At 61.8% G+C, this 56,198-nt stretch carries 61 protein-coding genes, 1 tRNA gene and 1 riboswitch (1 of these 63 running past the window's edge); of the genes, 39 read left to right on the top strand and 23 right to left on the bottom strand.

What is annotated here, in order from left to right; genetic code table 11:
* From KJ624_00225 to KJ624_00285, 13 genes are all read right to left on the bottom strand, one after another.
* The coding region (locus KJ624_00225; GenBank protein MBU2008267.1) for a HAMP domain-containing histidine kinase at positions 1-1,241 on the bottom strand (1,241 nt) is incomplete at its 3' end.
* 88 nt (positions 1,242-1,329) lie between these two features.
* Positions 1,330-2,004: a response regulator transcription factor gene (locus KJ624_00230; GenBank protein ID MBU2008268.1), complete on the bottom strand. Its 675-nt coding sequence runs from the start codon at positions 2,002-2,004 to the stop codon at positions 1,330-1,332.
* A gap of 287 nt (positions 2,005-2,291) precedes the next feature.
* Complete coding sequence (locus KJ624_00235; protein MBU2008269.1) at positions 2,292-2,768, bottom strand: hypothetical protein; 477 nt, start codon at positions 2,766-2,768, stop codon at positions 2,292-2,294.
* A 284-nt stretch (positions 2,769-3,052) separates the two neighbouring features.
* Positions 3,053-3,670 carry a response regulator transcription factor gene (locus tag KJ624_00240; GenBank protein MBU2008270.1) on the bottom strand — a complete coding sequence of 206 codons (618 nt, stop codon included), beginning with the start codon at positions 3,668-3,670 and terminating at the stop codon, positions 3,053-3,055.
* 145 nt (positions 3,671-3,815) lie between these two features.
* Entirely contained in the window at positions 3,816-4,520 is a 705-nt protein-coding gene (locus KJ624_00245; protein MBU2008271.1) for a ubiquinone/menaquinone biosynthesis methyltransferase, read from the bottom strand.
* 4 nt (positions 4,521-4,524) lie between these two features.
* On the bottom strand, positions 4,525-5,358 hold the full coding sequence (locus tag KJ624_00250; protein MBU2008272.1) for an FAD/NAD(P)-binding protein: 834 nt from the start codon (positions 5,356-5,358) through the stop codon (positions 4,525-4,527).
* The gene (locus tag KJ624_00255; protein MBU2008273.1) at positions 5,348-6,355 is read right to left on the bottom strand and encodes a 4Fe-4S dicluster domain-containing protein; all 1,008 of its coding nucleotides are present in this window, start codon (positions 6,353-6,355) and stop codon (positions 5,348-5,350) included. The genes KJ624_00250 and KJ624_00255 overlap by 11 nt, the downstream gene beginning before the upstream one ends.
* Entirely contained in the window at positions 6,352-7,197 is an 846-nt protein-coding gene (locus tag KJ624_00260) for a 4Fe-4S dicluster domain-containing protein (protein ID MBU2008274.1), read from the bottom strand. Before KJ624_00260 ends, KJ624_00255 begins: the two co-directional genes overlap by 4 nt.
* Positions 7,198-7,917, bottom strand: coding sequence for a mechanosensitive ion channel family protein (locus KJ624_00265; protein MBU2008275.1), 720 nt, complete (start codon positions 7,915-7,917; stop codon positions 7,198-7,200).
* On the bottom strand, positions 7,914-8,330 hold the full coding sequence (locus KJ624_00270) for a hydrogenase iron-sulfur subunit (protein ID MBU2008276.1): 417 nt from the start codon (positions 8,328-8,330) through the stop codon (positions 7,914-7,916). The genes KJ624_00265 and KJ624_00270 overlap by 4 nt, the downstream gene beginning before the upstream one ends.
* On the bottom strand, positions 8,327-10,324 hold the full coding sequence (locus KJ624_00275) for a CoB--CoM heterodisulfide reductase iron-sulfur subunit A family protein (GenBank protein ID MBU2008277.1): 1,998 nt from the start codon (positions 10,322-10,324) through the stop codon (positions 8,327-8,329). The genes KJ624_00270 and KJ624_00275 overlap by 4 nt, the downstream gene beginning before the upstream one ends.
* Positions 10,312-11,154 (bottom strand): CoB--CoM heterodisulfide reductase iron-sulfur subunit B family protein, encoded by an 843-nt coding sequence (locus KJ624_00280; protein ID MBU2008278.1) that lies wholly within the window; start codon positions 11,152-11,154, stop codon positions 10,312-10,314. The genes KJ624_00275 and KJ624_00280 overlap by 13 nt, the downstream gene beginning before the upstream one ends.
* Entirely contained in the window at positions 11,147-11,692 is a 546-nt protein-coding gene (locus KJ624_00285; GenBank protein MBU2008279.1) for a 4Fe-4S dicluster domain-containing protein, read from the bottom strand. The genes KJ624_00280 and KJ624_00285 overlap by 8 nt, the downstream gene beginning before the upstream one ends.
* Positions 11,693-11,812: 120 nt before the next feature.
* Here KJ624_00285 and KJ624_00290 point away from each other — a divergent pair, with 120 nt between their 5' ends.
* The 10 genes from KJ624_00290 (at position 11,813) to KJ624_00335 (ending at position 21,997) form a co-directional block, all read left to right on the top strand.
* A complete protein-coding gene (locus tag KJ624_00290) occupies positions 11,813-12,415 on the top strand; it encodes a response regulator transcription factor (GenBank protein ID MBU2008280.1) in 603 nt (200 codons plus the stop codon).
* 90 nt (positions 12,416-12,505) lie between these two features.
* Positions 12,506-13,726: an ammonium transporter gene (locus tag KJ624_00295; GenBank protein MBU2008281.1), complete on the top strand. Its 1,221-nt coding sequence runs from the start codon at positions 12,506-12,508 to the stop codon at positions 13,724-13,726.
* 7 nt (positions 13,727-13,733) lie between these two features.
* Entirely contained in the window at positions 13,734-14,072 is a 339-nt protein-coding gene (locus KJ624_00300; GenBank protein MBU2008282.1) for a P-II family nitrogen regulator, read from the top strand.
* Positions 14,062-15,018 (top strand): hypothetical protein, encoded by a 957-nt coding sequence (locus KJ624_00305; GenBank protein ID MBU2008283.1) that lies wholly within the window; start codon positions 14,062-14,064, stop codon positions 15,016-15,018. The genes KJ624_00300 and KJ624_00305 overlap by 11 nt, the downstream gene beginning before the upstream one ends.
* Before the next feature lie 11 nt (positions 15,019-15,029).
* Positions 15,030-16,463, top strand: coding sequence for a type I glutamate--ammonia ligase (gene glnA, locus KJ624_00310; GenBank protein ID MBU2008284.1), 1,434 nt, complete (start codon positions 15,030-15,032; stop codon positions 16,461-16,463).
* Positions 16,464-16,553: 90 nt separating this feature from the next.
* Positions 16,554-19,265: a bifunctional GNAT family N-acetyltransferase/acetate--CoA ligase family protein gene (locus KJ624_00315; protein MBU2008285.1), complete on the top strand. Its 2,712-nt coding sequence runs from the start codon at positions 16,554-16,556 to the stop codon at positions 19,263-19,265.
* A gap of 138 nt (positions 19,266-19,403) precedes the next feature.
* On the top strand, positions 19,404-20,042 hold the full coding sequence (locus KJ624_00320; protein ID MBU2008286.1) for a hypothetical protein: 639 nt from the start codon (positions 19,404-19,406) through the stop codon (positions 20,040-20,042).
* An 18-nt stretch (positions 20,043-20,060) separates the two neighbouring features.
* On the top strand, positions 20,061-20,786 hold the full coding sequence (locus KJ624_00325) for a hypothetical protein (protein MBU2008287.1): 726 nt from the start codon (positions 20,061-20,063) through the stop codon (positions 20,784-20,786).
* A 241-nt stretch (positions 20,787-21,027) separates the two neighbouring features.
* Positions 21,028-21,186, top strand: coding sequence for a hypothetical protein (locus KJ624_00330; protein ID MBU2008288.1), 159 nt, complete (start codon positions 21,028-21,030; stop codon positions 21,184-21,186).
* Positions 21,137-21,997 carry a DPP IV N-terminal domain-containing protein gene (locus KJ624_00335; GenBank protein MBU2008289.1) on the top strand — a complete coding sequence of 287 codons (861 nt, stop codon included), beginning with the start codon at positions 21,137-21,139 and terminating at the stop codon, positions 21,995-21,997. Before KJ624_00330 ends, KJ624_00335 begins: the two co-directional genes overlap by 50 nt.
* Positions 21,998-22,156: 159 nt before the next feature.
* Here KJ624_00335 and KJ624_00340 read toward each other — a convergent pair whose 3' ends face one another.
* The 3 genes from KJ624_00340 to prfA form a co-directional block, all read right to left on the bottom strand.
* On the bottom strand, positions 22,157-22,504 hold the full coding sequence (locus KJ624_00340) for a cell wall-active antibiotics response protein (GenBank protein MBU2008290.1): 348 nt from the start codon (positions 22,502-22,504) through the stop codon (positions 22,157-22,159).
* 129 nt (positions 22,505-22,633) lie between these two features.
* Positions 22,634-23,482, bottom strand: a complete 849-nt coding sequence (prmC, locus tag KJ624_00345; GenBank protein ID MBU2008291.1) for a peptide chain release factor N(5)-glutamine methyltransferase — start codon at positions 23,480-23,482, stop codon at positions 22,634-22,636.
* Positions 23,479-24,531, bottom strand: coding sequence for a peptide chain release factor 1 (gene prfA, locus KJ624_00350; GenBank protein ID MBU2008292.1), 1,053 nt, complete (start codon positions 24,529-24,531; stop codon positions 23,479-23,481). The genes prmC and prfA overlap by 4 nt, the downstream gene beginning before the upstream one ends.
* A 109-nt stretch (positions 24,532-24,640) precedes the next feature.
* On the opposite strand from prfA, the gene KJ624_00355 reads away from it, so the two are divergent.
* Genes KJ624_00355 through KJ624_00380 form a run of 6 tightly spaced genes read left to right on the top strand, consistent with a single transcriptional unit; the run spans position 24,641 to position 31,713 of the window.
* The gene (locus KJ624_00355) at positions 24,641-25,045 is read left to right on the top strand and encodes a CoA-binding protein (GenBank protein ID MBU2008293.1); all 405 of its coding nucleotides are present in this window, start codon (positions 24,641-24,643) and stop codon (positions 25,043-25,045) included.
* Positions 25,006-25,956, top strand: coding sequence for a cation diffusion facilitator family transporter (locus tag KJ624_00360; protein ID MBU2008294.1), 951 nt, complete (start codon positions 25,006-25,008; stop codon positions 25,954-25,956). The genes KJ624_00355 and KJ624_00360 overlap by 40 nt, the downstream gene beginning before the upstream one ends.
* A complete protein-coding gene (locus KJ624_00365; protein MBU2008295.1) occupies positions 25,953-26,750 on the top strand; it encodes a tetratricopeptide repeat protein in 798 nt (265 codons plus the stop codon). The genes KJ624_00360 and KJ624_00365 overlap by 4 nt, the downstream gene beginning before the upstream one ends.
* Positions 26,751-29,186 (top strand): DNA gyrase subunit A, encoded by a 2,436-nt coding sequence (gyrA, locus tag KJ624_00370; GenBank protein MBU2008296.1) that lies wholly within the window; start codon positions 26,751-26,753, stop codon positions 29,184-29,186. It abuts the gene before it with no gap.
* 2 nt (positions 29,187-29,188) lie between these two features.
* Positions 29,189-30,388 carry an MFS transporter gene (locus KJ624_00375; GenBank protein MBU2008297.1) on the top strand — a complete coding sequence of 400 codons (1,200 nt, stop codon included), beginning with the start codon at positions 29,189-29,191 and terminating at the stop codon, positions 30,386-30,388.
* Positions 30,385-31,713 (top strand): hypothetical protein, encoded by a 1,329-nt coding sequence (locus KJ624_00380; GenBank protein MBU2008298.1) that lies wholly within the window; start codon positions 30,385-30,387, stop codon positions 31,711-31,713. Before KJ624_00375 ends, KJ624_00380 begins: the two co-directional genes overlap by 4 nt.
* Before the next feature lie 112 nt (positions 31,714-31,825).
* Here KJ624_00380 and KJ624_00385 read toward each other — a convergent pair.
* Positions 31,826-31,901: transfer RNA gene (locus tag KJ624_00385), tRNA-Ala, on the bottom strand.
* 96 nt (positions 31,902-31,997) lie between these two features.
* A riboswitch (molybdenum cofactor riboswitch) is annotated at positions 31,998-32,129 on the top strand.
* A 44-nt stretch (positions 32,130-32,173) separates the two neighbouring features.
* Here KJ624_00385 and KJ624_00390 point away from each other — a divergent pair.
* From KJ624_00390 to KJ624_00400, 3 genes are read left to right on the top strand one after another with little or no spacing between them, the layout of a single operon-like run.
* A complete protein-coding gene (locus KJ624_00390) occupies positions 32,174-32,950 on the top strand; it encodes a substrate-binding domain-containing protein (GenBank protein MBU2008299.1) in 777 nt (258 codons plus the stop codon).
* 14 nt (positions 32,951-32,964) lie between these two features.
* The gene (locus tag KJ624_00395; protein ID MBU2008300.1) at positions 32,965-33,657 is read left to right on the top strand and encodes an ABC transporter permease; all 693 of its coding nucleotides are present in this window, start codon (positions 32,965-32,967) and stop codon (positions 33,655-33,657) included.
* Positions 33,657-34,382: a phosphate ABC transporter ATP-binding protein gene (locus KJ624_00400; GenBank protein MBU2008301.1), complete on the top strand. Its 726-nt coding sequence runs from the start codon at positions 33,657-33,659 to the stop codon at positions 34,380-34,382. Before KJ624_00395 ends, KJ624_00400 begins: the two co-directional genes overlap by 1 nt.
* Before the next feature lie 3 nt (positions 34,383-34,385).
* Here KJ624_00400 and menA read toward each other — a convergent pair whose 3' ends face one another.
* The 4 genes from menA to KJ624_00420 form a co-directional block, all read right to left on the bottom strand.
* Positions 34,386-35,942: a 1,4-dihydroxy-2-naphthoate octaprenyltransferase gene (gene menA, locus KJ624_00405; GenBank protein MBU2008302.1), complete on the bottom strand. Its 1,557-nt coding sequence runs from the start codon at positions 35,940-35,942 to the stop codon at positions 34,386-34,388.
* On the bottom strand, positions 35,935-36,453 hold the full coding sequence (locus KJ624_00410) for an HIT domain-containing protein (GenBank protein ID MBU2008303.1): 519 nt from the start codon (positions 36,451-36,453) through the stop codon (positions 35,935-35,937). Before KJ624_00410 ends, menA begins: the two co-directional genes overlap by 8 nt.
* Before the next feature lie 118 nt (positions 36,454-36,571).
* Positions 36,572-36,721 carry a hypothetical protein gene (locus tag KJ624_00415; protein ID MBU2008304.1) on the bottom strand — a complete coding sequence of 50 codons (150 nt, stop codon included), beginning with the start codon at positions 36,719-36,721 and terminating at the stop codon, positions 36,572-36,574.
* 99 nt (positions 36,722-36,820) lie between these two features.
* Positions 36,821-37,855, bottom strand: a complete 1,035-nt coding sequence (locus tag KJ624_00420) for a hypothetical protein (protein MBU2008305.1) — start codon at positions 37,853-37,855, stop codon at positions 36,821-36,823.
* Between the two features lie 106 nt (positions 37,856-37,961).
* Between KJ624_00420 and KJ624_00425 the strand changes: the two genes are divergently transcribed.
* From KJ624_00425 to KJ624_00520, 20 genes are all read left to right on the top strand, one after another.
* On the top strand, positions 37,962-39,056 hold the full coding sequence (locus KJ624_00425; GenBank protein ID MBU2008306.1) for a hypothetical protein: 1,095 nt from the start codon (positions 37,962-37,964) through the stop codon (positions 39,054-39,056).
* 46 nt (positions 39,057-39,102) lie between these two features.
* Complete coding sequence (locus tag KJ624_00430; GenBank protein ID MBU2008307.1) at positions 39,103-41,136, top strand: elongation factor G; 2,034 nt, start codon at positions 39,103-39,105, stop codon at positions 41,134-41,136.
* 66 nt (positions 41,137-41,202) lie between these two features.
* Positions 41,203-42,546 (top strand): glutamine synthetase family protein, encoded by a 1,344-nt coding sequence (locus KJ624_00435; protein ID MBU2008308.1) that lies wholly within the window; start codon positions 41,203-41,205, stop codon positions 42,544-42,546.
* A gap of 4 nt (positions 42,547-42,550) precedes the next feature.
* A complete protein-coding gene (locus tag KJ624_00440) occupies positions 42,551-44,281 on the top strand; it encodes an NAD+ synthase (protein ID MBU2008309.1) in 1,731 nt (576 codons plus the stop codon).
* Positions 44,278-45,096 carry an amidohydrolase family protein gene (locus tag KJ624_00445; GenBank protein ID MBU2008310.1) on the top strand — a complete coding sequence of 273 codons (819 nt, stop codon included), beginning with the start codon at positions 44,278-44,280 and terminating at the stop codon, positions 45,094-45,096. The genes KJ624_00440 and KJ624_00445 overlap by 4 nt, the downstream gene beginning before the upstream one ends.
* The gene (gene thpR, locus KJ624_00450; protein MBU2008311.1) at positions 45,097-45,678 is read left to right on the top strand and encodes an RNA 2',3'-cyclic phosphodiesterase; all 582 of its coding nucleotides are present in this window, start codon (positions 45,097-45,099) and stop codon (positions 45,676-45,678) included.
* A gap of 53 nt (positions 45,679-45,731) precedes the next feature.
* The gene (locus tag KJ624_00455; GenBank protein ID MBU2008312.1) at positions 45,732-45,944 is read left to right on the top strand and encodes a hypothetical protein; all 213 of its coding nucleotides are present in this window, start codon (positions 45,732-45,734) and stop codon (positions 45,942-45,944) included.
* Between the two features lie 74 nt (positions 45,945-46,018).
* The gene (locus KJ624_00460) at positions 46,019-46,681 is read left to right on the top strand and encodes a ComF family protein (GenBank protein ID MBU2008313.1); all 663 of its coding nucleotides are present in this window, start codon (positions 46,019-46,021) and stop codon (positions 46,679-46,681) included.
* 3 nt (positions 46,682-46,684) lie between these two features.
* Positions 46,685-47,218, top strand: coding sequence for a ribosome-associated translation inhibitor RaiA (gene raiA, locus KJ624_00465; protein MBU2008314.1), 534 nt, complete (start codon positions 46,685-46,687; stop codon positions 47,216-47,218).
* Between the two features lie 34 nt (positions 47,219-47,252).
* Positions 47,253-48,515, top strand: coding sequence for a serine hydroxymethyltransferase (locus KJ624_00470; protein MBU2008315.1), 1,263 nt, complete (start codon positions 47,253-47,255; stop codon positions 48,513-48,515).
* Between the two features lie 49 nt (positions 48,516-48,564).
* Positions 48,565-48,849: a 30S ribosomal protein S6 gene (gene rpsF / locus KJ624_00475; protein MBU2008316.1), complete on the top strand. Its 285-nt coding sequence runs from the start codon at positions 48,565-48,567 to the stop codon at positions 48,847-48,849.
* A gap of 19 nt (positions 48,850-48,868) precedes the next feature.
* A complete protein-coding gene (gene ssb, locus KJ624_00480) occupies positions 48,869-49,264 on the top strand; it encodes a single-stranded DNA-binding protein (GenBank protein ID MBU2008317.1) in 396 nt (131 codons plus the stop codon).
* Between the two features lie 20 nt (positions 49,265-49,284).
* Positions 49,285-49,581 (top strand): 30S ribosomal protein S18, encoded by a 297-nt coding sequence (gene rpsR / locus KJ624_00485; GenBank protein ID MBU2008318.1) that lies wholly within the window; start codon positions 49,285-49,287, stop codon positions 49,579-49,581.
* A gap of 12 nt (positions 49,582-49,593) precedes the next feature.
* Entirely contained in the window at positions 49,594-50,553 is a 960-nt protein-coding gene (locus KJ624_00490; GenBank protein ID MBU2008319.1) for a peptidylprolyl isomerase, read from the top strand.
* Positions 50,553-51,839: a homoserine dehydrogenase gene (locus KJ624_00495; protein MBU2008320.1), complete on the top strand. Its 1,287-nt coding sequence runs from the start codon at positions 50,553-50,555 to the stop codon at positions 51,837-51,839. Before KJ624_00490 ends, KJ624_00495 begins: the two co-directional genes overlap by 1 nt.
* A complete protein-coding gene (locus KJ624_00500; GenBank protein ID MBU2008321.1) occupies positions 51,836-52,885 on the top strand; it encodes a threonine synthase in 1,050 nt (349 codons plus the stop codon). Before KJ624_00495 ends, KJ624_00500 begins: the two co-directional genes overlap by 4 nt.
* A 9-nt stretch (positions 52,886-52,894) precedes the next feature.
* Positions 52,895-53,509 (top strand): flavin reductase family protein, encoded by a 615-nt coding sequence (locus tag KJ624_00505; protein ID MBU2008322.1) that lies wholly within the window; start codon positions 52,895-52,897, stop codon positions 53,507-53,509.
* Positions 53,487-54,050: a GTP cyclohydrolase I FolE gene (folE, locus tag KJ624_00510; protein ID MBU2008323.1), complete on the top strand. Its 564-nt coding sequence runs from the start codon at positions 53,487-53,489 to the stop codon at positions 54,048-54,050. The genes KJ624_00505 and folE overlap by 23 nt, the downstream gene beginning before the upstream one ends.
* Positions 54,051-54,194: 144 nt before the next feature.
* On the top strand, positions 54,195-54,413 hold the full coding sequence (locus KJ624_00515) for a hypothetical protein (protein MBU2008324.1): 219 nt from the start codon (positions 54,195-54,197) through the stop codon (positions 54,411-54,413).
* Between the two features lie 209 nt (positions 54,414-54,622).
* The gene (locus KJ624_00520; protein MBU2008325.1) at positions 54,623-55,051 is read left to right on the top strand and encodes a hypothetical protein; all 429 of its coding nucleotides are present in this window, start codon (positions 54,623-54,625) and stop codon (positions 55,049-55,051) included.
* 130 nt (positions 55,052-55,181) lie between these two features.
* Here the strand turns inward: KJ624_00520 and KJ624_00525 are convergent, their stop codons facing one another.
* Together KJ624_00525 and KJ624_00530 are read right to left on the bottom strand one after the other, a co-directional pair.
* Positions 55,182-55,583: a DnaJ domain-containing protein gene (locus tag KJ624_00525; protein ID MBU2008326.1), complete on the bottom strand. Its 402-nt coding sequence runs from the start codon at positions 55,581-55,583 to the stop codon at positions 55,182-55,184.
* A protein-coding gene (locus tag KJ624_00530; GenBank protein ID MBU2008327.1) for a protease modulator HflC crosses the window boundary here: on the bottom strand, positions 55,580-56,198 show its 3' portion. Its footprint extends 260 nt past the window's final position; 619 of the gene's 879 nt are visible here — the last part of the coding sequence; the start codon falls outside the window, past its right edge; its stop codon occupies positions 55,580-55,582. Before KJ624_00530 ends, KJ624_00525 begins: the two co-directional genes overlap by 4 nt.

Raw genomic sequence — 56,198 nt, forward strand, 5'->3', positions numbered from 1 at the left:
AGTTCTCCCCCGTGGTCATCAGCTATCCATCGGGCAATGGCCAGGCCCAGGCCGGTGCCCCCCGGGTCCATCTCTCGGGCCCGCTCCGAGCGGTAAAAGCGCTCAAAGAGGCGAGGCCGGTCCGCTGGGTCAATCCCTATGCCGGTATCGGCCACAGCAAAAATAGCCCGGGTTCCTTTGGAGCGCAGGGAGAGGGTGACACTGCCGCCGGCCGGCGTGTAGCGGATGGCATTATCCACGAGGATTAGCACCAGCTGCTTCAACCGGTCGCGGTCCCCCAAGACCCGGAGGGGTCCCAGGCGGGACAGGCTGAGCCTGACATGAGGGGAGTTGGCCAGTAGATGCTGATAGACTTCCAGGATCACCGAGTCCAGCTCAACCTCAGCCGTTTGCAGGCGCGTCCCTGAATCAGCCCGGGCAAGGGAGAGGAGGTCTGCCACCAGACGGGACATCCTTTCCACCTCCGCCCGGGCAGCCCCGAGAATCTCTGCCTGCTCCAGGGGAGGCCTGTCCCTGGCCCGCTCCAGGAGGTCCAGATTGCCCCTGATGACCGTAAGGGGGGCCCTCAGCTCATGGGAGGCATCGGCAACGAACCGTTGCTGCGCCGCCTGGGCTTCCTCCAGGCTCTTCAACATCTCATTGAAGGCTGTGACCATCTGCCCCAGCTCATCAAGGGAGTGCCTGGGCGTCAGTTTCCGGCCAAAGCTTCCGGAAAGGGCGATGGCCCGCGCTGTCTCAATGGTCTCCCGGATAGGCTTCAAAGCCGTCCTGGCTGTGAGCCAGCTCATCAGCCAGGCCACGGCTATGCTGGCCGCTCCCCCAATGATGAGGGCGAGGAGCAGTTGGGAAAGGGTCTGGGCGCGTATCCTTTCACTCCTCGCCACCTGCACATAGCCCCTCGGCTCACCTGAAGCCCGGATCGCGAAGGGGAGGATGCCAACCTGGTAGCTTGTTCCCTCTATCGTGGTCCGGTAGAAGGTCAGGGTGCTCTGGGAGGCCGTTTCCAGGACACTGGGAGGCACAGGTATCTCGTTCAGGCCCAGGCGGGGGGACGGGGCCAGCACATGGCCGTATTCACCAAGGACCTGGACTATCGTCTCCTCGTCTTCAAGCGTCTCAAGAGGGGGCATCGGGAAGGGGAATTGCCTGTAGATGAGGTAGTCCTGGTTCAGCACGGCGACTAGAAGCTGTCCCCTTCCAGAGATGCGGGATTTTACGACGTTCTCAGTGTATCTGGCCATGGTCACGTAAACGTAAATCCCCAGGGCAATCACGACGACGCCGATGATTGCTGAGGATAGGAGGGCCAGGCGAGTCCTCAGGGGAGGACTACTCCTGCCGCAGGACGTAGCCGGAGCCGCGCATGGTGTGGATAAGCCGGCTCCCTCCTGCCGCCTCCAGTTTATTCCTGAGGTAGCGGATATATACCTCAAGCACGTTGGAATCGCCGCCGAAGTCGTAGCCCCAGACCCTTTCCAGGAGCATTTCCTTGGGGAGCACCTGGTGGGGGTGACGCAGAAACAGCTCCAGGAGCCTGTATTCGGTGGTGGTCAGCTTGACTTCCTGTCCCTGGCGAAGGGCCCTTCTGCTCCCGGTATCCAGGAGAAGGTCTCCATACTCCAGTTTCTCTGGCAAGGGGACTTGTCCGCGGCGCAGCAGTGCCCGGACCCGCGCCAGGAGTTCTTCAAAAGCAAAGGGCTTTACCAGGTAGTCGTCAGCCCCCGCGTTGAGACCGACGACCCTGTCAGCTACGCCATCTCTGGCTGTAAGCATCAGGACGGGCACATTCCCTTCTGCCCGAAACCTGCGGCAGACCTCCAGCCCGTCCATGCCCGGCATCATAATGTCCAGGACTACCAGGTCTGGGCTATGTTCACGGGCCAACTGCAGGCCCTCCTGTCCGCCGTGGGCTGTGTCCACAGTGTAACCCTCATACCCCAGCCCCCGCCGTAACATCACGGTTACCTTGGGGTCGTCATCAATAACCAGAATGCGTGCGGGCACCTTTAACCTCCGCCACTCTCCTCTTCTTCGCTGTTATTATAACACCTGAAGAGCGGATAGAGCATCTTCCCCGGCCCCCTCTTTAGTTGAAGGCTATGTCCCGCCCGAGATTACATCAGGTTGCTGTTTGCACCGCGCTGTTCAAGAATAGCGCTCGGAGGAAGGGGAGACAAAGGGCTGGAGGGTGGTGCAAGGGCAGGCAAGCTATCCCTATCTTGCCTGCCCTGCGAGAGAAAGAAGGACTGGCGCGCTAGTTCCGGGCTTTCCCGATATTCTATTTCCTGTCGCTAGCGGAAGATGTCGATCTTGACGGTGGCCGTGCCACCTGTCACCGCCACGTTGCGCTGCCAGACGTTGAGAGTGTAGTTCCCATCAAATTTGGCCAGGAACGAGAGTTTCCTTGTTTCACCATCATCAACGCCTGTGCCCATCATGGCCACTCTGTCCTCGGGGGCGGCATTCACGCCGAGGGGGGGGGCATCCACGTCTACACCGATGGCTGTTCCCCCTTCAAAGGCCACCGTCAAGACCACTAAATCTCCTGTCTTGAGGGCAAGAGTCTCACTGGTGCTTCGGAAGGTGATAGCGTAGGTCTTGGTAACAGAGGAGATAGGACTAGCACCAGGGCGAGGAGTAGGCATGGGAGGGGTGGGGGGAGGGACATAAGGGGCAATGGTAGGAGCAGGGGTAGCCGTAGTAGCAGGGGCAGCCACAGGAGCCAGACAGGCAAGAAGTCCCACCCCTAAGGTGGCAACCAGACACACCAGAACAGTTAGCCCAAGAATCGGCCGATTTCTCATATTTCCTCCCTTTCTACGGTTGTTGATGGGGTTTAGATACCCTAGCTACGCTGAAAGTCAACACCCTACAACGGACAGAGTATCAAAGATGGAAGGCAAGCACATCACCTGTTAGGATAGAGTTAATGCGACAAGTGGTGTAATCTTTCTCAGGATATTGTCAGGATGAGTTACCCAGGAGCGATGCTCCGATGTGGAACAAGAGGTATTTGGAAGTTATCCCTTTGGTTGAACTAAATGAGTATGGACTACGAGCTGTCTTCGGACTTGACGTCCTTCACCAAGCGTTGCTGCATGGCGTAGGCGGCAGCCTGCTGCCGGTTCCGCAGATTGAGTTTATTCAGGATATTGCGCACGTGGACCTTGGCTGTATGTTGCGAGACCGTGAGCCACTCAGCGATTTCGCGGTTCGTCGCACCTCTGCATATCAGTACCAGCACTTCTCGCTCCCGATTGCTCAACCTGTCTAGAGGCTTCGGCTCGGCCGTGGCTAGCCCTTGTTGCATACCGTCCATCATGTCTCTAGAGATAACAACATCTCCCTTGGTGAGCATACGCAGAGACTCCACAAACTCTCCGGTCGAAAGATTCACGGAGAGATAGCCTTTGACTCTTTCTCTGATGGCTAGCGTGAGAAGCTCGGACGGCTGTGGCCGGGTAAGGACTACCACAATAGCATTCGGAACATACTCAGTAAGTCCACGCACAGCGGCCACACGGTCTTCCGAAACCTCCCAGTCTAGCACTACGATGTGGGGTTTGTGCTGCTCAACCAACCGTCGAAGGGTGAGCTCATCCCCTGTCTGCCCCACGACAAGAAAGCCAGCTTGCTCCAAAGCCGAAGCAAGCAACTCCCGGATGAGCATATTGGGATGCGCCAAAACCACAGAGTTATCGTTATGCAAAGAATCAGAGTCTTTTTGCCCCATGGAAATAATCATACCACATATGCCGTGTGGGACGCATTGTTGGCCCGGAGTATAGATTATGTCAAGAGCGGCTAACCCGCTGTCACTTGATGGCGGTGTGGATGGCGATAGCGCCCCTGAGCAAGCGACGGAAGGTGACACTCTGGAAGCCTGTCTTCAGGAGCATCCGGGAGACTTCCTCCGCAGGGAAGAAGCCCAGGGCGGACCCGGCCAGGTAGCGGTAGGCCCCCCGGTTGCCTGAGATGAGGCCCCCCAGACTGGGCACCAGGTAGCGAAGGTAGCTGTGAAAGGCCCATCTGACCAGCGCCCCTGGAGGCTGGCTGGTCTCCACCATCACCCACCGCCCGCCGGGCCGGAGGGCTTTATGCGCCTGGGATAGATACTGGCCCGCCCCCGGGTTCCTGTAGGTGAGGTTGCGGAGGGTGAAAGAGGAGCCGATGGCATCCAGCCAGCCGGGGCAGAGGGGGAGGTGGGCGGCGTCTGCCCGGATAAAGGCGATTTCCACCTTTGCCCGGCGGGCCTTGGCCCGGGCGGCCTCCAGCATGGGGAGAGAGAAGTCCAGTGCCAGGACCCTGGTCCCCGGCCCCCCGAGGCGGGCGAGCTGAAGGGCCAGGTCCCCCGTCCCGCAGCCCAGGTCCAGGGCCCACCGGGGCCGGTCTTTCAGGCACTCTACCACGGCTTTCCTGCGCCAGCCCTGGTCCTGGCCCCAGGTAAGGAGGCGGTTCAGAAGGTCGTAGCGTCGGGGCAGGGAGGAGAACATTTTGTGGAGAAGGCCCGAAGGGGGCAACGAGCTAGCCCTGCTCCAGGAAACGAGATATCTCGCTGAAGGAGAAGACGGGGCCGTCCTGGCAGACGTACTTCTCACCGATGTTGCACCGGGCGCACTTGCCCATGCCGCACTTCATCTTGGACTCCAGGGTGGTAACTATCTGCATGGGGGCGAAGTTCAGGGCCTTGAGCTCCGCCAGGACAAAGCGGATCATGATGGGGGGTCCGCAGGTGATAGTTATAGTGTTCTCGGGAGAGGGCTTTAGCTCCTTTATCACGGTGGGGACGAGGGCTACCCTCCCCTGCCAGCCCCCGTTCCCCCGGTCAACGGTGAGCTCCACCCTGGTGCGGGGGGCCTCCGCCCAGGAGGGGAACTCGTGGGCAAAGACCAGGTCGGCGGGGGTGCGGGCGCCGTAGATGACCAGTAGCTCCCCATACTCCTCCCGGTGGTTCAGGACGGCCTGGATGACGGGGCGGAGCGGGGCCAGGCCAATGCCGCCGCCGATGATGATGATGTTCTTCCCCCGGTACTCATCCATGGGGAAGGCATTGCCGAAGGGCCCTCTTATACCCACCGCCTCCTCCGGCTCCAGCTCATGAAGGGCCGAGCTCACCGTCCCCACCCGGCGGATGGCAAACTCCAGCACCCCATCGGGGGAGGGGTAGCTGGCGAAGGTGAAGGGGGACTCCCCCATACCAAAAGCCGATACAAAGGCGAACTGCCCCGGCCTGTGGCGGAAGTTCTCTCTTGCCCGCGGGTCCTCTATCTCCACCCGGAAGAGCTTCACATCGGGGGTGAGGTCCTGGACCGCCAGGATGCGGGCAGGGAGGGGGAGGAAGGGACTATCAGGTAGCACGGGCAACCTTGGCTTCTATTTTCTGCATATCAGAGACTATCTCCCGGATGTCTATGTTCACGGGACAGGCTCGCACGCAGCGGCCGCAGCCAGTGCACTTCACCTGGCCCTTGAACTGGGTGGGATAGTAGAGGAACTTGTGGTAGAAGCGCTGGCGGAGCCTGGCCCCCGTGGAGGGGCGGGGGTCATAGCCGCCTGCCAGGCGGGCAAAGCCGGAGGCCTGACAGCTTTCCCAGCTCCTTACCCTCTCCACCATGCCCTTCAGCGGATAGTCCCGGATATCAAAACAGTAGCAGCAGGGGCAGACATAGGCACAGAGGTTGCAGTGGATGCACCTATCTGCCAGGCGCTCCCAGTAGCCATCGTTGAAGATTCTCTTGGCCACATCAGTGATGCCGGCAACGGGGACGGGGGTGGTGGCTGGGGGTGGGGGGTTGTCTATCTCCAGCTCCTCCATATTGAAGCCGGTGAAGAGGGCGGCCCCCCGGGCGGTCCGCACCTGGAGGATGTAGCCCTGAGGGGTGGGGATGAGCAGGACATCCAGGTGGGAGACATCCTGTGGTCCGGAGCCCGCGCTCTCGCAGAAGCACTCCGGCCGGGCCCGGGCGCAGGCCAGGCCCACCAGAATGGTCGCATCCCGCCGCCTCTGATAATGGGGGTCGCCGGGCTGGGAGAGGAAAGCGGCATCCATGAGGGATATGCCGTGGGCATCGCAGGGGTGCAGGCCAAAGAGGACCTGTTTTTTGACCTCAGGCAGGGGCCGGGCCTCCCAGCGCCCGTTCTTGCGCTCAAAGATGAAGAGGGTCTCCGAGGGCGGGAAAATGACATCCTTGGGGGAAAGGGTGGAGACATCATAGCTCAATACTATTTCCTCCACCCTCTTCACCGGCTGGAAGAGGACGGTGTCCCAGGCCTGGACGGGGGCGATAACGGTGTACTCCTGGATGAGCCTCTTCAGCCAGAGGAGGAGGTTGTCCCGGGAGAGGAAGGGCTTCATATCCCCAGGTCCTCATCGGGCTTGAAGGTGGCGAGGGGGGGAGGGGTCTCGGGGGAGAGGCCCGGCTGGAAGCTGAACTTGCTCTCCACCTCCCTCAGGAGGTGGCGGTTGAGGAGCATCATGGGTATTTTCACCGGGCATACCCGCTGGCACTCCCCGCACTCAATACACCGGCCCATGAGGTGGAAGGCGCGGACGGTGTTCCACTGGTGGTTCTCCTGGGGGGCTATCCTTATCCCCACCCATTGGGGGTCCAGCTGGTCAACAAAGCACTGCTGGCAGTAGCAACCGGGGCACGCCTGCCGGCAGGCGTAGCAGCGGATACAGCGGTTGAAGTGCTCCTGCCAGAAGGCCTCCCTCTCCTGGTGAGTCCTGGCATCTATCTCTGCCAGGTCCTCATAGCTTCGGACGGCCTCCTCAGCCACCGGTTCCCCCACAAGGAAGTCGTAGACGACGGGGTTGTGCTGGGGGCAGAGCAGGCACTTGGCCTGGAGCTTCTCCCCCATATAGCCAAAGGAGACCTCCCGCATCCCGGCGCAGGTCACCCCTATGATATAGACCCTCTCCCGCTTTATCTGCTTCTCCAGGAGGAGCAGGTTGATGGCCCTGGTATCACAGGGCTTGGCCACAATGGCCGTGTTCTTGTTCCTCTTGTCCACCAGGAACTTAGCCAGGCTGTTGACGCAGGTCTGGTCGTAAATTAACCTGTCGGCCTCCTCCGGGGTATAGGCGAAGAAGGGGCGGGAGGTGAGGCCATCACTGGCCCTCTCCCAGCCGATGACGCACTCCAGCTGCCGGGTGCTGAGGAGTTCTCGGGCCTTCTGCCGGACTAGCTCTTCCATCTACGCCAGCTGGATATCGGGGCTATTGCCCGCCTCTTTCAGGAAGTGGAGATATATCCTGGTCCTGAGCTCGTTTCTGGTCCTGACCGGGGTGACAAACTTCCCCTTTATCCAGATGCGCTGGGGCTCAATATGCACCAGCACCCTGGGGCCGTTCATCGCCTCCTTCATAAAGTCCGGATAGCCATTGCGGAAGGCCAGCCGGGCCTGGGCCAGGATTTCCCCGTCCTCGGCCTTCAAAATCTCCTCCAGGAGGGCGGAGGCCTTCTCCACATCGCTCTTGGTGGTGAGGGGGATGCGTATCTCGTCAAAGATATAGTCGGAGTGGATCTGGCCGTGGCGGGCGGAATAGTCCTTAGAGTAGTTAAGCACCGGCTGGTCCAGGACCAGGAGGTTGGGGATATGGAGGAGCCGGCCGGTGAGCTCCCCGCCCATCTTCTCATCCTCCCCCACCTCCTCCAGGGTGAAGTGGAAGAGGCCCGCATTCTTCACATCCCCCTTGATATTGCCCATCCGTATCCGGTCCCCGACCTCAAAGAGGCGGGAGACACGGATGAGGAAGAAGCCGAAGAAGCTGGCAATATACTTCTGGAGGGCCAGGGCCATGCTCACCGCCACCACCGTGACATAGATAGCGGTGTTGGGGGAGGAGAGGAGCCACGCCACTAGGACACCCCCCAGGACAAGGAGGAGGATGGCGATGATAGAGGTAGCTCTCATCCCGCCCCCCTCAGTTGGAGGAGCTGGTCCCGAAAATCGGCCACCACCTGGGCGAAGCGCTGGCCCTCGGTGGCGGAGACCCACTCCAGCCTGAGCCTTTCCTTCTCTATCCCCAGGAAGTCCAGCAGGGAGCGGAGGACGGCGAAGCGGCGCCGTGTGAAGTAGTTCCCCTGGACATAGTGGCAGTCCCCCGGGTGGCAGCCGGAGATGAGCACCCCGTCCGCCCCCATGGCAAAGGCCTTGGCCACCAGGATGGGGTCCACCCGGCCCGAGCAGGGGACCCGGATGATGCGGATGCTGGCGGGGTAGCATATCCGGCTGGTGCCCGCCATGTCCGCCCCGGCATAGCTACACCAGTTGCAAAGAAAGCCCACGATGCGGGGCTCCTGGCTAAGGGGAGATTTCTGGCTCATGAGAGTAGAGCGATGACCTCCGAGAGGAGCTGCTGATGGGTGGCCCCCCTGAGATTCACCGCCGTGGGGCGGCAGGCGGCCACGCAGAGGCCACACCCCTTGCACAGCCCCTCGTTTACCTGGGCGATAAGCTTCCCATCCCGGGTCTCCTGGGGCGTGATGGCGGAGAAGGGGCAGACCTGCTGGCAGAGCATACAGCCGATGCACCTGGCGGCGTCCACCACCGCTGTCGTGGGCTCGGTGACAAGGGTATCCCGGCTGAGGAGGCCGATGGCCTTGGCCGCCGCCGCGGAGCCCATGGCCACCGCATCGGGGATATCCACAGGGGCCACGCAGGCCCCGGCCAGGAAGACGCCATCGGTATGGGTCTCCACCGGGCGCAGCTTGGGGTGGGCCATGACATAGAAGCGGTCCCGGTCGTAGCTGATGCCCAGCATCTGGGCCGTCTCCATGGCGCCAGTGGCGGGCTCTACGGCGGTGGCCAGCACCACCAGGTCAGCCTCTATCTCCACCGGCCGGCCCATGAGGGAGTCCTCCCCCTGGACCACCAGCTTCTTCCCCCGGGGATAGACCTTGGCTATCCTCCCCCGGAGGTATGTGGCCCCCGCCTGCTCCTGGGCGCGGCGGGAGAACTCCTCGTAGCCCTTGCCCGTGGCCCGGATATCTATGTAGAAGATGTAGTTCTGGACATCGTGGTCATGCTCGTGGAGCATGATGGCGTGCTTGGCCATGTACATACAGCATATCTTGGAGCAGTAGGCCTTGCCCCTCAACTCGTCCCGGGAGCCCACACAGCTTATATGGACGACCGTCTTGGGGTGGGTGCCGTCGGAGGGGCGGAGGAGCTGGCCCCCGGTGGGACCGCTGGCGTTCATCATCCTCTCCAGCTGGAGCCCGGTGATAACATCGGGATAGACCCCCCAGCCATACTCCCCATAGACGGTGGCGTCAAAGGTCTTGTACCCCGTGGCGGCCACGATAGCGCCGAACTTCTCCGTGATGACCTGGTCCTCCTGGGCCCAGTCTATGGCCTGTGGCGGACAGAGCTTCTCACAGATGCGGCACTGGGGGGGCTTCTTGCCCTGGGGGTCCTTCTCCCACTCCAGGTACTTGATGTAGCGGCAGTTGACCTGGTCAATGACAGGCTTGCTGGGCACCGCCTGGGGGAAGGGGATATAGATGGCGGAACGCTTCCCCAGGCCCATATCAAACTCTGCGGTCACCTTCTCCGGGCACTTCTGCCAACAGATGGCGCAGCTTGTGCACTTGTTGAAGTCCACCTTGGCGGCCCTTCTCCTTATCTGGACCTCAAAGTTGCCCACAAACCCTTTCACCTTCTCCACCTGGGAGTAGGTCATGAGCCGGACCTTGGGGTTCTGGGACACCTCCACCATCTTGGGGGTGAGGATACAGGCGGAGCAGTCCAGGGTGGGGAAGGTCTTGTCCAGCTGGGCCATCCTGCCGCCGATGGTTGGCTCCCTCTCCACCAGCACCACCTCGTGGCCTGCGCCGGCGATATCCAGGGCCGCCTGGATGCCGGCTATCCCCCCGCCGATGACCAGAGCCCTCTTGGTCATGCCCACTGGCTTGGGGAAGAGGGCCTCGTTCCTTGCCGCCTTGGCAACAGCCATGGCCACCAGCTCAATGGCCTTCTCGGTGGATACCGGCCGGTCCCCACCATGGACCCAGGCGCAGTGCTCCCGGATGTTGGCTATCTCCAGGAGATAGGGGTTGAGGCCCGCCTCCACCATGGCCCGGCGGAAGGTGAGCTCATGCATCCGGGGGGAGCAGGCCCCGATGACCACCCGGTTGAGGCGGTGCTTCTTGATGGCCTCCCTTACCGAGGCCTGGCCTGGCTCGCTACAGGTATACTGGTTGTCGTCCACATGGACCACCCCCGGCATCACCCTGGCCGCCTCCATTACCCGGGGGATGTCCACCGGCTCAGCGATGTTCCGCCCGCAGTGGCAGATAAAGACTCCTATCCTGGCCATATTCCTTTCCCTTTCAGCACCGGCAGGGGGCTGATGAAGTGCCTTTTCAGCATGAGGTCGCTGGGGGGAAGGCCAAGGGCCAGGCCCACCGCCTGGGTGAGGTAGAGGACGGGGAGGGGATGTTCAGTCCCCCTCTGGGCCAGGTCCAGGTTGAAATGGCACATGGGACAGCCCACCACCAGGGCCTCGGCCCCTGCCTCCTGGGCCTGGAACACGATACGGCGGGAGAGCCGGAGGAGCAGGTCCTTCTTGGCCAGGAACATGGAGGCCCCACAGCATTCGTTCTTGAAGGGCCAGGGGACGGGCTGGGCCCCCAGCCGGGCCATAATGCGGTCCATCCCCTGGGGGTTCTCCAGGTCCTCCCCAGGGACCACCCCCTGGGGGCGGGCCAGGAGACAGCCATAGTAGCAGGCCACCTTCAACCCCCCCAGCGGCCTCTTCACCGGTATCTCCTCTTCCCTCAGCGCCTCCATGGGATGGAGGACGGCAGGCATCTTCCCCAGGGGCTTGCCCAGGGCTTTTCCCACCTCCTCCTTTTTGCCCGGCCTTTCCAGCTCAAGGAGAGTGAGCTTGAGGCGGGAGTAGCACATGGCGCAGGGGACCAGCACGGGCCTCTCCATCTCCGAGGCCGCCTGAAGCTCATGGGCGGGGAGGACGAGGGCCAGGAGGTGGTCGGTGGAGTGGGCGGAGGATGCCCCACAGCAGACCCAGCCCTCTATCTCCTTCACATCCATCCCCAGCGCGGAGAAGACCGCCCTGGTGGAGACATCGTATTCGCGGGCGGTGGCGTGGAGGGAGCAGCCGGGGTAATAGGCGAAGGCCTTAGCCACCGGCCTTCCTCGCCTTCTCAAAGAGGGGACCGCTCCCCGCCGCCCTCTCCGGGATGAAAGGCACCTTCCCCCGGCGGAGCATAGCGCCGAACTCCCTCAGGTTGGTCCAGGGCCTGAGGGTCAGGAGGCCGTAGGCCCCGCCCAGGCCCAGCTCATAGGCCCTGCCCAGGGCCTCTATCTCGGCCAGGAAAAGGCGGTGGAAGAGGGCAATCTCCCTGTCCGCCGGCCTTACCCCTTCTTTGATTGCCCGGTGTCTAAGGGTCTCAATAACCCGGGCCACGTCTATCTTCATCGGGCAGCGGGAGGAGCAGGTCATGCAGAAGAGGCAGAGCCAGAGGGTGTTGCTCCCCAGGGCCTCTTCCCTCAGGCCGAGCTGCACCGCCCTCATGAGGCGGCGGGGCCCCAGGTCCATAATAGCAAACACAGGGCAACTACCGCTGCACTTGCCACACTGGATACATGAAGAAACCCTCTCACCGCTTTCGGTCTCCAACTCCCGCCGGAAATCGGGAGAGGGGATAATGACCAGGCTCTTCATATTAACCTTTGATATTCTATCATGCCCTGCCCCGATTTTCAAACCTGATATAATGGCGGTGAATTGGAGGCCAGCTTGGCCCGGTTACTGGTCCTGGCGGAAGCCAAAGAGGCGGAGAGGATGGGGGCCCTCCTTACCCCCCAGGGGCACCTGTTGACCTTCGCCTCTTCTCCTGCTGAGGCGGCGGAGAAGGCAAAACAGCGGCCCCCCGACCTCCTTATTGTGGACCTGGGCCAGGTAGGGCCGGGGTGGCTGGAGAAGGTAAGGCAGGGGCGGAAATTCCCCGTTTTGGCCCTGGTGGCCCGGGAGAAGCTTGGGGCCTTCCCTCCAGGGGTGGACGAGTTCGTGCTATCACCCTGGGCCGAGGGGGAGCTGTTGCTCCGCCTGGAACGCCAGCTGGGCCCTGCCCCCAGCCCCGATGTCATCCGTTTCGGGGACCTGAGTATGGACCTGGCCCGCTATGAGGTAACCCTGGCGGGAAAGCGTGTGGAGCTTACCTTCAAGGAATACCAGCTTCTGAAGTTCCTGGCCAGCCACCCCGGGAGGGTCTTCACCCGGGAGGCTCTCCTCACCCAGCTCTGGGACTATGACTACTTCGGCGGGGAGAGGACGGTGGATGTCCACATCCGCCGCCTGAGGAGCAAGATAGAAGACCAGGCCCACACCTTTATCGAGACGGTAAGAGGGGTGGGCTACCGCTTCCAGCCGGGAAGACAACTGTAACTCAAGATTAACCCACCCTTAACACAACGGTAACATTCCCCCTGTATTCTGATTCTTAAAATCTTCCTCTTGGAGGCTTTGATGCCAGAGGTGAATTCGGGGGATACTGCCTGGGTCCTGGCCTCGGCGGCCCTGGTGCTCCTGATGACCCCGGGGCTGGCCCTCTTCTATGGGGGGATGGTGAGGAAGAAGAATGTGGTGGGCACCCTCATGCAGAGCTTCATCGTCATTGCCCTTATCAGCGTCCAGTGGGTGCTCTGGGGCTACAGCCTGGCCTTTGGCCCGGGGAGGGCTGGTCTTATCGGGGGGCTGTCGTGGGTGGGGCTCGGGGGGGTGGGGTTGGAGCCCAATCCCGCTTATGCCCCCACCATCCCTCACCAGGCCTTCATGGTCTTCCAGGCCATGTTCGCTGTCATCACCCCCGCCCTGATTACCGGGGCCTTTGCCGAGAGGATGAAGTTCAAGAGCTTCCTGGTCTTCATCCTCCTCTGGGCCACCCTGGTCTATGACCCCGTAGCCTTCTGGGTATGGAACCCGGAGGGCTGGCTGCGCAAGCTGGGGGCCCTGGACTTCGCCGGGGGGACGGTGGTCCATATCAGCTCCGGGGTCTCCGCCCTGGCAGCAGCGGTGGTGCTGGGGAGGAGGTTGGGCTATGGCCGGGAGCCTATGGAAGCACACAATATCAGCATGTCAGTGCTGGGGGCCGGCCGTCTCTGGCTTGGCTGGTTTGGCTTCAACGCCGGCAGCGCCCTGGGGGCAGGGGCACTGGCCACCAGCGCCTTTGTGGTCACCAATACCGCCGCCGCCGCCGCCACCCTGGCCTGGCTCTTCACCAGCTGGGCCATGACGGGCAAGGCCAGCCTCCTGGGGGCGGCATCGGGGGCGGTGGTGGGGCTGGTGGCTATCACCCCGGCCTCGGGCTATGTGGGCCCCCTGGCGGCCATCGCTATCGGCGCGGGGGCGGGGGTCCTGTGCTACCTGGCGGTCCGCTTGAGGAACCGGCGCAATGTGGATGATTCTCTGGATGTCTGGGCCTGCCACGGCATCGGCGGCACCTGGGGGGCCCTGGCCACCGGGCTCTTTGCCACCACCGCCATCAACTCAGCGGGGGCCAACGGCCTCTTCTATGGCAACCCCGGGCAGCTAGGTATCCAGGCCCTGGCGGTGGCCATCGTCTGGGCCTACGCCTTCGTCATGACCTGGGTCATCCTCAAGGTCCTGGACACCATCATGGGGGTGAGGGTGAGCCCGGTGGAGGAGCTGATAGGGCTGGACCTCTCACAGCACAGTGAGGCAGGCTACCGGCTGTAGGAGAGAGATGAAAAAGATAGAGGCCATCATCCGCAGCGAGAAGTTCGGCGAGGTGAAAAGCGCCCTGGAGAGGGCGGGGGTTATTGGCATGAACATGGTGGAGGTGCAGGGGCGGGGGAGGCAGAAGGGCCTCGTCCGCATGTGGCGGGGCGTCGCCCAGGGGGTGGACCTGCTCCCAAAGATGAAAGTGGAGTTGGTGGTGAATGATGAGGAGGTGGAGAAGGTGGTCCAGGCCATCCTCAAGGCCGCCTGGACAGGGAACATTGGCGACGGGAAAATCTTCGTCCTCCCGGTGGAAGAGGTTATCCGGGTGAGGACGGGTGAAAGGGGGAAAGATGCCATTTGAACTCAGGCTGAGGAGAAACCTGGACTATCACGAAGGTACCCCGGAACCCAAGTATTTCTTTGTCTTTGAGCTGGAACTGGGGGAGGTCATTGGCCGGCCCGTCTCCAGCCGCCTTCCGGTCTTCTGGCGGCCCAATGATACCCCCCATCCCCTTCTCAAGGAAATATACTGGGTGGATGTAGCCGGGGTGAGGGTGGAGAAAGGTAACCTGGCCGCCCTGGAAAAGGCTGTTCCCCAGGCGGTGCAGGGGCTTCTGGACTTCGGCACCATCCCCTACTATTATATCTCACTCCCCGGGGGGGAACGCCTGCCTGTTTTCCTCAAGGAGGGAAAGCTGCGCCTCCGCGAGCCCTCCCTTGAAGGGCAGGACATCGGCCAGCTCTGGCACCGCCTCGGAGACCGCCTCCTCCAGCAGAAAAAGGTCCGGGCCAAAGAGGAGGTGGAGGTGAGCCTCCTCCTGTGGAAGGAGCTGAAGGTCTTCACCACGGCCTTCGTCTTTGTTGATGGCGGGGCCTTTGTCCCCCTCTTCTGGCACGGCAAGGAGGAGCTGAACTATGACATCATCGGGCAGCCCCCACGCTTTCTCTCCCTGGAGAGGGCCTTTCAGCTACGCCGGGAGGTGGCGCAGGACCTGGTGGCAAAGCACCAGCTCTCTTCTATCTATGAGCTAAAGATGGAGCAGGTGCCGGACGAGGTGTGGGAGGTGCTCAGGAAGAAGGCCCGGCCCACCGACCGGGTCCTGAGCTACGAGGACGAGGGGGGCCGGAAGGAGATACCCATCTATGAGGTAGAAGGGGAGGTCTTTGCTGCCCGCAGGATGAGCCGCCTGGGCGTCCTCTTCGCTCCTAATATAGATGAGCTGGCCCAGCGGGTCAGCGCCGACCTGGCCCGCCGGGGCAACATCCCCAGCGCCTCCCTCCTTAGCGTGGACAGGTCTAAGAAGTAAAGGAGAAAGAGATGGTTCTGAAGACAATTAAGACGTCTGCTGAGGTCCTGGATCTCGTCCGGGAGAAGAAGCTGGAGATAGTGGACCTGAAGTTCACTGACCTCCCGGGTACCCTCCAGCACTTTTCCATCCCTGCGGGGGAGCTGGACGAGAGTATTTTCCGGGATGGTATCGGCTTTGACGGCTCCAGCATCCGGGGTTTCCAGGCAATCCACGAGAGCGATATGCTGCTGGTGCCGGACCCCACCACCGCCCATGTGGATGCCATCTGCCGGGTGCCCACCCTCTCCCTTGTCTGCGATGTCCGCGACCCCATTACGCGGGAGAAGTACTGGCGGGACCCCAGGTATATCGCCCAGAAGGCCGAGGCCCACCTCCTTTCCACCGGCCTGGCCGACACTGCCTATTTTGGCCCCGAGGCGGAGTTCTTCATCTTTGATAGTGTCCGCTTTGACCAGAACCAGCACTCGGGCTACTACTTCATCGACTCCGAGGAGGGCATCTGGAACTCGGGCAAAGAAGACCGGGCCAACCTGGGCTACCGCCCCCGCTATAAGGAGGGCTACTTCCCCACCGCCCCGACCGACAGCCTCCAGGACCTCCGCTCCGAAGCCGTGCTGAAGATGATTCAGGCGGGTATTGACATTGAGGTCCACCATCACGAGGTGGCTACGGCGGGGCAGGGGGAGATAGACATGCGCTTCCAGAGCCTCACCAGGATGGCGGACCAGGTCCTGCTCTACAAGTATATCCTGAAGAATGTGGCCCGGGCCCACAACAAGACAGTGACCTTCATGCCCAAGCCCCTTTTCGGGGACAATGGCTCGGGGATGCACGTCCATATAAGCCTGTGGAAGGGTGGGACCAACCTCTTCTTCGACCCCGAAGGCTATGCCCAGCTCAGCATTACCGGCATGCACTTCATCGGGGGGCTTCTGGCCCACTCCCCTGCCCTCCTGGCCTTCTGTGCCCCCACCACCAACTCCTACCGCCGGCTGGTGCCCGGCTATGAGGCCCCGGTGAACCTGGTCTACTCCCAGCGTAATCGCTCGGCGGCTGTGCGCATCCCGGTCTACTCCCTCAGCCCCCGGACCAAGAGGGTTGAATTCCGTCCCCCCGACCCCTCCTGCAACCCCTACCTGGCCTTCCCCGCCCTCCTCATGGCGGGGCTGGATGGCATAAAAAAGGAGATGGACCCGGGCTTCCCCATGGATGTGGATATCTACGAGCTGGAGCCGGAGAAGGCCAAGAAGATAAAGACCGTTCCCGGGAGCCTGGAGGAAACACTGGAGGCCCTCGAAAAGGACCACGAGTTTCTCCTCCAGGGCGGGGTCTTCACCACAGACCTGATAGAGACCTGGATAAAATACAAGAGAGAGAAGGAGCTGGACCCCGTCCGCCTCCGCCCCCATCCCTACGAGTTCTGCCTCTACTTTGACGTCTAGGCCCCGCTGAAGGACTTCCACCCCCGCCCCCTCAAAGGGGGGCGGGGGTCTTTCTGCTATAATCCCCCCCGGAGGTCAGAAAGAATAGCTATGGTCCGTGAGCTGGAAGTCGCATACCCGTCCCAGTATGAATCCGAAGCCCTTTTGAAGGACGGCTCAATAATCAGGCTCAGGCCCATCAGGAGGGATGACTGCGAGCGATGGCTGGCCCTTGTGTCCAGGCTCAGCCTCCGCGCCAGGTACTTGCGGTTCAGCCGCGGGCCCAAGGAGATGACCCCTGACGATGCCCTCCGCTTCTGCACCGTGGACTACAAGAGCACCTTTGCCATCGTGGCCGAGGTGCGCAGGGAGCAGGGCGAGGAGATAGTAGGGCTCGGTCGCTACTACCGCCTGCCCGACAAGCCCTCCGCCGAGGTGGCCTTTGCCGTCGAGGAGGACTACCAGGGAAGGGGCATTGGCACCCGCCTCATGGAGGCGCTGGTCAAGGCGGCCCTGGAAAACGGCATTACCACGTTTGAAGCCGAAGTGCTGGTGGAAAACCAGGAGATGATGACGATTTTCCAGAGCTACGGCTTCCATGTTACCAGCGAGCTTGAAGCCGGTGTCTATCACGTGGCTTTCCCCATAGCTCCGACCAGGAGGGCTATGAAGAAAGAGGAGGAAAGGGAGCGCATGGCAACACTGGCCTCCCTTCGCCCTATCCTTCTCCCCCGCTCAGTGGCGGTGATAGGGGCTTCCCGGCAGCCGGGCACCATCGGGTATCTGCTTCTGCAGTGCCTCATTGAGAATCGCTTTTCCGGGGTCGTTTACCCGGTGAACCCCAACGCCGAAGCCGTAATGTCCGTGAAGGCCTACCCCTCCGTCCTTGAAGTGCCCGGAGATGTGGACCTAGCGGTTATCGCTGTGCCCGCCCCCATCGTGGCCAGGGTGGCGGGCGAATGCGGGCGCAAGGGGGTGCGCGCCATGGTTGTTATCTCCGACGGGTTCAAGGAACGGGGGCCCGAAGGGGCGGCCCGGGAGGAGGAGCTGCGGGATATCGCCCTGGGCTACGGCATGCGGCTGGTTGGCCCCAACTGTATGGGGGTCTTGAACACCGACCCAGCAATAGGGCTAAACGCCACCTTTTCTCAGGTCTATCCGCCCCAGGGCAATGTGGCCTTTCTCACTCAGAGCGGCGCCCTGGGGCTGGCCATCCTGGAATATGCAAGGAACCTTAACATAGGCATCTCCAGCTTTATCAGTGTGGGTAACCGCGCCGATGTCTCCTCCAACGACCTCCTTCAATACTGGGAGCAGGACCCGGCCACAAGGGTTGTCCTGCTCTATCTGGAGTCCTTTGGAAACCCGCGCAAGTTTGGCCGTATTGCCAGGAGGGTGTCTGCCGCCAAGCCGATAGTGGCCGTGAAGGGGGGAAGCACCCCGGCAGGCTCTCGTGCGGCCATGTCCCATACGGGGGCCCTGGCTACCTCAGATGTAGCCTCAGATGCCCTCTTCCGCCAGAGCGGCCTCATCAGGGTGAACACATTGGAACAGCTCTTTGACGTGGCCACCCTCCTCTCAACACAGCCGGTACCCAGAGGCAGAAAGGTGGTCATAGTGACCAACGGAGGAGGCCCGGGCATACTGGCCGCTGACGCCTGCGACAACCGCGGCCTACTGCTGCCCGAGTTTTCCCCTGAAACCGTTGGGAGATTGAAATCGGTTATCAAGCGGGATATCACGGTTCACAACCCCCTGGACCTGACTGCGGGTGCCAGCGAAGAAGAGTTCGCGGAGACCTTGAAGGTCCTGGCCGCTGACCCGGGAAACGATGCTGTCATCCTGATATTTGTGCCGCCTGTAATCGTGTCTCTGGAAGCTATAGAGACGGCTGTAGGGCCGGTGGCCACCGTCTTCCAGCGGCACCAGAAGCCCCTCCTGGCCTGCTTCATGGGCCAGCGGGGCTTCAGCAGGAAGCTGGGGTATAAGGACAAATTCGTCCCCTGCTATCCATTCCCCGAGGATGCCGTCTCGGCCCTGGCTGAGACCGCGGAGTACGGCGAATGGCGTAGGAAGCCGAAGGGAAGCATCCCCAAAATCCGCGGCATCAAGCGGGAAAGGGCTCGCCGGATAATAGAAGGGGCGATGACCCGGACTGCGGAGAGGCCCTTATGGCTGGGACCGCAGGAAATGGCCGAGCTCCTCCATTGCTACGGCATCCACCTGGCTGAGACGCTTGTGGCCAGGATGGACGCTGAGGCCGCTGCCCTCGCCTCCCGTACAGGCTTCCCCGTCGCTGTCAAGCTGGTCTCATCCACCATTACGCACAAGACCGATGTGGGCGGTGTGGTCCTGGGGCTCAAATCAGAAAAAGAAGTGGAGAAAGCGTTTAACGATATCAGGGACAGTCTGGCCCGGCTGGGCCGTGAGCGTGAGATGGAAGGGGTCGCTGTCCAGCGTATGGTGGAAGGGGGAATAGAGACCATTGTCGGTGTAACGCAGGACCCCTCCTTCGGGCCTCTGGTGATGCTTGGCCTGGGGGGAGTGTATACAGAACTGTTCAAAGATGTGGTTTTCAGGCTCCACCCCCTCACTGACCTGGATGCCGGGGAGCTGGTGGGCTCCATCAGAATGGCGAAGCTGTTTGAAGGTTTCAGGGGTGCCCCGCCGGCTGATACCCCGGCGCTGGAGGACCTCTTGCTCCGGCTCTCGGCCCTCATTGAAGATGTGCCCCAGATTGCTGAGTTGGACTTCAATCCGGTGAAAGTGATGCCGAAAGGGGAAGGCTACTGGGTGATAGACGCCAGGGTCATGGTGAAGTAAAGAGCGGGCCACGGCGACCCCTTGGCCGAATTCGTTCACAAAACTGTGACGCTCCATTCGTTGACAGATTGGCCAATCTGGGTTATAATAGAGTATATTCGGGTATAAGAATTTTGTTTCATTGGAAGGTGGGCTGGAATGCTGAAGGGTAGGAAGAGCAAAATCGTGCCCGCCCGGGTTGTCTGGCTTCTTGTGAGCGGACTTATTCTACTTGTTTTGCTGACGGGCTGTCTCGTGCCTGTGACCAATACCCCGACGCCGCTTCCCCCGCCGGTTACTGTGGACCTCTCAAGCAAGACTGATAGCCAGGGAGTCCTACTGGAAACCGTCCGAATAACCTCCTCTGACGGCCGGTTGACGTCAACGCTGCCGAAAGGTTCGAGGCTCCTGGACGGCAAAGGCCGGCCCGTCAAATCTCTGACCCTTACCCCCTACCGGCCACCGGAGTCGAATTACGGTGTGGTGGCCGGCCTGGCCTACAAGTGGGATGACGTGGCCCTCTGGGGAAGCGTGTACCCCACCGGCAATGTTACCATTAGCTATGACCCGCCACCTGCTAACCCCAGAATCAACGCCAATAAGCCCGACATTGCAGTTTGGTGGGACGAGAAGAACCTGTGGGCCATGCGCACGCGCCCCTCCACTGCTGACCCCGCCACTCAGACCATTTCGGGGCCTCACGTGAGGTTCCATCCCTGGGTCGTCATCTACTGGTACGCGGACATTACCCCTCCCGTCATCGTGCCGCCTCCCGCCCCGACGCCGCAAGCCGGTTAGCCATTTGAAGGAGGGAAGATGAAAACTAGACATCCACAGCTCATCAAACTGATGGTGGCCGTGGCGCTGGTAGCGGCGCTGGCCCCTGTCATGGCCGCCCCAGTCCTGGCATGCAGCGAGCCGATCATCGAATTCTACCCGCAGTCAGGTCCGGTGGGCACTGAGGTCTCCGTCTACTACTGGAGTGGCCAGGGCCATGTCGCTGAATACGGCATTCCCGGCATATGGGAGAACAGCACCATTTTTGGGGGCATTCGTGTCTCCCACATTAGGGGGGAGATGCCAGACGGCGAGTTTAGTTTCACCGTCCCCGACGTGCCGCCTGGGGATTATGCGTTCCAAGTCCACGACCCTTATGGCCATATAGCCCTAGTCATTGAGGGCGACGGCGTTTCACGCTTCACCGTGACGGAGGGCCCGGTAATCCATAACCCTTCCACGATTGTCGGCCATACTCTGGAGAGGCTTAACGGCAAGTATTCTCGCGTATGGGGCTATGACACCGCCGACCAGACCTGGAAAGTCTATGACTCGTCAAAACCCGCCCAGCGCACCAACGATCTTCGGGTCCTGGAGAGATGGCAGACTATCTGGATTGAGACCACAGAGGATGATGTCGTCCTTAACTGGCGGGGTACCCTCTACTTCCTGGGAAAGGGGTGGAACCTCATCACCGCCCTGGGGGACACTTATGGCATCGGCGATGTCATGACGGTCTCACCGGGGAACGAAGACAACAGGTAGCGGTTACTAGGACCCGGACGGGTGGCGGCAATGGTATGAAAGGCACCACCCCAGGGCAAGCTATTTAAGTGATGAGGAATTCAAGACTAGGTGGACTATCTCATTGCCAACTTCACTCCCAACAGGCCCATTCCGCAAGTCCCAGCGGAGCTAATCCAATGATGAGACCGTTCAAGGAGGTGTCAATGCTACGGCGATGGCTTCGCACCCTAGTGCTCGCCAGCGTGCTTCTGCTAGCAGCTTGTACCTCTGGCCGAGAGGCCAAGACCACAACCCCCGCACCAACCCGGACTTCAACTCTCACCCTGGTGCCGACTGCCACTCCTACCAGGACACCAACACCTACTCCTATGCCCACACCAACATCCACACCTATGCCGACACCCACCCAGGCTGGTAAGGGGCACTTCGCCTTCGACTCTGACCGTGATGGGAACTTTGAAATCTACGTGATGAACGCCGATGGCACCGGGCAGACCCGCCTGACCAACAACCCCGCCAATGATGGGTCCCCGGCGTGGTCGCCTGATGGCACCAAGATAGCCTTCGCTTCCAACAGGGATGACAACTGGGACATCTATGTGATGAACGCTGATGGCTCCGGTGAGACGAGGCTGACCGATAATCCCGCCAATGATGGGTCCCCGGCGTGGTCGCCTGATGGCACGAAGATAGCCTTCGAGTCCAAACGGGACTCTAACTATGAAATCTATGTGATGAACGCTGATGGCTCCGGGGAGACGAGGCTGACCGATAATCCCGCTATTGAGGGATCCCCGGCGTGGTCACCAGATGGCACCAGAATAGCGTTTCAGTTCGACGAACGCTTCGGCGCCGCGTTCGTAGGTAACGTTGAAATCTATGTGATGAACGCTGATGGCTCCGGGGAGACGAGGCTGACCGGCAGTTTCGCCAATGAGGGCTCCCCGGCTTGGTCACCAGATGGCACCAGGATTGCCTTCGAGTCCGAGCGGGACGGGAACTTTGAAATCTATGTGATGAATGCAGATGGCACCGGGCAGACCCGCCTGACCAGCAATCCTGCTGGGGATTGGTCCCCGGCGTGGTCACCAGATGGCACCAGGATTGCCTTCACCTCCTACAGGGACGGGAACCTTGAAATCTATGTGATGAATGCCGATGGCACCGGGCAGACCCGTCTGACCAGCAACCCTGGCCGTGACGAATACCCGGCGTGGGCGCCGTCGTGAGCCAGCGGCCTAGCCGTTGAGACCCCGTACGAGGTAGTTCCCGCGGTGATAAGGCTTTCAGACCTCATGCTGGTGCAGGCCTGCAATAAATCCGTCTCCTTCGTGATGTCAGGCTCACTCTCAGCAACCTATGGCCTGTTTGCCCTGCCAGAACCCGGCTTATCCGGGAAGTTCAGTTATCTCGAACCAGCCAAGGAAGCTTGTGGCATTAATGGCGATTGACTTATTGGAGGTGGCGGTGGGTGCGTCCCATGCCCGGACACGCTTGACGTTTCTTGCTCCGAGTATGGAGATTCCGGACACGCTGATGGGGACGCCCTTGGGAGCAATAATCTTGTTGGTTCCGAATATTGAGACCGCTACAACTCGCGTGACGCCTTCCTCAAGCACGACCTGGGTGAAATCGATTTCACAACCGCCGAGAATGGCAATTGACCAGACCTTCTTACCGGGACGCCAGGGGCCCTGACCAAGCTTTGAGACGCCCAAGAACGCGAAGTTATTCATCGTTGCACCCTCCTCGCAGATTTCCCGGTTGAGCTACTCCCTTCCCCATGAGGAATCCTGCTCAGTATGTTAGACCCCGGCTCTCCGGCTGTCAATAACAGGCACCCAGCCGAAACCAGACCCCATCCTCTAGGTCCCTCCCATTGGGATGACCCCTACCACCCGGGGGATTCCCCCCAGGTCGGGGAAAAAGGAGACCCTGGCCCCCGGGAAGCGGGCTAAGACCAGTCTCCTCACCTCCCCTTCCTGGCCGGCCCCTATTTCCAGGAGAAAGGAGCCCCCATCCAGAAGCCTGGGGCCCACCTGGAGGAGGAAGGCCCGGGGGGCATCCAGGCCATCGGGTCCACCCCTGAGGGCCAGGGCGGGCTCATAGAGAAGTTCCGGGGGGAGCTGGGCCCTGTCCGGGACATAGGGTAAATTGGCCACAACTATATGGACAGGCCCGGGGAGGGGGGAAAGCATATCCCCCTGGATAAGCCTCACCTGTCCATCCACGCCATACTTCCGGCTGTTCATGCCGGCCACCTCCAGGGCTTCCGGGGAGATATCCAGGGCGAAGAGGCGGGCCCGGGGCAGTTCCAGGGCCAGGGAGATGGCCACCGCCCCGCTCCCCGTCCCCACTTCGGCTATCATCACTTCCCCCCCCAGGCCCCTGGCCACGTCCAGGGCTCTCTCCACCAGGAGCTCGGTTTCGGGGCGTGGGATGAGGACCCGGCGGTCCACATAGAAATCGCGGCCATAGAATTCCTTTCTATTCAGAATGTAGGCCGTGGGCTCCCGCTTGAGGCGGCGGTCCAGTATGCCCTTGACCCCTTCCAGTTCGGCGGGGGACAGGGACCTCTCTGGCCAGGCCAGAAGCTGGGCGCGGGAGAGGCCCAGGGCATGGGCCAGCAGAATCTGGGCTTCCAGGGAGGGGTCGGGAATACCCCCAGTCTTTAGGGCTTGGCAGGCCTCCCGGAGCTTTTCCCCAAGGGTCAACCCTTACCCTCCGGGGCGCTGGCCAGGGCATCAATAAGGCTGTCCAGGTCCCCTTCCAGAATGCGGGGAAGGTTATGGAGAGCGAGGTTTATCCTGTGGTCGGTGACCCGGCTCTGGGGGAAGTTGTAGGTGCGGACCTTCTCCGCCCTTTCCCCTGTCCCCACCTGGGAGCGGCGCTCCCGGGCGGTCTCCTCCTGCTGTTGACGGCGCTCCCGGTCCAACAGGCGGGCGCGGAGGACAGCCATAGCCCTTTGCCGGTTGCGTAGCTGAGAGCGCTCGTCCTGACAGATGGCGACAATGCCGGTGGGGAGGTGGGTGATACGGACGGCGGTAGCCACCTTGTTCACATTCTGGCCGCCAGCGCCCCCGGAGCAGTAGATGTCCACCTTGAGGTGCTCGGGGCGGATATTGACCTCCACCTCTTCCGCCTCAGGGAGGACGGCGACGGTAGCGGTGGAGGTGTGGATGCGCCCGGAGGCCTCGGTAGCCGGCACCCGCTGCACCCGGTGCACCCCGCTCTCATACTTCAGGCGGCTAAAGGCCCCCTTGCCCTTTACGCCAAAGACAATCTCCCTGAGCCCCCCCCTTTCGTTGGGGCTGGTATTAATAACCTCCGCCTGCCAGCCCTTTGCCTGGGCATAGCGGACATACATGCGGTAGAGGTCGGCGGCGAAGAGTGCAGCCTCCTCCCCCCCCGTCCCTGCCCGGACCTCCATGATGACATCCTTTTCATCCCTGGGGTCGGGGGGAAAGAGGGCCTTTTTCAGCACCTCAAGGAGCCTGTCCTGGCGCTCCTGGAGCTGGGCCAGCTCCTCCTTGACCAGAGCCGCCATCTCCGGCTCCAGGCCCTCCTTCTGAAGGGCCCAGGTCTTCTCCAGGGCGCTGAGGGTGGCCTTATACTCCCGGTAGCGCACCACGGGGGTCTCCAGAGAGGCCCGTTCCCTGGCCAGGGCCAGGAGGCGGCTGGAGTCCTGGACCGTCTCGGGCTGCGAGAGGAGCGCCTCAACCTCCTCATAGCGCCGCTCCAGGGTCTCCAGCTTCTCTTTCAGCAAAGAATCGGTGGCAATGACCATTTTCCCACTCCTAAGCCCTAATATTATAGCACAGGGGTCTTGACTTGCTTGCTCAATGAGATAACACTAGAATGTCAGGATTGGGATGGATATGGAAGAGATAGAGGGCATCCTGAAAGAGGGCCGGACAGTAGCGGTGGTGGGGCTCTCCCCCAAACCCGACCGTCCCAGCTACGTAGTGGCCCGGTACCTGCAGGCCCAGGGATATCGCATTATCCCGGTCAACCCCAACACCCAGGAGATACTGGGGGAAAAGGCCTATCCTACTCTCTTGTCAATCCCGGAAAGGGTGGATATAGTTGATATCTTCCGCCGCCCGGAAGAGGTGCCCCCCGTAGTGGAGGAGGCCATAAGTATAGGGGCTAGGGTGGTCTGGATGCAGGAGGGCATAGTCAATGAGGCGGCGGCCCAGAGGGCTAAGGAGGCAGGCCTGAAAGTGGTTATGGACCGATGTCTGAAGAAAGAACATCAGCGGCTTCATTCAGAGTAGATAGAAGGCTGGGCCAGGTAATCCTTCTCACCGGCCTTATCCTTATCGTTGAGGTGGTGGGGGGGTTCCTTTCCAACAGCCTGGCCCTCCTTTCCGATGCGGGCCATGTCTTCACGGATTTTCTGGCCCTGGGCCTGGCCTGGTGGGCCGCCCGGCAGGCCCTGAGGCCGGCTACCTCCCAGATGACCTACGGCTACCACCGCTGGGGGGTGCTGGCGGCTCTCATCAACAGCCTTTCCCTCTTAGGCATCTCCGGGGCCATCTTCTATGAGGCCTTTCAGCGCCTCGGCAGCCCGGAGCCGGTGGAGGGGCCTCTGATGCTGGCCGTAGCAGTGGTGGGTCTCCTGGTCAACCTCTATGTGGTCCTTCGCCTGCGGGGCCTGGGCACCGAGAGCATCAATCTCCGCGCAGCCCTCTGGCATGTCGGGGGGGATGCCCTCGCCTCGGTGGGGGTCATCGTCGGGGGTATCCTTATCCTGCTTACCGGGAAATACTGGATTGACCCGGCTATCAGCTTCGCAATCGGGGTCATCATCCTCCTGGGGGCCTGGCGGCTCCTGAGGGAGGGGCTAAATGTTATCCTGGAGGCCCCCCCCTCCCAGCTAGACTCGCGGGAGGTGATGCGGGCCATAGAGGGCATAACAGGGATAAAGGGCGTCCACGACCTGCATATCTGGAGCATCGCCCCGGGCTTCTCTGCCCTGAGCTGTCACCTCTGGGTGGATGATCTGCCCCTCTCCAGGGGAAGCCGCATAACGAGCCAGGTGAGGGAGATGCTGGAGAAGAAATTCCGTATCCGCCATGCCACATTGCAGTTGGAATGCCCCAGTTGCTCCCTGGGCGAGGGCAACTACTGTTTGGAATGTGGTGTCCCCGGAGAGGGAGGTCTGAAATTGCAGGGGGAGCCATGAACTATCTTCAGGAAGATGAGACCAGATTAAGGAGGCTCCGGGCCAGGGAGGCCATTGCCCTGGCTATGCAGAGCCGCTGGGAGGAAGCGGTGGAGGCCAATCGGGCTATCATAGAGGCCTTCCCCACCGATAAGGATGCCTATAACCGGCTGGGACGTGCTTGTATGGAGTTGGGCCGCTACCCGGAGGCCAGGGAAGCCTATGAGAAGGCCCTGGAGCTTGACTCCCATAACAAAATAGCCAGGAAGAACCTCGCCCGCCTGTCCCTCCTCAAAGAGGCGAAGGCCACTAATGAGCGCCACCGGGTGGCCCTCCATCTCTTCCTTCAAGATACCGGGAAGGCCGCAATAGTGAACCTGGTCCATCTGGCCCTCCCCAAGGTGTTGGCCCATATGGTCGCGGGGGACCAGGTCTTCTTACGGCCCGAGGGGCAGCGCCTGTGGGTGGCGGATAGGGGGGGGACCCCACTCGGAGAGGTGGAGCCCCGCTATGCTGTGCGTCTTCTGGAGCTCATCCGTGGTGGCAACCAGTATTCCGCCGGCATCGCTACCCTTGAGGAGGGAGGAGTCCAAATCATTATCAAGGAGACCTATCAACACCCGGATCTGGCGGGGAGACTTTCCTTCCCGGTGAAGGAGGCTGAGTCTTTCCGGCCCTATATGCGGGATACCTTCTCCAGACATGAGGCGGAGGAGGAAGAGCCCCTCAGCGCCGAGGCGGAGTACCAGGAAGAGGCTCTTCCCGAGGAACCAGCGGCTGAGCCCATCTTTGTGGAGAACATGGAGGAGGAGTAGATGGAAATAGGAACGGTTCGCCCCGTAGCCATAGAGGAGGAGATGAAAAGCTCCTACCTGGACTATGCCATGAGTGTCATCATCTCCCGGGCCATCCCCGATGTCCGGGATGGCCTCAAGCCCGTCCAGCGTCGCATCCTTTACGCCATGGACCAGCTGGGCCTGGGGGCCAACAGCCCCTATAAAAAGAGCGCCCGCCTTGTGGGGGAAGTGCTGGGCAAATACCACCCCCACGGCGATGTCCCGGTTTACGAGGCCATGGTCCGTTTGGCCCAGGACTTTTCCATGCGCTACCGCCTCGTGGACGGTCAGGGGAACTTTGGCAGCATTGACGACGACCCCCCTGCCGCCATGAGATACACCGAAGCCCGCCTGGCGACCATCGCCACAGAGATGCTGGCTGACCTGGACAAGGACACCGTTGATTTCGTCCCCAACTTTGATGGCTCCCTTAAGGAGCCCGTCGTCCTCCCCTCGGCCCTGCCCAATCTGGCGGTGAATGGGGCCTCGGGCATTGCCGTAGGCTATGCCACCAATATCCCCCCCCACAACCTGGGGGAGATCTGCGATGCCATCATCTTCCTTATTGACAGTCCCGAGGCCACCCCCGACGAGCTCCTCCGCATTGTCCCCGGCCCCGATTTCCCCACCGGGGGCATAATCCAGGGCCGCAAGGGCGTCCGGGATGCCCACATCACCGGGCAGGGCCACATTATCATCAGGGCGCGGGCCCAGGTGGAGGAGACGGCCCGCGGCCGACGCGCCATCGTGGTCACCGAGCTACCCTACCAGACCAACAAAGCTACTCTGGTGAAGAAAATTGCCGAGCTGGCCAGGGGGAAGAAGCTGGAGGGGATAGCCGAGGTCCGGGATGAATCGGGCCGGGAAGGCATCCGGGTGGTCATTGAGCTCAAAAGGGATGCCCAGCCCCAGCTCCTCTTGAACAACCTCTACAAGCACACGCCCCTCCAGTCCAGCTTTGCGGTCAACACCCTTGCCCTGGTGGAGGGCCAGCCCCGCCCCAATCTCACCCTTCAGGAGCTTCTCCAGTTCCATATTGATTTCCGCCGAGAGGTCATCGCCCGTCGCAGCCGCTTTGAGCTAAAGCAGGCCAAGGACAGGGCCCATATCCTGGAGGGCCTCCGCACGGCCCTGGACCACCTGGAGGAGATAATCCAGCTTATCCGCCGCGCCAAGGACACGGAGGCTGCCAGGAAGGCGCTGGAGGCCCGGTTCTCCCTCTCATCCATCCAAGCCCAGGCCATCCTGGATATGCCCCTCAAGAGGCTGGCTGCCCTGGAGAGGCAAAAGGTCCTGGATGAATACGCTGAAGTAGTGCAGAACATAGCCCGCCTGGAGGACCTGCTTGCAAATCCCAGGAAGATTGACTTCCTCATCCAGCAGGAGGTCCGGGAGCTCAAGGCCAAGGCCGGTGATAGCCGCCGCACCGAGATTGTGGAGGAGGAAGCGGAGGAGTTTGAGGTAGAGGACCTCATCCCCCATGAGCCCACCGTTATCTTCCTCAGCCAGCAGGGCTATATCAAGCGACTGGGCCTGGAAAGCTTCCGCAGCCAGCACCGCCCGGGGCACGGGATAAGCGGCGGCGACGGCGCCCGCTCCCTGCTCGTGGCCGATACCCATGACCGTATCCTCTTCTTTACCCAGGCCGGCAAGGTCTTCCGCCTCAAGGCCTATCAGATCCGCGCCGAGACCCGCACCTCACGGGGCACCCCCCTCATGGCCCTTCTTCCCCTGGAAGCCCAGGACCGGGTGACCGCTATACTGGCCGTGAGCGATTTCCGCCCCGGCAGTTACCTCGTCCTGGCCACCGCCCTGGGGGAGATCAAGCGGATGGGCCTGGAGGCCTTCAACAGCCGTGCCTCTTCCCTGCTGGCCATGGACCTGGCACAGGGGGACGAGGTCGTGGCGGCCCGCGTTGCCCCCGGAGAGGCGGAGGTCCTCATGGCGAGCCGGCAGGGAAGGGCCATCCGCTTTGGCGCCGATTGCCTCCGCCCCCGCTCCCGCACCGCCGGGGGATTCTGCGGCATGAAACTGGATGAAGGGGACCGGGTGGTGGGGATGGACATTGTTGTTCCGGACGGCTACCTCCTGCAGCTCACCGCCAAGGGCTTTGGCAAGCTCACCCCCCTGAGGAACTTCCCCGTAGAGAAGTATTTCCGCCCCCGGATAAAACACGGCTACAAAGGGATTATCTCCTTCAGGGCTGGGGATAAGACAGGGCCAGTGGTAGCGGCGGCCGCTGTCTCCCCTTCCCAGGACTTCCTCTTCCTCTCGGCCCAGGGGAATGTGGTACGCATCCCCGGAAAGGAGGTCTCGGCCCAGGGCAGGAGCACCCGGGGGGTCCAGATCATGGCCCTGGAGGCCGGGGACAGCGCCGCCACCTTCGCTGCCCTGCCACCAAAGGAAAAGTCCTGAGGGTGGCGGTAACCCGTTATGTAAAATACGGCCTATTCAGTTCAGCCCTGGCCCTTCTCTGGACCAGTGTCCACACGCTATATTTGCCCTTCCGCCTCCTCTCTCTGGCCCCTGAGGAGTTGAAGAACACCTACCTGGGGCTCCTCACTTTTGCTGGCCTCATCCTGGCCATGCTCGTCCAGCCCCTGGCGGGGGCCTGGTCCGACCGCACCCGCTCCGCCTGGGGGAGAAGGCACCCCTTTATTCTGGCGGGCACCTTCCTGGCCCTTCTCTTCCTCCCGGGCCTGGGCTTCTCCCCCACCTTCCTGCTCCTCGCTCTGTTCTATGGCCTCCTTCAGGTGGCCACGAACATTGCCCAGGGGCCATTCCAGGCCTTCATCCCCGACATGGTGGCTAATGGGGAGAGGGGCAGGGCCTCCGGGGTGAAGAGCCTGATGGAAGGGCTGGTTGCCCTGGCCTTCCTGCGCCTGGTGGCCTGGTTTATTGAGGCGAGGGGTGGGGGGCCTGTCCCGGCCTTTCTGGGGGCCATCCTCCTTCTGGCAACTCTGGTCACCTTCCGACTGATAAAGGAGCCCCGAAAGGAGCGGGGCACCACGCCTTTCCCTGGCCGGCCCTTTCACATTGACAGCAGGAAAAGCCCTTACTTTGCCTGGTTCATCCTTTCCCGCCTCCTCTTTGCCATGGCCTGGGCCAGTCTGCAGGCCTTTGCCTTCTATATCCTCAGGGACATGATGAGGGTCCCCGACCCCGTTTCTCAAGCAGGCAATTTTATGCTGGCGGTGGGTGGGGGGGTGCTCCTGGCGGTCTATCCCTCGGGGCTTATCTCGGATAAAGTGGGGAGGAAGCCCCTGCTTTTCCTCTCTGGTCTATTGGGGGCGGTGGGGGTGGCGGGCCTGGGCGTGGTGCGGGGGGAGGTGGGGCTTCTTGCCCTGGCCGGGCTCCTGGGGCTGGCAGTGGGGGCATTCCTCAGCACCAGCTGGGCCCTGGCCACCGACCTGGTGCCGCCGGGGGAGGAGGCCCGCTATCTGGGCCTGGCCAACCTGGCTACCGCCGGGGCCGCGGCTCTCTCCCGCCTGGCTGGCCCCCTAATTGACCTGCTGAACCGGTACGGTCCGGCCCTGGGCTACTTCGCCCTCCTCGCCCTCTGCGCCCTCTACTTCCTGGGGGGCTCGCTTCTTCTCCTCAAGGTCAAGGCGAGATGATAGACCTGGCCTGGCTTGAGGCAGAGACCAGCCGTGTCCTGGAAAGGAACCGCGTCCAGCAGACCAGGACCTGGAATGGCAGGCGCCAGGTGACTTACCATGCCCCCTCCCTCCGCCCCATCCCCCCATGGCCCTGGCGGCTGGTGTGGTATATCCTCCAGCCCTGGCAGGCAGGCTACCCCCACCAGTGGTTCTGGGACTCGGTGGCCCATGCCATAGCCCTCTCCCACCTGGACCCGTCCCTGGCCAGGGAGGAAATCCGGAGCCTTCTCTATGCCCAGACCGAGGAGGGGTTCATCCCCCACCTCATCTGGAACCCCTCCTGCTGCCACTGGGTTGACCGGCTCCTGCAGCGTTTCATCCTATTCCCCCACTACTCCCCCTACCTCCAGGCCCCCTGCCTGGCGGAAGGGGTGGAAGCCATCTACCAGAAGACGGGGGATACAGGGTTCCTGAAGGAGGTCCTGCCTTCCTTGAGGAAATACTACGACTACCTGGAAAGGGAACGCAGCCCTTTGGGAGATGGGCTGCTGGTCATCATCTCTTCCTATGAATCTGGGAAGGACCGGAGCCGGGAGTATGACCCGGTCTACGGCTTCCCCCGGGGAAACACGCCCTGGGGACCCCTTGCCCGGCTCACGTTTCACCACCGGCGGCTGAGCTGGGACCTCCCCCGTATCATCAGCAAGGGCCGTTTCCTGGTCCAGGACCTCCTGTTCAACTGCGTCTATGCCCGGAACCTGGATGTCATGGCCGGACTGTGCCATGCGGCAGGGGAAAAGGAAGAGGCCCATGCCTATGCCCTGAGGACCCAAAGCACAGAGAAGGCCATCCTGGGGAAGCTGAGAGACCCAATCACAGGGCTTTTCTTCAGCCGGGATGCCCGAAATAGCGCCCTGCTCCAGGTCCCCACCATCTCCTCCCTCTTCCCCCTCCTGCTGGAGACCATCCCCAGGGAGATGGTGGAGGGGCTGGTGGAGTATCTGCTCCAGGCCTTTTGGCCTGCCTTCCCCGTGCCTGCCGACCCCCTGGACGACCAGGGGGAAGACTTCTTGTGGCGTGGGCCACAGACCTGGGTTGTAGGCAACTGGTATATCGTCCAGGGCCTGCGCCTCCAGGCCCGCCGCTTTGGGGAAAAACGCTACCGGGAGATAGCCGACACCTTGGTCCACCGCACCTATGAACTGGTGAGAAGCGAGGGTTTCCGGGAGTTCTATCACTCCCGCACCGGCCGGGGGCTGAGGGCCCGCAACTTCGGCATGTCCGCCCTGGTGCTAGATATGGCCGCCACTTCGGGCGAAAGACCAGCCTCAGCACCAGGCTGACTAGACATAGACTTGTCTGTCTGTCTGGCAGCATTCATTAAGGCCGAGCGTCAGCAACGAGCCAGCAGGACCGCGGGAGTGTCTTCTCAGAAGTTCTGCCTTCTGAACGGAATGGTGGAGCTGATGGGATTCGAACCCACTACCTCCTCAATGCCATTGAGGCGCTCTCCCTACTGAGCTACAGCCCCACGCCAGGAAGTCTAGCAGAAAAGCGGCCGGGGGGGAAGGGCCCAAGAACAAGCCGAGGTTGACGAGGTTGACAGGGAGGCCATTACAGGCTAGCATAGGGACCAGCGCTCCGAGCTGGCTGGCCTAAAGGTCATCCAAGGCAGCCAGCCGAGGGACGGAGGTCCCGAGGGTGCCGGGGGAAACGCCGGCGCCTCCCGAATTTGGAAAGGAGAACCGCTAAGTGTCGTCGCTGTCTGAGAAGGTCCGTTTGCTGGCTTGCCTGCCTCTCCTTATGCTGCTGGTTTTCCCTTCCATCTACGCTTGCAGCAAGACCCCAGCCTCCATCACCCTGGCTACCACCACCAGCACCTACGATTCAGGCCTCCTGGGAGAGCTCATCCCCCCCTTTGAAAAGGAACAGGGAGTCACGGTAAAGGTCGTAGCCGTGGGCTCGGGGCAGGCTCTGGCCCTGGGGGAGAGGGGGGATGCCGATGTCCTCCTGGTCCACGACCCCCAGGCGGAGGAGGACTTTATGGCCAAAGGCCTGGGGGAAGTAAGGCGGCGGGTGATGTACAACGACTTCATCATCGTGGGGCCGCCCCAGGACCCCGCCGGCATCCGGGGCCTGAAGGACGCCGCCCAGGCCCTTTCCGGTATCGCCCGGGCAGGGGTGCCTTTCGTCTCCCGGGGTGATAATTCAGGGACCTACAGCAAGGAGAAGGCACTCTGGACGAAGGCAGGCATTACGCCAGAAGGGGCCTGGTACCTCTCGGCGGGGCAGGGGATGGGGGAGACCCTGAACCTGGCCCGGGAGAAGGCTGCCTATACCCTTTCCGACCGGGCTACCTTCCTGAGCCAGAATAAGCCCGAGCTGGAGGTCCTCGTGGAGGGGGATGCCGCCCTGCAGAACATCTACCACGTCATCATGGTGAAGGGGCTTTCTGGGAAGGAAGCCGAGCTTGCCCGGAAGCTTATGGACTACTTCACCTCTGCACAGACCCAGGAGAGAATAGCCTCCTTCGGTGTGGAAAAGTACGGCCAGCGCCTCTTTTTCCCCTACCCAGAATAGGCGTAATTGGAGAGATGGAAGCTATAGCCCGGGGCTTCGTGGAGGCCCTTGGCCTTCTTTTCCGTGGGGACCCAGGGGTGAGGGAGGTGTTGCTCCTTTCCCTGAAGGTATCGGGGACGGCCCTCCTTTTTGCCACCCTTATCGGCATCCCCCTGGGGGCCTGGCTGGGCTTCGCCCGTTTTCCAGGCCGGCGCCTGGTTATAGCTCTTATCTATACCGGGATGGGCTTTCCCCCCGTGGTCATCGGCCTCCTGGTCTACCTCTTCCTCTCCCGGAGTGGCCCTCTGGGTTTCCTGGGCTGGCTCTTCAACCCCCCGGCCATGGTGCTGGCCCAGACCATCATCGCCTTCCCCCTGGTGGCGGGCTTCACCATGGCGGCGGTGATAGGGGTGAACCCGGGACTGCGACAGCAGCTCCTGAGCCTGGGGGCCACCTCCTGGCAGGCCACCCTGGCCCTCCTGCGGGAGGCGCGGGTGGGGGTGGTGGTCTCCCTGGTGGCTGGCTTCGGGGCCATCATCTCCGAGGTGGGGGCAGTGATGATGGTGGGGGGGAACATTGAGGGCCATACCCGGGTCCTGACGACGGCCATTGTCCAGCTCACGCGCATGGGGGCCTTTGCTGCGGCTATTGCCCTGGGCCTCATACTTCTGGCCCTTTCCTTCCTTGTCAACCTGGGGATGCTGCGTCTCCAGGGGAGGATGGAGTAATGCCAGAGACCATCTACCGGCTGGAGAAGCTGACCAAGAGCTATGAGGGGAAGCTGGTCTGTCAGATTGACGGCCTGGAGGTCCGGCGGGGGGAGGTCTTCTGTATTATGGGCCCCAGCGGGGCAGGCAAGAGCACCCTTCTGCGCCTGCTCCATTTTCTTGAGCCCCCCACCTCGGGCCGCATCTATTTCCTGGGCCAGGCCATAGATTCCTACCCCCCGCCCCTGGAGATGAGGCGGCGCATCACCATGGTCTTCCAGGAGCCCCTGTTGCTTTCCACTACTGTGGAAGGGAATGTGGCCTATGGCCTCAGGGTGCGGCGCAACGGCCCTGTCCCCACCCGGGTCCGCCAGGCCCTGGAGCTGGTGGGGCTGGGACATCTCTCCCGGGCCAGGGCACCTACCCTCTCCGGCGGGGAAAGGCAGCGGGTGGCCCTGGCCCGGGCCCTGGTGGTGGGGCCGGATGTCCTCCTCCTGGATGAGCCCACCGCCAACCTGGACCCCTATAATGTGGCGGTGATAGAGCAGCTCATCGCCCGGGTGAACCGGGAGGGCGCCACCGTTGTCATGGTGACCCACAATGTCTTCCAGGCCCGCCGCCTCTGCCACCGCGCTGCCCTGATGCTGGAGGGGAAGCTGGTGGAAATAGGAGAAAAGGAGGAAATCTTCACCCGCCCCAGGGACCCCCGCACAGCCGCCTTTGTCCGGGGCGAGATGGTCTATTGAGGGCTATTTGCCACCGACGACACCCTTTACCCCCAGGAAGATGTGCGTCTGCCGTTCCACATTCAGGTACATGTAGAGGACGAAGCCAAGGAATGCCAGCCCAAGCGCCACCGGGCCTGGCCCCACCCCACCCATCCCCTGCCAAAGATAGCCCAGGGTGAGGCCCAGCCCCACAGTCAGGTGCCCTATGATGGTCAGAGCGTTGGCGGGGGCAAGGTCAAAGGAGCGGCCATAGTGGACAAAGGCGAGACGGACGGCCTTGTAGCTCAAGGGGGCCGCTAGAAGGGCGAGAAGGGCTGGCCAGGGCAACCACCCCAGAACGACCCAGGCAATCACCATCAGGTTGACCAGGGCCATGGTCAGGGCGTAGGGCAACACCGCCCGGCGCTGCCCCAAGCGCACCACCCAGGTCCTCTTGCCCACCATTTTATCGGCGGCGTAGTCGGGGAATTCATTGATAAACAGGACGGCGGCAATGAGCAGGCCAACGGGCAGGGCGGCCAGCACCGGCAGCCAGCTCAGGCTGTTGGTCTGGACGTAGTAGGCCCCTAGAGCCATCAAGGGGCCGAAGTTGAGCCCCACCAGTAACTCTCCCAGGCCCCGTTTGGCCCAGTAGAAGGGCCTGCCCGTGTAAAAGAAACCAGAGAGCACCCCAAAAGCCCCCAGCGCCAGCACCAGGGGCCTTCCAGAGAGGGCAAGGTACACCCCCAGGGCGGAGGAGGCCAGGAAGCAGAAGAGGGCCACCCCCAGCACCTCCGTCGGGCTCAGCAAGCCGAGCTGGATAAGCCGGCTGCCCCCGCTGAAGGGGCGGACAAACTCCCGGTTGGCGGCGTCGTTGCCGCTCTTGTGGTCAAAATAGTCGTTGATGGCATTGACCCCGCCCTGGAGAAGAAGGCCCGCCAGCAGGGTGACCAGGAAGTAGCCCCAGAGCATCCCGCCCGTCACTGAATAGGCAATGCTGCTACCCAGGATGACCGGCACCAGGGCGGCGGTGAGGAAGGGGGCCCGTAGCTCCCGCCACCAGTTCACCGACTTCTTCCAGAGCAAACTGAATTCGTTCACCACCTCCGCGCTTTGGGGGAACTCAACCACCGCAGGAGGTATCCCCTGAACGATTTCCTTGAAGACCCGCATCTTGACCACCCGGGGCTCCACCCGGATACAGTCCAGGACATCGGAGCTGCCCGCTTCCACCAGGTATTTCACCACCGGCGACTTCTTGGCCACCAGTTCCAGGGCCTTTTGGCGCTCAGCAGCGTCCCGGACAAAAACGGGGATGCCCGTGAGCTCCACCTCCCGGGAGTCGTTGAATTCAGGGGCGGGGAAATAGGCCAGAAGGGAAATGGAGGGGTGGTGGGCCATCTGGAGGGTCTTGGGGTCCCCCTTCATCGTGACCACATAGACCCGGAAGTCATCATCGCAGGCGAAGTGCATCATACGGGTGCGCATCTGGTCTCCGGCGGCCGTAGCTACGGCGGCTACCTCCGCCTGCTGAAGCAGCGAAAGGACCTCTTCTCGACTGTGGCCCACCTTTCCTCCTTGTTCCTGTTCTTCAGCCATCAATTATGAGCCCCTCTGTCTCAGGAGGCCAGTCCGAGGAGAGCTTCTCCTTCAGCCTCTCGTAGGTAGCGGCCACCCCTTCTGGAATGACCTTAGTCCCGGCGGTGACGGGCATGTAGTTGGTGTCCCCCAGCCAGCGGGGGACAATATGGGTGTGGAGGTGCTCGGCCACCCCTGCCCCCGCCACCTCCTCCAGGTTAAGCCCGATGTTGAACCCCTGGGGCCCCATGCTTTTCTTGAGCAGGGAGACCATGCGGCGGACCAGATCAAAGTGTTCCAGCAGCTCCTTCTGGGTCAGGTCCTCCAGCTCCGAGGTGTGGCGGTGAGGGGCCACCATCAGGTGGCCCGGGTTATAGGGGAAAAGGTTCATCATGACAAAGTTGGCCCTACCCCTGAAAAGGATGAAATTGGCTTCATCCTTGCCCTCCTCCAGCTTCTGGCAGAAAATACAGCCCTCGGGTTTCTCCATCAGGATATATTCCATCCGCCAGGGTGCCCAGAGATGTTCCATTTCCCCTCCCCACCTATTATGGCCTCCCCAGAGGGGGTGGGGCAAGGCCCCGGAGAAGCCCGCGGGGGTCGGTTGCCCTATCGCGGCCCTGAGCTAGCTGGTGGCAGGCGTGTCTCTTCTAAACGCCCTTTTCCTTGGCTATTGCCTTTGCCCGCTTGCTTGTTTCATCGGCTTTTGCCAGCAGCCAGATGAAGGTGCCCAGGCCGGCAAAGAAAACGCCAAGCCCAATAGGCCCAGACCAGAACAGGACCAGCCACAGGTTTTCCATTTCTTCCTCCTTCGGTCGGACCTTGCCACCTTCAAGCACATCATATCGTGTATTTCAGCGCAGTCAAGATGAATCCACTCTTGGCCCTGGCTTTCTCTGTCAATGGCCGGAGGAGATAAGGGCCTTCAGCTCCTCGTAGCTTTTGAGGGCGCTTACCCGGCGCAGGAATTCGCCTAGAGAAGAGGACCTCTGGCGCAGGAGGCGCAACTCGTCGCCGATAGGGCTGGTAGAGGCGGGGGCATCGGCATAGGTGCCGTGGAAGGCAAAATAGGCCTGGTTCAGCTTTCTGATGTCGTAGTCCTCTCCGGCCAGGGCCTGTCTCTCTTCCTCCATATAGGCCTCGGCCCGGTCCACCTCCCCCCGGGCCAGGAGTTCGTCAACCTTCAACCTTATCTCCCTCAGCCTCCGGTCCAGGGGGCTGGGCTCCCCCTTCTCCAGCTTCAGCTCCCGCCCGTAGAGGCGGAGGACGCGGGCGGCCAGCTCCTTTCCCCCTATATTTGCAGCTGTCTCGTTGAGGGTGGTCATCTCGTAGCTTTCGCTATAGGCCTGGCCCAGGGGGCGGAAGAAGAAATAGTGATGGAGCCACTCATGGGCCATGTTCTCCACGGTGTTCTCCAGCCCTGTCCCCCGCATGATGAAGCTGGGGTAGGTGGCCATCCCGCCTATCCCCTCCACCAGGCCGGAATAGCCCAGGCCCTTTATCCCGGCCTCCAGGGCCTCCATCTCCTGGGGCTCCATCCTCTGGCGCAGGGTGATGCTCTCTATCATCTCTATCCTTTCCCGGGGGGAGACGACTAGGATATAGGGGGGGCGGTCCATATCGGCCAGGGGAGGGGGGAAGGAGCTTATCCCTTCCTCCTGGAGGGCCCGGCGGAGCTGGGACTCCAGGATGGCCTCCACTTTTCTCTCTTCCCTTCTGTCACCGGCAAAATAGGCCTCCACCAGCTCTATGTCTTCGGGAGGCCGGCGGACCAGGAAAGCCGCCTTCCGCGCCAGGCTCCCCGCCTCCCAGCGGGCCAGGGAGAAAAGGTAGGGCTGGGCCAGGCCGTAGAAGCTGTCTGCCGGATAGGGGGCCGAGGAGGTAAGGAAAAGAAAGAGAATAGCCAGGAGAAAGACTGGCCTCTTCAGAGTCACATCCTCATTATACGGTTTTTTCTTCTCTGGCCTAAAAGTGCCCCAGAATTCTTGCAATTTGTTGAGAAAAGTCTAAAATAGGTGCCCAAAGGCAATGGTGAAATAGTTGCTGCTCAAGGAATATCCCGGCTGTTCCATCCCATTCCGCTGGAAGGGACAGGCGAAGGAAGTCCAGTTTGTCACCAGGGTGGACCCCCTTTCCGGCAATGTGAGCAAGATATCAGTAGAAAGGGCCAACAGAGGCATCGGCATTTCCACCAACCTGGATATCCTCCCCATGAAGAAATGCCAGTTCTGCCGCTATCAGGAGTTCACTCCTGAGGACCGCCTGGAGCACGAGTGCGGTGCGGTGTCCATCCCCAACCTCTACCCCTGGGAGAGATACGACTGGATTACCATCTATCCCCCCTTCGGCCAGCATAAGGTGCTCCTTTCTGAGCTGTGGTTTGATGACCTGGAGATGATGATAGAGTCATCCTATGAGCTAGCTTCCATCTGTGCCCGGGACCCTGGGGTGCTCGCCTTTATGGACTTCACCAACTGGGGGGCCTTTGCCGGGGCCTCCCAACAGCACCCCCACTCCCAGCGCCGCAGCATCACCGGGGTCATGGACCCCCAGCAGGAGCGGGAACTGCGGCGGTGTAAGCAAATAGCCGATTGGCTTGGGAAAAACCCCTTTGACCTCCTGGCCGAGGAGGAGAGGCAGGACGGGCGGCGGGTCATCTATGACGACCATCTTCTCATTTTGGCCGCCTTTGCCCCCCACTGCCCCAACGAGGTCCTGGTCTTCCCCAAAGAGCCCCTGGCCCATATCCTGGATACCGACCAGGGAGCCAGGAAGTGGCTGGTGAACCCCATCCTGGGCATCTTTCCCGCCCTCTTCTTCTATGCCGGGGTTACCGATTTGAACGTCGCCATCCACATGGCCCCCTTTGCCGAAAGGGAGGCAGCCAGGAAATACTACCGCTGGCACATGCATATCTATCCCCGCCGCCCCACCCTCCCCGTGGACCGGGCCGGGGCAGAAATAGGTTTTGACACTAATGTGATAGACGCCCTCCCGGAAAGGTGCGCCGAGGTCCTCCGCCTGTGGTATAAGGACGGCCCCAGGGAGGAGCACCTGGCGCGGACCCCTCAGGGGGAAACCAGTCCGCGCCTTGTGGAGCTCTTCCGCCGTATGACCGCTGCCCCCACGGGGTAGGGTGGTCTTGCGGGGCCGAACAGAGATGGGCTAAAATGGCCCTGTTATGGCCCTGACCACTGACAAGATACGCAATGTGGTCCTCCTCTCTCACTCGGGGGCGGGGAAGACCTCCCTCACCGAGGCCATTCTCTATTCCCTTGGTCTAGTCTCCCGTCTGGGCCGGGTGGAAGATGGGACCACCACCTCCGACTATGACCCCGATGAAGCAAGAAGGAAGATATCCCTCAATCTGTCCATCCTTCCCGTGCCCTGGAAAGAGCACAAGATAAACTTCCTGGATATCCCAGGCTACGCCGACTTCGTGGGGGAGGTGAAGGCTGCCCTCCTGGTAGCCGAGGGGTCGGTGATAGTGGTGGATGCCACCTCGGGGGTGCAGGTGGGCACAGAGCAGGCCTGGTCCTATGCGGAAGAGGCTGGACTGCCCCGCCTCATCTTCATAAACAAGATGGACCGGGAGAACGCCGACTTCCTCCGCACCCTGGAGGACATCAGGAGAAAGCTGGGGCCCCGGGCCTTTGCCCTGCAGCTCCCCATCGGGTCCCACACCGCGTTCAAGGGCATTCTTGACATACTCTCGGGGAAAGCCTATCTGGGGCCGAAAGGGGAAGCCGGCTCTGTTCCCCAGGAGCTTGAGGCGCAGCTAGCCACCCTCCGGGAGAAACTGGTGGAAGCGGTGGTGGAAACGGAGGAGGAGCTCCTGGCCAGATACCTGGAGGGGGAGGAGTTGGGGGAAGAGGCCCTGAGGGCGTCCCTCATCCGGGCGGTTAGGAAGGGGCAGATTGTCCCGGTGCTGGCTGGCTCCGCCTTTCAGCTTACGGGCACAGGCCCCCTGCTTGACAGTATAGTGGCCCTCCTCCCCTCGCCGCAGGAAGTCCCGGGGCCCGTTTCCCCCGACCCCGCCGGGCCGCTGGCCGCCCTGGTCTTCAAGACCAGTGCCGACCCCTATGTGGGCCGCCTCACCTACCTCCGGGTCTACTCCGGCACCCTCTTTTCAAACTCCCAGGCCTGGAATGCCAACAAGGGGCAGGTTGAGAGGATAGGCCAGCTCTTTTTCCTCCGCGGCAAGAACCAGGAGACCACCACACAGATAATCGCCGGGGATATAGGGGCCATAGCCAAGCTGTCTGTGACCGGCACAAACGATACCCTCACCACCAGGGAGCATCCCCAGGTGATGCCCCCCATCGCCTTTCCCTCCCCACTCCTCAGCCTGGCCGTCCACCCCAAGACCAAGGCTGACCTGGACAAGATGGGCACAGTCCTCCCGAAGCTCCTGGAAGAGGACCCCACCCTGAAGCTCCGCAAGGAACCGGGTACGGGGGAGACCCTTCTCATGGGCCTGGGGGAGACCCACCTCGGGGTAGCCGTGGAAAGGGCGCAGAGGAAGTTCGGCGTGGAGCTTGTACTTTCCCTTCCCATCGTACCCTACAAGGAGACCATCTCCACCCCGGTAAGGGCCGACTACCGCCACAAGAAGCAGACCGGGGGCCACGGGCAATTCGCCCACGTCTATCTGGAGCTGGAGCCCCTGCCTCGGGGCACCGGAGTCCAGTTTGAGGAAAGACTCGTTGGCCAGGCCATATCCCGTAACTACGTGCCGTCAGTAGAAAAGGGGGTCCATGAGGCTGCCCTGGAAGGCGTCCTGGCCCACTTTCCCGTCATCGATGTCAGGGCCATCTTCTACGACGGCAAGGAGCACCCGGTTGACTCCTCTGATATCTGCTTCAAGATAGCCGGGGCCGGCGCGTTCAAGAAGGGCCTCGAGGATGGCAAGCCTCTCATCGTGGAGCCGATCATGAAGATGGAGGTGACTGTCCCCGAGGCCTATACTGGTGACGTAATAGCGGACCTGAATGGCAAACGGGCCCGTGTGCTGGGAGTGAGCCGGGAGGCTGAGAAGGGCATCGTGGAGGTCCAGGTCCCCCTGGCCGAGGTTCAGCGCTATGCCATAGACCTGAGGAGCATAACCCAGGGACGGGGCCAGTTCAGTATGTCCTTCAGCCACTACGAAGAGCTCCCTCCCCATGTGGCCCAGAAGATCATCGCCCAGCGCCAGGCGGAAAAGGCCGGTGGCTGAGCCGTTTCCTTGCTTTCGTTACCAGCGTCATGGTTTGATGCCGCAGTTAGCAACTAAGGAGGTCTCTTGACTGAAGCAAAGGACCGGGAACAGGCAAAAGAGTACGTGCTGCGCACCGCCAAGGAGCAGGGGGTAAGATTCATCCGCCTGTGGTTCACCGATATCGTGGGTTCTCTCAAGAGCTTCTCCATCACTATTGAGGAGCTGGAAGGGGCCCTGGAGGAGGGGATGGGCTTTGACGGCTCCTCCATTGAAGGCTTCGCCCGGGTGGACGAGAGCGACATGATGGCCCTCCCTGACCCCGCCACCTTCCAGATTCTCCCCTGGCGGCCCCAGGAGAACGCAGTGGCCCGGATGTTCTGCGATGTACACTGGCCGGGGGGCCAGCCCTTTGAAGGTGACCCCCGCCATGTGCTGAAGCGAAACCTGAAGCGGGCCGCGGACCTGGGTTTCACGTACTATGTCGGTCCAGAGCTGGAATACTTCTACTTCAAGGACAGCGAGGCAACCGTCCCCCTGGACCACGGGGGCTACTTTGACGCCACCCCCCCCGATTTCGCCTCGGACCTGCGCCGGGACACGGTGCTCATGTTGGAAGGGATGGGCATCGGCGTGGAGTACAGCCACCACGAGGTGGCCTTCAGCCAGCACGAGATAGACCTGCGCTACACAGATGCCCTCACCATGGCCGATAATGTCATGACATACCGCTTGGCCGTGAAGCAGGTGGCACAGCAGCATGGGGTCTATGCCACGTTCATGCCCAAGCCGGTCTTCGGCATCAACGGCTCGGGGATGCACGTGCACATGTCCCTCTTCAAGGGCAACCGCAACGCGTTCTTTGCCGCCAAGGGCGGCTACTATCTCTCCAAGATGGCGCGGTCCTTTATAGCCGGACTGCTCAGACATGCCCCGGAGCTGACCGCAGTCACGTGTCAGTGGGTCAATTCATACAAGAGGCTGACGCCGGGCTACGAGGCCCCCTGCTACATCACCTGGGCCCGTCGCAACCGCTCTGACCTCATCCGGGTGCCGGAATACAAACCCGGAAAAGAGAACAGCACCCGCATTGAATACCGCGCCCCTGACCCGGCATGCAATCCCTATCTGGCCTTCAGCGTCATGCTGGCCGCCGGGCTGGACGGGGTGGAGAAGGGGTGGGAGCCCCCCGAACCGGTGGAGGAGAATGTCTACGAGATGACGGAGGAGGTGAGGCAGAAGCGGGGCATAGGGACCCTTCCCGGAAGCCTCTCGGAGGCAATCCTGCTCATGGAGAAGAGCCCACTGATGCGGGAGGCACTGGGCGACCATGTGTTCTTCACGTTCCTTCAGAACAAGAAGATTGAGTGGGACGGATACCGCACCCAGGTGACCGACTACGAGCTCAAGCGGTATCTGCCCATCCTTTAGCTTAATGCGTACCCTCCGCCTGGGCCTTGGCCAGATAAACGCCACTGTTGGTGACCTGGGCGGCAATACAGCCAGGATAAAGGAATACATAGACCGGGCCAGGGAACTGGGGGTGGACCTCATCGCCTTCCCCGAGCTGGCCCTCACCGGTTACCCGCCGGAAGACCTGCTCCTGAAGCCTCACTTCATCCAGGACAACCTGCGCCACCTCCAGGAGATTGTGGCCCACTCCCAGGGCATAGCTTGTGTGGTGGGGTTCGTGGATGCCAAAGAGGACCTCTACAACGCCGCTGCCGTTATCCATGATGGCCAGATGGTAGGGGTCTACCACAAGAATTACCTGCCCAACTACGGCGTCTTTGACGAGAACCGCTATTTCCAGGCAGGGAGGGAGAGCCCCATATACACCATTGGGGGGGTCCATATCGGGGTCAATATCTGCGAGGACATCTGGTATCCCACTGGCCCCACCACCTACCAGGTCCAGGGTGGGGCGGAGGTGGTGGTCAATATCTCCTCCTCCCCCTACTACGCCGGGAAAAGCCAGCTGCGGGAGAAGATGCTCGTCACCCGGGCCTCGGACGAGGCCGTCTTCGTCGCCTATATCAACATGGTGGGCGGACAGGATGAGCTCCTGTTTGATGGCCAGAGCATTATCGTGGATGAGAGGGGAGTGCTCCTGGCACGGGGCAGGGCCTTTCAAGAAGACCTCGTGGTGGCCGAGTTGGACATTGACCGGGTATTCCACAGCCGCCTCCACGACCCCCGCCGCCGCAGGGAGAGGCTGGAAGGGAGAAGGCCCCCCCGGATTGTGGTCTCCACCTCTCGCCCTGATACCCCCCGCCCCCCCATTGCCAACACCATCCACCCCCTGATGGACCCGGTGGAGGAGGTCTACCATGCCCTGGTCCTGGGCACAGGGGACTATGTGAGGAAGAATGGCTTCAAGAGGGTGGTTATCGGCCTTTCGGGCGGGATAGACTCCAGCCTGGTGGCCGCCATAGCCTCGGATGCCCTGGGGCCGGAGAATGTTACTGGCGTGGCTATGCCCTCCCCCTACTCCTCCCCCAGGAGCCGGGCCGATGCCAAGGCCCTGGCGGAGAACCTGGGGATAGAGCTCAAGACCATCCCCATCACCCCCCTATACAAACAGTATCTCAAGACCCTGGAGCCCCCCTTCAGGGGCACCAAACCGGGGGTGGCCGAGGAGAACATCCAGGCCCGCATCCGGGGCAATCTCCTCATGGCCCTTTCCAACAAGTTCGGCTGGCTGGTCCTGACCACCGGGAATAAGAGCGAATTGGCTACAGGCTACGCCACCCTCTACGGTGACATGGCGGGGGGCTTCGCTGTCCTCAAGGATGTGCCCAAGACCCTGGTCTATAAGCTGGCCCAGTTCCGCAACGGAGGGAAAGGGAAATGGAAGCCCATACCCCGGGCCATCTTCCTCAAGCCCCCCTCGGCCGAGCTTCGCCCCGACCAGAGGGACAGCGATTCCCTGCCCCCATATGAGACCCTGGACCCCATCCTTCAGGCCTATGTGGAGGAGGACCGGAGCCAGGAAGAGATAGTCACCCAGGGTTTTGACAGGAGGACAGTGGAGCGGGTGGTGGAAATGGTGGACCGCAACGAGTATAAGCGCCGACAGGCCCCCCCGGGGATAAAGATAACCCCCCGGGCCTTCGGTAAGGACCGCCGCCTCCCCATCACCTCCCGCTACCGCGAGAGCCGGTGATAGTAGACTTCCATACCCACATCGTCTCCCCTGGCATCAGAGAGAAGCGGGAGCTCTACCTGGGCCGGGACCCTTACTTCAGGATGCTCTACTCGGGCGACGCCCGCCTGTCCACGGCGGAGGACCTGGTAGCCAGTATGGATGAAGCCGGTGTTGATGTCTCGGTGGCCCTGAACCTGCCCTGGGAGGACCGTCGCCTGTTGCAGGAGACCAACGACTATATCCTGGATGCCATGGCCCGGTACCCTGCCCGGATAGTGGGCTTTGGTGTCCTGCCTCCGGGCGAGGGGGCATTCAGGGAGCTGGAGAGGCTGCTGCAGGGGGGGGTAAAGGGGCTAGGAGAGCTGAGCACGGGCCCAGGCTTTGGTCTTGAGGACCTGAAGGGCCTGGCTCCGGTGCTGAAAAGGCACGGCCTACCCCTGCTCTTCCATACCTCGGAGCCTGTGGGGCACGAATATCCCGGCAAGGGGACCATCACGCCGGGGGTTATCTACCCCTTTCTAACCGCCTTCCCGGGCCTCACTTTTGTCCTGGCCCACTGGGGGGGAGGGCTACCCTTCTACTCCCTCATGCCTGAGGTGGGAGTGGCCCTGAAGAATACCTATGTGGACACCGCTGCCACCCGGCTGCTCTACCAGCCGGCCATCTATCCCATGGTTGGCCATCTCCTGGGCTGGGACAAGGTCCTCTTCGGCAGCGATTTCCCTCTCCTGTCTCAGGCCCGCTCGCTTGAGGAGGTCGCAGCCCTCCGCCTGGGGCAGGAGAAGAAAAAGGCCATCCTGGGTGGGAACGCCCGCCGTCTACTGAAGCTCTAGATGGCCGCCATCCGCTCCTTTGTAGCCGTAGAGTTGCCGGAGGCAGTGAAAGCGGCCCTGACAAGACTTCAGGAAGAAGTAAAGACAGGGGGAGGGGGGGTGAAATGGGTGGAGCCCAGGGGCATTCACCTCACCCTCAAGTTCCTGGGATATGTGGATGAGGCGAAAGTCCCCGCCCTGGTCCAGGCCCTCACCCGGGCCTGTGAGGGCTTTGGCCCCTTGGAGGTGGCGCTCAGCGGGCTGGGCGTCTTTCCCAGCCCCTCCCGGCCCCGGGTGGCCTGGGTGGGACTGAGCGGGGGGGTGGAAACACTCCTCCGCCTCCAGGAGGGGGTAGAGAAGGTCCTCTCCCCCTTCGGTTTCCCCCGGGAGGAAAGGGCCTTCACCCCCCACCTCACTATCGCCCGCCTGAGGGAGGGTGTCGCCCCCGACGAGGCCAGGGCCTTCGGCCAGGCTTTCCTCAGAGCCTCCCCCGAGTCCGTGAGCTTCAAGGTGGAGGGGATAAGCCTGATGAAGAGCCAGCTTACCCCTTCCGGGGCCATCTATACCCGCCTGGCCTTCATTCCCTTCCGTGGCCCCTTGTAAAGCCCGGCCTTTTGGGGTATAATCTCCCCCGATTTTGGTTGGGAGGTGGTCTTGTGGAGCAGTTTGTTTTCCCCCGGTGCATAAAGTGCAAGACGGGAGACCTGGTGCCCCTTTCCGACTTCGGTGGCCAGGGGGCAGCCGTCCATTATAAGGCCTGGGTATGCACCAACCCCGATTGCGGGTTCAATATCAAGATACGTAACGGAGACGTCTATATAAACGAGCCCATTATGAGCGGGACTGTCCACACCGCCCGCCCCCGATAGACCCGTAACAGAAATGCCCATCCTCTAGGGCCGTGAGCCTGTCTTTGCTTTGGGCCCAGTCCCCCGGAAGGGTGTTGGACTTCTTTTTTCCTCGCTGGTGTCTTGGCTGCCGGCAGGAGGGGGCCTTCCTCTGCCCTTCCTGCCTGGCTTGCCTGCCCCATCTTCTCCCTCCCCTCTGCCCTCGCTGCGGCCAGCCCCAGGCCCTGGAGACCTGCCCCTTCTGCCGGGAGTGGCGGCTGAGTATTGACACCATCCGCTCCCCTTACTGCTTTGAGGGCCTGGTGCACCAGGCCGTTGTGCTCTTCAAATACCAGAACCTGCGGGCCCTGGCCCCCACCCTGGGCCGCCTGCTCAAAAACTACCTGGACTCCCACCCTCTGCCCTTTGACGCCATCATCCCCGTCCCCCTCCACCCCCGCAGGCAGAGGCAGCGGGGCTACAACCAGGCCGGGCTGCTGGCCCGGGAACTGGGCAAACTCGTGGGGATGCCGGTAGCGCAGGGAGCCATCAGGAGGGTGAAGGCCACCCCGCCCCAGGCCCGGTCCCAAAGGCGGGAGGAGAGACGGGCCAACGTGACCAGGGCTTTCCTCTGCCAGGAAAGGGGCCTGGAGGGCAGGAACTTCCTCCTGGTGGACGATGTCTGCACCACTGGGGCTACCCTTGATGCCTGTGCGCAGGCCCTGAAGAAGGCCGGGGCCAAAGCCGTTTTCGGCCTTACTCTGGCCAGGGAGGTGTAAATCGTGGAGTTTCACATCACCGCTAGAAACCTGGAAGTCACTTCAGAGGTGACGGAATACCTTCAGAAACGCCTTGAGAAGGTCTTCCGCCGCTGGCCAAGGCTCACCCAGGTCAATGCAGAATTGGCACAGGAGGCCACCCGCAGCGCCCAGGACCGCTTTGTGGCCCAGATAACCCTCAATACCACCAGGGGCACCCTCCTCCGGGGGCAGGTGCGGGCCCCTGACCTCTTTACTGCCATTGACCAGGTGGCCGACCTTCTGAAACGGCGGGTGGAGCGCTACAAGGGACGGATTGTGGAGAGGAAGGGGGAGGCCGCTGGAATAGCCCCGGAAGAGGAGGAAGCCCCTCCCACCCCGATAGTAAAGGTCAAGCGTTTCCGCATCAAGCCCATGGACCCGGAAGAGGCCGTGCACCAGATGGAACTCCTGGGCCATGACTTCTTCCTCTTCTTCAACGAAGCCACCCAGCAGTTCAACGTGGTCTACCGCCGTCGTGGTGGCGGCTACGGCCTTATTGAACCGGAGATAGGTTGACGCCCCATGGGGTCTGAGATAGACTAGGGTGAATATGTCTCAGACCAGAGAATGGGCCCGGGAACTCCTGGGGGAAAAGGACCCTGAGGCCTTCCACCTCCTCCAGCAGGAGTTGGAGAGACAGAAGAGGACCATAGACCTCATCGCCGCCGAGAACTATGCCTCCCGGGCGGTGCTGGAAGCCCAGGGCTCTATCTTCACCAATAAGTATGCCGAGGGTTACCCCCGCCAGCGCTACTATGCGGGCTGCGGGGTGGTTGACGAGGCGGAAACCCTGGCCGTAGAGCGGGCCAAGAAGCTCTTCGGTGCCGAGCACGCCAACGTCCAGCCCCATTCCGGGGCCCAGGCCAATATGGCCGCCTATTTTGCCTGCCTCAATCCGGGGGATACAGTCCTGGGGATGGGCCTGGCACATGGGGGCCACCTCACCCACGGCTCCCCGGTGAACTTTTCAGGAAGGCTCTATAACTTTATCCCCTATGGGGTAAGCCGGGAAACGGAGGTTCTGGACTACGCGGAGATAGAGGCCCTCGCCCGCAAACACCGTCCCAGGCTCATCCTGGCCGGGGCCAGCGCCTACCCCCGCCGCCTGGACTTCGCCCGCTTCCGGGCCATCGCCGACGAGGTGGAGGCCCTTCTCCTCGTGGACATGGCCCACCTGGCAGGGCTGGTGGCGGGGGGTGTTCACCCCACACCCACACCCCACGCCCAGATGGTAACCTCCACCACCCACAAGACGCTCCGGGGCCCCAGGGGGGGCTTCGTGTTATGTAAAGAAGAGTTTGCCCGGAAGATAGATGCGGCTGTGTTCCCTGGTATTCAGGGAGGACCGCTGGTGCATGTCATCCTGGCCAAGGCGGTGGCCTTCGCCGAGGCCATGAAGCCGGAGTTCGCTCGCTACCAGGCCAAGGTGGTTGAAAACGCCCGGTCGTTGGCGAGTGAGCTTCAGGGCCTGGGACTGAGGCCGGTCTCGGGGGGCACCGACAACCACCTTCTCCTGGTGGACCTCACCCCGGCGGGGATAACCGGTAGAGAGGCAGAAGAGGCCCTGGAGAGGGCAGGGGTAATGGTGAACCGGAACATGATTCCCTTTGACCCCCGCCCCCCCCAGCAGACTTCCGGCCTCAGGCTCGGCACCCCTGCCATCACCACCCGGGGGATGGGTCTCCCGGAGATGAAGCTCCTGGCCCATCTCATCGCCCGGGTCCTGGCCCAGCCAAAGGACAGACAGGTGGAGGCCCAGGTACGCCAGGAGGTGGAAGGGCTCTGCTCCCGTTTTCCCATCCCGGGCTGGTAGGCGCTTGCCACCCACAAAACCTGTGATATAATGAGGGACGATATCTGAGATGAGAAACTATGAACTGGTGCTGGTGCTAAAGCCTGAGCTCACTGACGAAGCTCAGGAAGGCTTCCTTCAGAAGGTAGCCCGCTGGGTAACGGAAAAGGGCGGAAGCGTTTCCCAGACCGATAAATGGGGCAGAAGGAAACTGGCCTATCCCCTCAAGCAGTTCAAGGAAGGAATATATGTCCTCAGCCGGTTCAGCGCTGAGCCCCCGCTCGTCCGAGAGGTGGAGAAGAGCCTCAGGCTCTCAGAAGAGGTCATGAGGCATCTTGTGGTAAAAGTAGAATAGCGGGGAAATACGGGCAAAGATGGCCAGCTTGAACAAGGTGATTCTTATCGGCAATGTGGGCAATGACCCCGAGATGCGCTACACACCCGATGGGAAACCCGTTACCTCCTTCAACCTCGCCGTCAGCCGCCGTTACACCACCCGGGAAGGGGAGCGGCGGGAGGAGACGGAGTGGTTTACGGTAGTCACCTGGAACCGCCTGGCGGAGACCTGCAACCAGTTCCTGGCCAAGGGAAGGCGGGCCTATGTGGAGGGCCGCCTACGCAGCCGGGTCTGGGAGGGGCAGGACGGCCAGAAGCGCTTCCGCAACGAGGTTATCGCCAACAAGGTGGTCTTCCTGGACCGCCAGCCCGTCGCCCCAGCGTCTGAGGAGGGTGCCCAGGAGGAAGAGACCGAGGAACTCCCTCAAACCTGAAGGGATAGGAAGGAAAGACTTTGCAGAGCCGGAGACCGAGACCAGGCAGGCCCAGGAGGGAAAAGAAATACACCCCCAAGAAGAGGGCCTGTCCCTTTTGTGCCAACAAGGACTTGGCCATAGACTATAAGGACGCGGCCATGCTGCGTCGCTACGTCTCCGATAGGGGCAAGATAGAGCCCCGGCGCAGGAGCGCCGCTTGTGCCCGCCACCAGCGCGCCCTGGCGGCGGCCATCAAGCGGGCCCGTTTCCTGGCCATGTTACCTTATACCCCCGAACATATCCACGGGAGCGGGGGCGTCGGAGCCCGCACCTAGCTCCCCTCGGCCGTGAGCGGGAAGAAAAGAGCAGCCCCAGGCATCCCGAGAGGCTTCAGCCGTCTTGAAAGGGAGAGAGAAAGCCATCGGCTTATCCTTTTCCTCGGCGCTCTTACCATCGCCTCTATCCTGGGGGTGGTGGCCTTTGGATACTATGATTCCCATATCGCCATCCGCACCGAGCCCGTGGCCAGGCTAGAACATCGGGTGCTTACCGCCGGGGAACTGGCCAGGAGGCTCGCCCTGGCCCACCAGCAGGGCCTGGCCACGAACCAGCTCGCCTATTACGCCCCCGCTATCCTGGACGAGATGGTCAATGATGAGTTGGTCAGGGAGGAGGCCAGTCGGCGGGGCCTGGAAGCAAGCCCCGAGGATATAGACCAGGCCCTGCGGGAAAGCCTGGGCCTCAAGGAGGGGGAGGAGGCCAGCCTCCAGGAGCTCTACCTGAAGCGCCTCCAGGAGCTCAAAATGGACGATCAGGAATACAGGGGCTTTCTGGAGATTAACATTCTGCGCCAGAAGCTCACTGATGCCCTTGGCTCTGATATCCCTGAGGAAATGGAACAGGTCAATCCTCTGGTCATCCTGGCAGCGGATGAGGCCACGGCAAGGGCCATCCTGGCCCGCCTGGAGGCGGGAGAGGACTTTTCAGAGCTTGCCAGGAACGAGTCCCTGGACCAGGAAACCAAAGAGAAGGGGGGAGACCTGGGCTGGCTACCCCGGGGCCTCCGGCCCGAGCTGGAGGAGGAGGCCTTTTCGCTGGAGTTGGGAAAGGTGAGCCAGCCAATCTCCACCCCCCAGGGCTATTACCTCATCAAGGTGGTGGGCAGGGAGACCCGCCCCCTGGACCCGGATGCCCTGGAGGCCCTGAAGGCCAAGGTCATGGAAACCTGGCTAAATGAGCAAAAGCAGAAAGTGGTAGATATGCTGGATTCACGAAAGCTTGCCTGGGCGGTGGGGGAGGCCGGGTAATGGAGATAGGTATCGGCCTTCTGGGGCTGGGGGTGGTGGGGAGCGGGGTGGCCCGGGCCCTTGCGGAGAAGTCCCAGGCGCTGGCCCAGGAGGCCGGCTTCCCCCTTGTCCTCAGACATGCCCTGGTGAGAGACCCCAACAAGCCCCGCGCCCTTTCGCTTCCTCGTGGCGTCCTTACCACCCGGGCCCAGGACATCCTGGAAGATGAGAAGGTCCACATTGTGGTGGAGCTTACTGGCGGGGAAGAGCCGGCCGTTAGGTATATGGAGGAGGCTCTCAGGCGGGGCAAGTATGTAGTCACGGCCAACAAGGAGGTCATGGCCAAGCATGGCCCCCGCCTTCTGGACTTGGCCCGTGCCCATGGGGTGGAGGTCCGCTTTGAGGCCAGCGTGGGCGGGGGTATCCCCCTCATCTCACCTTTCCAGCAGGACCTGGCAGCCAACCGGGTCAGCGCCATTCACGCTATCATCAACGGCACCACCAACTACATCCTGACCCGCATGGCTGCCGAGGGGCTGGAATTCTCCCTGGCCCTGAAGCAGGCCCAGGCCCTGGGCTATGCCGAGCCCGACCCCACCAACGATGTGGAGGGCATTGATGCCGCCTATAAACTGGCCATCCTGGCCACCCTGGCCTTTAAGAGCCAGGTGTTGCCCCAGGAGGTGTACCGGGAGGGCATCTCCAGGCTTTCCTACAGGGACTTCCGCTATGCCCGAGAGCTGGGCTTTGCCATCAAGCTCCTGGCCATCGCCAAGGAGCATGACGGGAAGGTAGAGGCCCGGGTCCACCCCGTTCTCCTTTCCCAGGAGGCCCTGCTGGCCAAAGTGGAAGGGGCCTTCAACGCTGTCCAGGTGGAGGGAGACCTGGTGGGCCAGGTCATCTTCTACGGCCTGGGTGCAGGGGCCTTGCCCACCTCCAGCGCCGTCCTGTCCGACATCCTGAACCTGGCCAGGAAAATCACCCAGGGGGTCAAGCCCATAGCCAGCCCACCCATCGGGAGAGAGAAGCCCGTCATCCCCATAGAGAACCTGCGCACCCGCTACTATCTCCGGATGACCGTGGCCGACAGGCCCGGGGTGCTGGCCCAGATATCAAGAGTCCTGGGGGACCTCCAGATAAGCATCGCCTCCGTCATACAAAAAGAGACCGATGAGCGGGCGGGGGTGGCGGAGATCGTCATCATGACCCATACTTCTCTCGAGGCCTCGGTGCGCGAGGCCCTCGAGCAGATGGCCCGGCTGGGAGTGGTGAAAGAGGTCTCCAATTTCATCCGGGTGGAGATATGAAGCAGGGCATCATTCTCCGCTATAAGGACCTTCTGCCCGTCATCCCCGGGACTCTCCACTTCACCCTGGGGGAGGGGGACACCCCCCTCCTGCGCTCGGGGAAGCTGGAAAAGGAGCTGGGGGTGGGAGAGCTCTATTTCAAGCTGGAGGGGTGTAACCCCACCGGCTCCTTCAAGGACCGGGGGATGGTCATAGCTGTGGCCAAGGCGATGGAGGAGGGGAGTTCTGCCCTCGTCTGCGCCTCTACGGGCAACACCTCGGCCTCCGCCGCCGCCTATGGAAGCCGGATGGGCTTGAGGGTCATTGTCCTGGTGCCCCAGGGAAAGATAGCCCAGGGCAAGCTGGCCCAGGCCGTCGTCTACGGGGCCCAGGTGGTGGCCATTGAGGGCAGTTTTGATGACGCCTTCTGTGTTGTCCAGGCCCTGGCCAAGAAACACCCCGTCACCCTGGTCAACTCTCTCAACCCCTACCGCCTGGAGGGGCAGAAGACCGCCGCCTTTGAGATTGTGGACCAGCTAGGGGAGGCCCCGGACTATCTCTTTATCCCGGTGGGAAACGCCGGGAACATCACCGCCTACTGGAAGGGCTTTGTGGAATACAGGAGGCTGGGAAAAGCGGGAAAGGCCCCCCGGATGATGGGCATCCAGGCGGAAGGGGCCGCCCCCATTGTGCGGGGCCATCCCATCGCCGACCCCCAGACCATAGCCTCGGCCATCAGAATAGGCAACCCCGCCCACTGGCAAAATGCTCTCAAGGCCAGGGAGGAGTCCGGTGGGGTCATAGATATGGTCAGCGATGAGGAGCTCATGGGGGCCTATCGAAAGCTGGGGAGCGAGGAGGGCATCTTCGGCGAGCCGGCCTCGGCTGCCTCGCTGGCAGGGCTCATAAAGCTCAGGGAGAGACTGGACCTGGGGGAAAAGAGGGTGGTCTGTGTTATCACCGGCCACGGCCTCAAGGACCCCCAGGCGGCCCTTTCCCTTTCCCCCACACTCCCCCATTTCCCCCCGCGCCTGGACCTGGTGGAAAGAACTCTGGGCTGGAAATAGGAGTCTAGCGTGAGTAAGAAGACCAGCTTTGATGTCGGCAAGTTCTACCAGCACTATCCCCGCATAGCCGTCATCGTTACCGCCCGCTCCGGGGAAAAGGAGAACGCCATGGCCGCGTCCTGGAATAGCCCCCTCTCCATGGACCCTCCCCTCTTCGGGGTGGGTATCTCTCTCAAGCGCTTCACCTATAAGCTTATCCTGGAGAGCGGGGAGTTCGGGGTCTGCTTTGTCCCCATGGAGAAGGCCAAGCTCATCGCCGAGGTGGGGGCCACAAAGGGGGCGGAGACGGACAAGTTCAAGACCCTTAAGATTGCCCGGGAAAAGCCTGTCCGGACCTCGGTCCCCCTCCTCAAGGACGCCTATCTGTCCTACGAATGCAAGGTGGAAGCCCACTACACCATGGGCGACCACGAGTGGTTTGTAGGGAGGATTCTGGCCGTCCATCAGGAGGAGGGGAGCCTGACTGATAAAGAGCTTCTAGACCTGAAGCGGGTAAGGCCGGCCTTGTACCTGGGGGCGGAGCACTATGTTACCGCCGCCCCGGAAAGCCTGCTCTTTATTGACCGCGAGCCTATCCGGAAGAAATATGGGGGAGGACCAGGTGGTGGACGAAAGGAGAGTTGAGAAGGCTGTCCGAGAGCTTATCCTCGCCATCGGCGAGGACCCCCAGAGGGAGGGGCTGAAGGACACACCCAGGCGGGTGGGGGAGATGTATGCCGAGCTCTTCCGCGGCCTGGATGTGGACCCCAAGGAGGAGCTGACCGTTGGATTTGAGGAGGACCACCGGGAGATGGTCATCCTGCGGGATATTCCCTTCTACTCCATGTGCGAGCACCATCTCCTTCCCTTCTACGGGGTGGCCCATGTGGGCTATATCCCCAATGAGAACGGCCGGGTGGTGGGGGCCTCCAAGCTGGCCCGGGTGGTGGATACCCTGGCCCGCCGCCCCCAGCTCCAGGAGCGCTTCACCCGCCAGGTGGCAGATACCATTGTGGAGGCCCTTGTGCCCGAGGGCGCAGCCGTCATCGTGGAGGGAGAGCACCTGTGTATGGTCATGCGGGGGATAAAGAAGCCGGGTAGCTTCATCATAACCTCAGCCATGAGGGGCCTCTTCCGCCGCCGTGCCGCCACCCGCGCCGAGTTCCTGTCGCTGCTAAGACGCTAGGCCAGCTCCAGGTAGTCTCTTGTCTGTTGGCCCCGGCTGCTGACGAAGCAGCTTGTTGCGCACCCGTATTGACTCAGCCCTATCCCGGGACTACACTTGGCTGTCGTCGGGATGAGAGTCCGAAGAACTAGAGGAGGTGTAGGTATGGAGAGTCCATCCCGGTACAAGCGCTCAGCGGAGCACATACTCATTCGTGTTCTGGCGATGGCATTCCTGATTGTCGGCGTTGTCACCGCAGCTCTAGATGCAACATTTGGCGGTTTCACTCCAATCATGTGGTTTCTCCTGGGCCTTGCTTCGCTCCTGGTCGCGACCTGCACCGAGGTACTCAGGATAGCGGACTTGCTGGAGAAAAAGAAATAGACGCTGTGCGCCGCCACCCGCGCTGAGTCCCTGTCCCTTTTGCGCCGATAAAGCCGCTGGGGTTACCCCGCAGAGGGTCCATCGTTCACACACCTCTTTACATCCTGCGCATGTGCGCCTATGATGTCGGTGTCAACTAGGGCGGCAGAGAGATAAGCATCCCTGTCAGTAATGACAGCGAAAGTCACAAAGAGGAGGGAACAGATGCTATGAAACGTATGCCCATGATTTCACCGGTTATCATTCTCCTTCTATTCTTCAGTCTTATCCCACTGGTAGGTTGCGCTGCCCCCCCGGGAAGCCAAACGGATAAACTCATCTCCGACCTCAAGGGAGCCGGTGCCGAAGTGCAAATGGGCGGCACACTTCAACAGTCCTTCTTCACCGTAGAGGCCAGGATTCTGAAGGTGAACGGGGAGGATGTGCAGGTTTTTGAATATCCGTATGCCAGCACGGCAGATGCGCAGGCGGCACGGGTTTCCAATACCGGCAGTACTGTAGGTACCTCAATGATTAGCTGGGTCAACACTCCCCATTTCTTCAAGAAGAGCGGGCTGATTGTGCTGTATGTGGGGAAGAACCAGTCCATTCTGGATACCCTGAAGAAGGTGCTTGGACAGCAGTTTGCCGGGGGCTAGACCGACGGACTGTGCCAATAGCTACAGATAGGCCAGGGCAGACTAATTAGCGTGCCCAGAAAACGCGCCGCCACGCGCGCCGAGTTCCTCTCCCTGCTGCGAAGATAGCGAATTCTTCCCGGGGAGCTTCCTAACTAGAACTGGAAGGCCGTCGGCTCCAGACGAGCCACAGCACCAGAAGCAGGGGGCCCAATATGAGGATGAGCCTGGGGCTAAGCCGGAAGGCTACGGCTACAATAACTACTGCCACTGGCAGGAGCCACCAGGGTAGCCTCCGCCCCAGGGGTGCCCCCGAGGCTGGATGTCCATGAAGGCTGCCGGCACGACGCATGTCGTAGGCTTGCCTCTTCTCCTGGTTTGACAGAACCTCGTAGGCAGCGTTCAGCAGCTTCATCCTCTCAGAGGCCCCAGGGGAGGGGGCCACGTCCGGGTGGTACTTGGCCGCCAGGCGGCGATAGGCTGCCTGGATGACCTCCCTCTCCGCCTGGGGGTCTACCTGGAGGACGGCGTAGTAGTCGGGCTCCTGCTTCACTTACCTTTCTCTGCGGGCACCTGAGAACTGGCCAGGTACCTGAACAGCTCTGAATCGGAGCTGAGCACCAGGGTAGTTTGCTGGGCCAGAAAGTTCTTGTAGGCCTCCAGCGTTCTCAGGAAGCTGTAGAACTCCGCATCCTGCTCAAAGGCCTGGGCGTAGATGGCGGTGGCCTGGCCATCGCCTTCCCCCATCAGCTTTTGGCTCTCGGCATAGGCCCCGGCAGCGATGATGGTTGCCTCCTTATCGGCATCAGCCCTCACCTTGGCTGCCAGTTCGGCGCCCTCAGCCCGATACTGAAGAGCGATGCGCCCACGCTCGGCCTTCATCCTGTCGAAGACACTGGCCTGGACCTCGCTGGGGAGGTCAGCCCTCTTTATCTTGACATCCACCACCCCAATACCGAACTCGGTAGCCTTCACCCGGACCCTCTCGCTGACCTTGTCCATTATGGGCCCGCGCTGGGCGGAGACTATGTCGACAAAATTGTATTTGGCCAGCTCATCCCTCAATTCGGAAAGGACGATAGGTTCCAACCGGGCCAGGGCACCCGCTTCATTGGCCACAGTCTTGAAGAACTGGAGAGGGTCCTCAATTCGCCACCGGGAAACCGGG

The sequence above is a fragment of the Chloroflexota bacterium genome, from assembly GCA_018825785.1.
GTDB lineage: Bacteria > Chloroflexota > Dehalococcoidia > JACVQG01 > JAHKAY01 > JAHKAY01.

Excerpts from the sequence above, each read along its gene's own strand:
- KJ624_00430 (MBU2008307.1), top strand. The coding sequence starts at position 39,103 with ATGGCCCTGACCACTGACAAGATACGCAATGTGGTCCTCCTCTCTCAC.
- KJ624_00260 (MBU2008274.1), bottom strand. The coding sequence starts at position 7,197 with ATGGAAGAGCTAGTCCGGCAGAAGGCCCGAGAACTCCTCAGCACCCGG.
- KJ624_00270 (MBU2008276.1), bottom strand. The coding sequence starts at position 8,330 with ATGAGCCAGAAATCTCCCCTTAGCCAGGAGCCCCGCATCGTGGGCTTT.
- KJ624_00360 (MBU2008294.1), top strand. The coding sequence starts at position 25,006 with ATGTCTGAAGAAAGAACATCAGCGGCTTCATTCAGAGTAGATAGAAGG.
- KJ624_00340 (MBU2008290.1), bottom strand. The coding sequence starts at position 22,504 with ATGAATAACTTCGCGTTCTTGGGCGTCTCAAAGCTTGGTCAGGGCCCC.
- KJ624_00400 (MBU2008301.1), top strand. The coding sequence starts at position 33,657 with ATGCCAGAGACCATCTACCGGCTGGAGAAGCTGACCAAGAGCTATGAG.
- KJ624_00520 (MBU2008325.1), top strand. The coding sequence starts at position 54,623 with ATGAAACGTATGCCCATGATTTCACCGGTTATCATTCTCCTTCTATTC.
- menA (MBU2008302.1), bottom strand. The coding sequence starts at position 35,942 with ATGGCTGAAGAACAGGAACAAGGAGGAAAGGTGGGCCACAGTCGAGAA.
- KJ624_00395 (MBU2008300.1), top strand. The coding sequence starts at position 32,965 with ATGGAAGCTATAGCCCGGGGCTTCGTGGAGGCCCTTGGCCTTCTTTTC.
- rpsF (MBU2008316.1), top strand. The coding sequence starts at position 48,565 with ATGAGAAACTATGAACTGGTGCTGGTGCTAAAGCCTGAGCTCACTGAC.
- KJ624_00265 (MBU2008275.1), bottom strand. The coding sequence starts at position 7,917 with ATGAGAGCTACCTCTATCATCGCCATCCTCCTCCTTGTCCTGGGGGGT.
- glnA (MBU2008284.1), top strand. The coding sequence starts at position 15,030 with ATGGTTCTGAAGACAATTAAGACGTCTGCTGAGGTCCTGGATCTCGTC.
- KJ624_00355 (MBU2008293.1), top strand. The coding sequence starts at position 24,641 with ATGGATATGGAAGAGATAGAGGGCATCCTGAAAGAGGGCCGGACAGTA.
- KJ624_00320 (MBU2008286.1), top strand. The coding sequence starts at position 19,404 with ATGCTGAAGGGTAGGAAGAGCAAAATCGTGCCCGCCCGGGTTGTCTGG.
- KJ624_00315 (MBU2008285.1), top strand. The coding sequence starts at position 16,554 with ATGGTCCGTGAGCTGGAAGTCGCATACCCGTCCCAGTATGAATCCGAA.
- KJ624_00255 (MBU2008273.1), bottom strand. The coding sequence starts at position 6,355 with ATGAAGCCCTTCCTCTCCCGGGACAACCTCCTCCTCTGGCTGAAGAGG.
- KJ624_00380 (MBU2008298.1), top strand. The coding sequence starts at position 30,385 with ATGATAGACCTGGCCTGGCTTGAGGCAGAGACCAGCCGTGTCCTGGAA.
- KJ624_00470 (MBU2008315.1), top strand. The coding sequence starts at position 47,253 with ATGTCTCAGACCAGAGAATGGGCCCGGGAACTCCTGGGGGAAAAGGAC.
- KJ624_00365 (MBU2008295.1), top strand. The coding sequence starts at position 25,953 with ATGAACTATCTTCAGGAAGATGAGACCAGATTAAGGAGGCTCCGGGCC.
- KJ624_00290 (MBU2008280.1), top strand. The coding sequence starts at position 11,813 with ATGGGGGCCCTCCTTACCCCCCAGGGGCACCTGTTGACCTTCGCCTCT.
- KJ624_00500 (MBU2008321.1), top strand. The coding sequence starts at position 51,836 with ATGAAGCAGGGCATCATTCTCCGCTATAAGGACCTTCTGCCCGTCATC.
- KJ624_00515 (MBU2008324.1), top strand. The coding sequence starts at position 54,195 with ATGGAGAGTCCATCCCGGTACAAGCGCTCAGCGGAGCACATACTCATT.
- KJ624_00410 (MBU2008303.1), bottom strand. The coding sequence starts at position 36,453 with ATGGAACATCTCTGGGCACCCTGGCGGATGGAATATATCCTGATGGAG.
- KJ624_00275 (MBU2008277.1), bottom strand. The coding sequence starts at position 10,324 with ATGGCCAGGATAGGAGTCTTTATCTGCCACTGCGGGCGGAACATCGCT.
- KJ624_00240 (MBU2008270.1), bottom strand. The coding sequence starts at position 3,670 with ATGCTCATCCGGGAGTTGCTTGCTTCGGCTTTGGAGCAAGCTGGCTTT.
- KJ624_00440 (MBU2008309.1), top strand. The coding sequence starts at position 42,551 with ATGCGTACCCTCCGCCTGGGCCTTGGCCAGATAAACGCCACTGTTGGT.
- KJ624_00325 (MBU2008287.1), top strand. The coding sequence starts at position 20,061 with ATGAAAACTAGACATCCACAGCTCATCAAACTGATGGTGGCCGTGGCG.
- KJ624_00415 (MBU2008304.1), bottom strand. The coding sequence starts at position 36,721 with ATGGAAAACCTGTGGCTGGTCCTGTTCTGGTCTGGGCCTATTGGGCTT.
- KJ624_00390 (MBU2008299.1), top strand. The coding sequence starts at position 32,174 with ATGCTGCTGGTTTTCCCTTCCATCTACGCTTGCAGCAAGACCCCAGCC.
- thpR (MBU2008311.1), top strand. The coding sequence starts at position 45,097 with ATGGCCGCCATCCGCTCCTTTGTAGCCGTAGAGTTGCCGGAGGCAGTG.
- KJ624_00495 (MBU2008320.1), top strand. The coding sequence starts at position 50,553 with ATGGAGATAGGTATCGGCCTTCTGGGGCTGGGGGTGGTGGGGAGCGGG.
- KJ624_00285 (MBU2008279.1), bottom strand. The coding sequence starts at position 11,692 with ATGAAGAGCCTGGTCATTATCCCCTCTCCCGATTTCCGGCGGGAGTTG.
- KJ624_00300 (MBU2008282.1), top strand. The coding sequence starts at position 13,734 with ATGAAAAAGATAGAGGCCATCATCCGCAGCGAGAAGTTCGGCGAGGTG.
- gyrA (MBU2008296.1), top strand. The coding sequence starts at position 26,751 with ATGGAAATAGGAACGGTTCGCCCCGTAGCCATAGAGGAGGAGATGAAA.
- ssb (MBU2008317.1), top strand. The coding sequence starts at position 48,869 with ATGGCCAGCTTGAACAAGGTGATTCTTATCGGCAATGTGGGCAATGAC.
- KJ624_00305 (MBU2008283.1), top strand. The coding sequence starts at position 14,062 with ATGCCATTTGAACTCAGGCTGAGGAGAAACCTGGACTATCACGAAGGT.
- KJ624_00335 (MBU2008289.1), top strand. The coding sequence starts at position 21,137 with ATGCCCACACCAACATCCACACCTATGCCGACACCCACCCAGGCTGGT.